At 69.6% G+C, this 56,269-nt stretch carries 50 protein-coding genes (2 of these 50 cut by a window edge); 19 read left to right on the top strand and 31 right to left on the bottom strand.

Annotation, left to right across the window (positions count from 1 at the left end):
- The 4 genes from rsmB to R2APBS1_RS17965 all read left to right on the top strand — a co-directional run.
- A protein-coding gene (gene rsmB / locus R2APBS1_RS17950; protein ID WP_015449014.1) for a 16S rRNA (cytosine(967)-C(5))-methyltransferase RsmB crosses the window boundary here: on the top strand, positions 1–831 show its 3' portion. The gene continues 471 nt to the left of window position 1, outside the view; the window shows 831 of its 1,302 coding nt (coding positions 472–1,302); its start codon lies beyond the left edge, outside the window; its stop codon occupies positions 829–831.
- A gap of 96 nt (positions 832–927) precedes the next feature.
- Positions 928–2,631 (top strand): ArnT family glycosyltransferase, encoded by a 1,704-nt coding sequence (locus R2APBS1_RS17955; protein WP_051061189.1) that lies wholly within the window; start codon positions 928–930, stop codon positions 2,629–2,631.
- Between the two features lie 157 nt (positions 2,632–2,788).
- Entirely contained in the window at positions 2,789–4,039 is a 1,251-nt protein-coding gene (locus R2APBS1_RS17960) for an O-antigen ligase family protein (protein WP_231378389.1), read from the top strand.
- Positions 4,040–4,047: 8 nt separating this feature from the next.
- Positions 4,048–5,049 (top strand): glycosyltransferase, encoded by a 1,002-nt coding sequence (locus R2APBS1_RS17965; RefSeq protein ID WP_015449017.1) that lies wholly within the window; start codon positions 4,048–4,050, stop codon positions 5,047–5,049.
- Here the strand turns inward: R2APBS1_RS17965 and R2APBS1_RS17970 are convergent.
- Genes R2APBS1_RS17970 through R2APBS1_RS17980 form a run of 3 tightly spaced genes read right to left on the bottom strand, consistent with a single transcriptional unit; the run spans position 5,037 to position 7,757 of the window.
- Positions 5,037–5,873, bottom strand: a complete 837-nt coding sequence (locus tag R2APBS1_RS17970; RefSeq protein ID WP_015449018.1) for a glycosyltransferase family 2 protein — start codon at positions 5,871–5,873, stop codon at positions 5,037–5,039. The genes R2APBS1_RS17965 and R2APBS1_RS17970 overlap by 13 nt on opposite strands.
- Positions 5,874–5,883: 10 nt before the next feature.
- Entirely contained in the window at positions 5,884–6,810 is a 927-nt protein-coding gene (locus tag R2APBS1_RS17975; protein WP_007513510.1) for a glycosyltransferase family 2 protein, read from the bottom strand.
- Complete coding sequence (locus R2APBS1_RS17980; protein WP_007513508.1) at positions 6,807–7,757, bottom strand: UDP-glucuronic acid decarboxylase family protein; 951 nt, start codon at positions 7,755–7,757, stop codon at positions 6,807–6,809. Before R2APBS1_RS17980 ends, R2APBS1_RS17975 begins: the two co-directional genes overlap by 4 nt.
- A gap of 173 nt (positions 7,758–7,930) precedes the next feature.
- Here R2APBS1_RS17980 and R2APBS1_RS17985 point away from each other — a divergent pair, with 173 nt between their 5' ends.
- From R2APBS1_RS17985 to R2APBS1_RS18000, 4 genes are all read left to right on the top strand, one after another.
- On the top strand, positions 7,931–8,746 hold the full coding sequence (locus tag R2APBS1_RS17985) for a glycosyltransferase family 2 protein (protein ID WP_015449020.1): 816 nt from the start codon (positions 7,931–7,933) through the stop codon (positions 8,744–8,746).
- Entirely contained in the window at positions 8,746–9,789 is a 1,044-nt protein-coding gene (locus tag R2APBS1_RS17990) for a CDP-glycerol glycerophosphotransferase family protein (RefSeq protein WP_015449021.1), read from the top strand. The genes R2APBS1_RS17985 and R2APBS1_RS17990 overlap by 1 nt, the downstream gene beginning before the upstream one ends.
- A gap of 71 nt (positions 9,790–9,860) precedes the next feature.
- Positions 9,861–11,588 (top strand): ArnT family glycosyltransferase, encoded by a 1,728-nt coding sequence (locus R2APBS1_RS17995; RefSeq protein WP_015449022.1) that lies wholly within the window; start codon positions 9,861–9,863, stop codon positions 11,586–11,588.
- A complete protein-coding gene (locus R2APBS1_RS18000; RefSeq protein WP_007513501.1) occupies positions 11,585–11,905 on the top strand; it encodes a tetratricopeptide repeat protein in 321 nt (106 codons plus the stop codon). The genes R2APBS1_RS17995 and R2APBS1_RS18000 overlap by 4 nt, the downstream gene beginning before the upstream one ends.
- A gap of 51 nt (positions 11,906–11,956) precedes the next feature.
- Here R2APBS1_RS18000 and R2APBS1_RS18005 read toward each other — a convergent pair whose 3' ends face one another.
- From R2APBS1_RS18005 to folB, 3 genes are all read right to left on the bottom strand, one after another.
- Positions 11,957–12,817 carry a DUF6159 family protein gene (locus R2APBS1_RS18005; protein WP_015449023.1) on the bottom strand — a complete coding sequence of 287 codons (861 nt, stop codon included), beginning with the start codon at positions 12,815–12,817 and terminating at the stop codon, positions 11,957–11,959.
- Positions 12,818–12,891: 74 nt separating this feature from the next.
- A complete protein-coding gene (folK, locus tag R2APBS1_RS18010) occupies positions 12,892–13,380 on the bottom strand; it encodes a 2-amino-4-hydroxy-6-hydroxymethyldihydropteridine diphosphokinase (protein WP_015449024.1) in 489 nt (162 codons plus the stop codon).
- Positions 13,380–13,739, bottom strand: coding sequence for a dihydroneopterin aldolase (gene folB / locus R2APBS1_RS18015; RefSeq protein WP_007513495.1), 360 nt, complete (start codon positions 13,737–13,739; stop codon positions 13,380–13,382). Before folB ends, folK begins: the two co-directional genes overlap by 1 nt.
- A 97-nt stretch (positions 13,740–13,836) precedes the next feature.
- Here folB and dbpA point away from each other — a divergent pair, with 97 nt between their 5' ends.
- Positions 13,837–15,216 carry an ATP-dependent RNA helicase DbpA gene (dbpA, locus tag R2APBS1_RS18020; RefSeq protein ID WP_015449026.1) on the top strand — a complete coding sequence of 460 codons (1,380 nt, stop codon included), beginning with the start codon at positions 13,837–13,839 and terminating at the stop codon, positions 15,214–15,216.
- 27 nt (positions 15,217–15,243) lie between these two features.
- Positions 15,244–16,023: a glutaminyl-peptide cyclotransferase gene (locus tag R2APBS1_RS18025; protein ID WP_015449027.1), complete on the top strand. Its 780-nt coding sequence runs from the start codon at positions 15,244–15,246 to the stop codon at positions 16,021–16,023.
- A gap of 22 nt (positions 16,024–16,045) precedes the next feature.
- On the opposite strand, the gene R2APBS1_RS18030 is transcribed toward R2APBS1_RS18025, so the two are convergent.
- Positions 16,046–17,284 carry a TIGR03862 family flavoprotein gene (locus R2APBS1_RS18030; RefSeq protein ID WP_081602834.1) on the bottom strand — a complete coding sequence of 413 codons (1,239 nt, stop codon included), beginning with the start codon at positions 17,282–17,284 and terminating at the stop codon, positions 16,046–16,048.
- On the bottom strand, positions 17,281–17,544 hold the full coding sequence (locus R2APBS1_RS20330; RefSeq protein WP_155950249.1) for a hypothetical protein: 264 nt from the start codon (positions 17,542–17,544) through the stop codon (positions 17,281–17,283). The genes R2APBS1_RS18030 and R2APBS1_RS20330 overlap by 4 nt, the downstream gene beginning before the upstream one ends.
- A 493-nt stretch (positions 17,545–18,037) precedes the next feature.
- Between R2APBS1_RS20330 and R2APBS1_RS18035 the strand changes: the two genes are divergently transcribed.
- The 3 genes from R2APBS1_RS18035 (at position 18,038) to R2APBS1_RS18045 (ending at position 23,274) form a co-directional block, all read left to right on the top strand.
- On the top strand, positions 18,038–20,104 hold the full coding sequence (locus R2APBS1_RS18035; RefSeq protein WP_015449029.1) for a pre-peptidase C-terminal domain-containing protein: 2,067 nt from the start codon (positions 18,038–18,040) through the stop codon (positions 20,102–20,104).
- 165 nt (positions 20,105–20,269) lie between these two features.
- Positions 20,270–21,643 (top strand): M20/M25/M40 family metallo-hydrolase, encoded by a 1,374-nt coding sequence (locus R2APBS1_RS18040; protein ID WP_157769771.1) that lies wholly within the window; start codon positions 20,270–20,272, stop codon positions 21,641–21,643.
- Positions 21,644–22,137: 494 nt separating this feature from the next.
- Positions 22,138–23,274 (top strand): hypothetical protein, encoded by a 1,137-nt coding sequence (locus R2APBS1_RS18045; RefSeq protein WP_015449031.1) that lies wholly within the window; start codon positions 22,138–22,140, stop codon positions 23,272–23,274.
- Positions 23,275–23,483: 209 nt separating this feature from the next.
- On the opposite strand, the gene R2APBS1_RS18050 is transcribed toward R2APBS1_RS18045, so the two are convergent.
- From R2APBS1_RS18050 to gspE, 13 genes are all read right to left on the bottom strand, one after another.
- Complete coding sequence (locus R2APBS1_RS18050; protein ID WP_051061190.1) at positions 23,484–26,135, bottom strand: bifunctional diguanylate cyclase/phosphodiesterase; 2,652 nt, start codon at positions 26,133–26,135, stop codon at positions 23,484–23,486.
- Between the two features lie 110 nt (positions 26,136–26,245).
- Complete coding sequence (hrpB, locus tag R2APBS1_RS18055; RefSeq protein WP_015449033.1) at positions 26,246–28,753, bottom strand: ATP-dependent helicase HrpB; 2,508 nt, start codon at positions 28,751–28,753, stop codon at positions 26,246–26,248.
- A 63-nt stretch (positions 28,754–28,816) separates the two neighbouring features.
- Positions 28,817–31,159, bottom strand: coding sequence for a type II secretion system secretin GspD (gspD, locus tag R2APBS1_RS18060; RefSeq protein ID WP_015449034.1), 2,343 nt, complete (start codon positions 31,157–31,159; stop codon positions 28,817–28,819).
- Positions 31,160–31,162: 3 nt separating this feature from the next.
- On the bottom strand, positions 31,163–31,882 hold the full coding sequence (locus R2APBS1_RS18065) for a hypothetical protein (protein WP_015449035.1): 720 nt from the start codon (positions 31,880–31,882) through the stop codon (positions 31,163–31,165).
- A complete protein-coding gene (gene gspM, locus R2APBS1_RS18070) occupies positions 31,879–32,526 on the bottom strand; it encodes a type II secretion system protein GspM (RefSeq protein WP_015449036.1) in 648 nt (215 codons plus the stop codon). Before gspM ends, R2APBS1_RS18065 begins: the two co-directional genes overlap by 4 nt.
- The gene (locus R2APBS1_RS18075; RefSeq protein WP_015449037.1) at positions 32,523–33,695 is read right to left on the bottom strand and encodes a PilN domain-containing protein; all 1,173 of its coding nucleotides are present in this window, start codon (positions 33,693–33,695) and stop codon (positions 32,523–32,525) included. Before R2APBS1_RS18075 ends, gspM begins: the two co-directional genes overlap by 4 nt.
- A complete protein-coding gene (locus R2APBS1_RS18080) occupies positions 33,692–34,561 on the bottom strand; it encodes a type II secretion system minor pseudopilin (RefSeq protein ID WP_007512264.1) in 870 nt (289 codons plus the stop codon). The genes R2APBS1_RS18075 and R2APBS1_RS18080 overlap by 4 nt, the downstream gene beginning before the upstream one ends.
- Positions 34,558–35,214 (bottom strand): prepilin-type N-terminal cleavage/methylation domain-containing protein, encoded by a 657-nt coding sequence (locus R2APBS1_RS18085; protein ID WP_015449038.1) that lies wholly within the window; start codon positions 35,212–35,214, stop codon positions 34,558–34,560. The genes R2APBS1_RS18080 and R2APBS1_RS18085 overlap by 4 nt, the downstream gene beginning before the upstream one ends.
- On the bottom strand, positions 35,211–35,633 hold the full coding sequence (locus R2APBS1_RS18090; RefSeq protein ID WP_015449039.1) for a type IV pilus modification PilV family protein: 423 nt from the start codon (positions 35,631–35,633) through the stop codon (positions 35,211–35,213). The genes R2APBS1_RS18085 and R2APBS1_RS18090 overlap by 4 nt, the downstream gene beginning before the upstream one ends.
- Positions 35,630–36,088, bottom strand: a complete 459-nt coding sequence (locus tag R2APBS1_RS18095; RefSeq protein ID WP_015449040.1) for a GspH/FimT family pseudopilin — start codon at positions 36,086–36,088, stop codon at positions 35,630–35,632. Before R2APBS1_RS18095 ends, R2APBS1_RS18090 begins: the two co-directional genes overlap by 4 nt.
- 4 nt (positions 36,089–36,092) lie before the next feature.
- On the bottom strand, positions 36,093–36,518 hold the full coding sequence (gene gspG / locus R2APBS1_RS18100) for a type II secretion system major pseudopilin GspG (RefSeq protein WP_015449041.1): 426 nt from the start codon (positions 36,516–36,518) through the stop codon (positions 36,093–36,095).
- A 31-nt stretch (positions 36,519–36,549) separates the two neighbouring features.
- Positions 36,550–37,767 carry a type II secretion system inner membrane protein GspF gene (gene gspF, locus R2APBS1_RS18105; protein WP_015449042.1) on the bottom strand — a complete coding sequence of 406 codons (1,218 nt, stop codon included), beginning with the start codon at positions 37,765–37,767 and terminating at the stop codon, positions 36,550–36,552.
- Between the two features lies 1 nt (position 37,768).
- The gene (gene gspE, locus R2APBS1_RS18110) at positions 37,769–39,502 is read right to left on the bottom strand and encodes a type II secretion system ATPase GspE (protein WP_015449043.1); all 1,734 of its coding nucleotides are present in this window, start codon (positions 39,500–39,502) and stop codon (positions 37,769–37,771) included.
- Positions 39,503–39,805: 303 nt separating this feature from the next.
- On the opposite strand from gspE, the gene R2APBS1_RS18115 reads away from it, so the two are divergent.
- Entirely contained in the window at positions 39,806–40,594 is a 789-nt protein-coding gene (locus tag R2APBS1_RS18115; RefSeq protein WP_027490373.1) for a TatD family hydrolase, read from the top strand.
- A 59-nt stretch (positions 40,595–40,653) separates the two neighbouring features.
- Here R2APBS1_RS18115 and R2APBS1_RS18120 read toward each other — a convergent pair whose 3' ends face one another.
- From R2APBS1_RS18120 to R2APBS1_RS18140, 5 genes are all read right to left on the bottom strand, one after another.
- Complete coding sequence (locus tag R2APBS1_RS18120; RefSeq protein WP_015449045.1) at positions 40,654–41,190, bottom strand: pseudouridine synthase; 537 nt, start codon at positions 41,188–41,190, stop codon at positions 40,654–40,656.
- 13 nt (positions 41,191–41,203) lie between these two features.
- Complete coding sequence (locus R2APBS1_RS18125; RefSeq protein ID WP_015449046.1) at positions 41,204–42,139, bottom strand: class I SAM-dependent methyltransferase; 936 nt, start codon at positions 42,137–42,139, stop codon at positions 41,204–41,206.
- A gap of 76 nt (positions 42,140–42,215) precedes the next feature.
- Positions 42,216–42,878, bottom strand: coding sequence for an NYN domain-containing protein (locus R2APBS1_RS18130; RefSeq protein WP_007512282.1), 663 nt, complete (start codon positions 42,876–42,878; stop codon positions 42,216–42,218).
- Between the two features lie 87 nt (positions 42,879–42,965).
- The gene (locus tag R2APBS1_RS18135) at positions 42,966–44,078 is read right to left on the bottom strand and encodes an S-(hydroxymethyl)glutathione dehydrogenase/class III alcohol dehydrogenase (protein WP_015449047.1); all 1,113 of its coding nucleotides are present in this window, start codon (positions 44,076–44,078) and stop codon (positions 42,966–42,968) included.
- A 67-nt stretch (positions 44,079–44,145) separates the two neighbouring features.
- Positions 44,146–45,066, bottom strand: a complete 921-nt coding sequence (locus tag R2APBS1_RS18140; protein ID WP_015449048.1) for a LysR substrate-binding domain-containing protein — start codon at positions 45,064–45,066, stop codon at positions 44,146–44,148.
- Between the two features lie 109 nt (positions 45,067–45,175).
- Between R2APBS1_RS18140 and R2APBS1_RS18145 the strand changes: the two genes are divergently transcribed.
- Entirely contained in the window at positions 45,176–45,373 is a 198-nt protein-coding gene (locus R2APBS1_RS18145) for a hypothetical protein (protein ID WP_015449049.1), read from the top strand.
- A gap of 104 nt (positions 45,374–45,477) precedes the next feature.
- Positions 45,478–46,422, top strand: a complete 945-nt coding sequence (locus R2APBS1_RS18150; protein WP_015449050.1) for an aldo/keto reductase — start codon at positions 45,478–45,480, stop codon at positions 46,420–46,422.
- 88 nt (positions 46,423–46,510) lie between these two features.
- Here the strand turns inward: R2APBS1_RS18150 and R2APBS1_RS18155 are convergent, their stop codons facing one another.
- Together R2APBS1_RS18155 and R2APBS1_RS18160 are read right to left on the bottom strand one after the other, a co-directional pair.
- Positions 46,511–47,533 (bottom strand): TraB/GumN family protein, encoded by a 1,023-nt coding sequence (locus tag R2APBS1_RS18155; RefSeq protein WP_015449051.1) that lies wholly within the window; start codon positions 47,531–47,533, stop codon positions 46,511–46,513.
- 127 nt (positions 47,534–47,660) lie between these two features.
- Positions 47,661–49,886: an NADP-dependent isocitrate dehydrogenase gene (locus tag R2APBS1_RS18160; RefSeq protein WP_015449052.1), complete on the bottom strand. Its 2,226-nt coding sequence runs from the start codon at positions 49,884–49,886 to the stop codon at positions 47,661–47,663.
- Positions 49,887–50,029: 143 nt separating this feature from the next.
- On the opposite strand from R2APBS1_RS18160, the gene R2APBS1_RS18165 reads away from it, so the two are divergent.
- The 3 genes from R2APBS1_RS18165 (at position 50,030) to R2APBS1_RS20590 (ending at position 54,742) form a co-directional block, all read left to right on the top strand.
- Entirely contained in the window at positions 50,030–53,383 is a 3,354-nt protein-coding gene (locus R2APBS1_RS18165) for a DEAD/DEAH box helicase (protein WP_015449053.1), read from the top strand.
- A gap of 418 nt (positions 53,384–53,801) precedes the next feature.
- Positions 53,802–54,116: a helix-turn-helix domain-containing protein gene (locus R2APBS1_RS18170; RefSeq protein WP_015449054.1), complete on the top strand. Its 315-nt coding sequence runs from the start codon at positions 53,802–53,804 to the stop codon at positions 54,114–54,116.
- Positions 54,113–54,742, top strand: a complete 630-nt coding sequence (locus tag R2APBS1_RS20590; protein WP_015449055.1) for a HipA N-terminal domain-containing protein — start codon at positions 54,113–54,115, stop codon at positions 54,740–54,742. The genes R2APBS1_RS18170 and R2APBS1_RS20590 overlap by 4 nt, the downstream gene beginning before the upstream one ends.
- 52 nt (positions 54,743–54,794) lie before the next feature.
- Here R2APBS1_RS20590 and R2APBS1_RS18180 read toward each other — a convergent pair whose 3' ends face one another.
- The 3 genes from R2APBS1_RS18180 to R2APBS1_RS18190 all read right to left on the bottom strand — a co-directional run.
- Positions 54,795–55,328 carry a hypothetical protein gene (locus tag R2APBS1_RS18180; protein WP_007512327.1) on the bottom strand — a complete coding sequence of 178 codons (534 nt, stop codon included), beginning with the start codon at positions 55,326–55,328 and terminating at the stop codon, positions 54,795–54,797.
- Positions 55,329–55,344: 16 nt separating this feature from the next.
- Positions 55,345–55,641, bottom strand: coding sequence for a LysM peptidoglycan-binding domain-containing protein (locus tag R2APBS1_RS18185; RefSeq protein WP_007512329.1), 297 nt, complete (start codon positions 55,639–55,641; stop codon positions 55,345–55,347).
- A 111-nt stretch (positions 55,642–55,752) separates the two neighbouring features.
- Positions 55,753–56,269, bottom strand: partial view of an efflux RND transporter permease subunit gene (locus R2APBS1_RS18190; RefSeq protein ID WP_015449056.1) — the 3' end only. Its footprint extends 2,618 nt past the window's final position; 517 of the gene's 3,135 nt are visible here — the last part of the coding sequence; its start codon lies off the right edge, out of view — the gene reads right to left on this strand; its stop codon occupies positions 55,753–55,755.

Raw genomic sequence — 56,269 nt, forward strand, 5'->3', positions numbered from 1 at the left:
CCGCTGCAGGCCGAGGCGGTGATGGCCGCCGACAACGCCGAACCGCCGCTGATGCTGCGTGTCAACCGCCGGCGCAGCACGCGCGAGGCGCTGGCCGCCCGGCTGCAGACCGCTGGCTACACCGCCACTGCGCATCCGTGGCTGAGCGACGCGCTGGTGCTGCCGCACAGCAGCGATGTCACCCGCCTGCCCGGCTTCGAGGATGGCCTGTTCGCGGTGCAGGACGGCGCCGCGCAAGCAGCTGCCGACCTGGCCGACCTGCACGACGACCTGCGCGTGCTGGATGCCTGCGCCGCCCCCGGCGGCAAGGCCTGCCACCTGCTCGAACGCGCCGACATCGACCTCACCGCGCTGGAGTTCGACGCGCCGCGCGCCGAACGCATCCGCCAGAACCTGATGCGTCTGCGCCTGGACGCGAAAATCGTGGTCGGCGACGCCGGCGCGCCGAAGGGCTGGTGGAAGGGTCGGCCGTTCGACCGCATCCTGCTCGACGCGCCGTGCTCGGCCAGCGGCGTGCTGCGCCGCCGGCCGGACGTGCGCTTGCACCGGCGCGAGAGCGACATCACCGCGATGCACGCACAGCAGCGTCGCCTCCTGTCCGCGCTGTGGCCGCTGCTGGCGCCGGGCGGGCGGCTGCTCTACGTCACCTGCTCGGTGCTGCGCGCGGAGAACGAGGCGATCGTCGGCGAACTGCTCGCGGCGCAAACCGATGCGCAGGCGCTGGCGTTCACCCTGCCGGCGGGCCAGCCCGCCGCGCTGGGCTGGCAGATCCTGCCCGGCGACGGCGACCTCGACGGCATGTACTACGCGGTGCTGCAAAAGTCCCGCTGAGCCCTCCATGAGGTCGGCATACCACCGCCGGGCTATGCTTGGCACTCCCCCGACCCCCGCCGACGGAACGCCCCACCCGTGAATCCCTGCGCATCCTTGTCCCATGCGCGCCCGCTGTGGCTGCGCAGCGCCCGCGCGGAGCTGCTGCTGTTCGGCGTGTTCGCGCTGCTGCTGCTCGGCCTCGGCATCGGCTTGCGCGACCCGTGGCCGTCCGACGAACCGCGCTTCGCGCTGGTGGCGCAGTGGATGGTCGAGCACGGCCAGTGGCTGTTCCCGCACCGTGGCCACGAGCTGTACCCGGACAAGCCGCCGGTGTTCATGTGGCTGCAGGCGCTCAGCTACTACCTCACCCACCACTGGCGCATCGCCTTCCTGCTGCCCTCGCTGCTCGCCGCGCTGGGCGCGCTGGCGCTGGTCTACGACCTGGCACGCCGGCTGTGGAACCACCGCAGCGCGCTGCTGGCCGCGGCCACGCTGCTGGTCACCATCCACTTCACCTACCAGATGCGCAATGCGCAGATCGACCCGCTGCTGCTGGGCTGGATCACCCTGGCCAACTACGGCCTGCTGCGCCACCTGCTGCTGGGGCCGTCGTGGCGCTGGTTCGCCGTGGGATGCTTCTTCGCCGGCCTGGGCGTGGCGACCAAGGGCGTCGGCGTGCTGGCGCTCTTGATGCTGCTGCCGTACCTGGTCGCGCGCCGCGGCCACTGGCGCCAGTTGGCGCTGCCGGTCGGCGGCTGGCGCTGGGCCGGCGGCCTGGCGCTGTTCTTCGTGCCGATCCTGGGTTGGCTGCTGCCGATGCTGCTGGTCGCCCATGCCGACGGCGATCCGCAGCACGCCGCGTACGTGCAGAACATCCTGTTCGGGCAGACCGTGCACCGCTACGCCACGCCGACCGGACACCTCCACTCGCCGTTCTACTTCCTCGGCATCATCGTCGTCGACTGGCTGCCGCTGTCGCTGCTGCTGCCATGGGCGCTGCCGGCATGGTGGCGCCGGCTGCAGCGGCGCGACGCGCGCTTCCTGCTGCCGCTGGGCTGGATCGTGCTGATGTTGCTGTTCTTCTCGTTCAGCCCGGGCAAGCGCGACGTCTACATCCTGCCGGCGCTGCCGATGACCGCGCTGGCGCTGGCACCGCTGCTGCCCGGCCTGCTGCGCCGGCGCGGCGTGCGCCTCGCGGTGTGCGCGCTGACCGTGCTGCTGGCCGGCGCGCTGACCGCCGCCGCCGCGCTGGCGATCCATCGTCATCCGGCCTGGGCGGTGAAGATCGAGCAGAGTCTCGATCCGCAGATCTGGTGGATGCTGCTGGCCATCGGCGCGGCTGGCCTGGTCATCGTGGCGCTGACCCGGGTGCGCCGCGCGCCGCTGGGCTGGCTGCTGTTCGCCGGTGTGCTGTGGAGCGTGTATGGGCTGTGGGGCTATCCGATGCTCAACGGTGACCGCTCGGCGCGCGACGTGATGGTGCAGGCGCGCGCCATGGCCGGCCCCGACGCCACCATCGGCCTGCTCGCCTGGAAGGAGCAGAACCTGCTGATGGCCGCGGGGCCGGTCGCCGAGTTCGGCTTCCTGAAACCGTGGCCGCAGCAATATGCCGAGGCGATCGCCTGGCAGCGGCAGGACCCGGCGCATCGCTGGATCTTCAGCCTCGACGAGGCGATGGGCGCCTGCGTGGACCGCCATCGCGCTACCTACGTCGGCCACGCCAACCGCCGCGAGTGGTGGATGTTCCAGGCCAACGCGGTGGTGCCCGGCTGCGTGCCCGGCGCCAGCGCGGACCCGCAGGCCGACGACACGCTCTGAACAAAAGCGCAGCACCCATTCACGACACGCCCACGGAACGGCACACATGGAAGATGAACCTTCGCGTTACGATGCGGCGCGCGCATGCCAAGTCGAGGACGCTGGCCCGCTAGCATGGCCGGACAGGGATTACACGTTGCTTCGACAGGTTTCTCGCGTGCGCGCTCACCCCGCTTCATGGCAGCTCTGGACCGCTTCGCTGCTGCTGGCAGTCATGCCGCTGTGTTTCGCCGTATCCGGGCGCTTCAAGAGCCTGCCGATGGCCCTGCTGTTCGTGACCGGCGTGGTCCTGCTGGCCACGCGGGCGGAGAGCCGGCAGGCCTGGCGACTGGCCTGGCCGGTCATCGCCGTCTGCATGCTGCGCCTGCTGTATGACATCGGCAACTTCCTGAGCCACCGGCTCGACTGGTCCACCCTCGACCTGCCGGCGCAGACCCTGCTGTTCCTGGGCATCGCGGCCGTGTTCACGCTGCCGCTGAAGCAGCGCGTGATCGCGCTTGGCTTCAGCCTGACCGCCGTGCTGCTGGGTGCGGCGAGCCTGTACCAGCGCTACGCGCTGGGTGTCGACCGCCCCTACGGATTGAACGGCGGCGACTGGGCCGCGGTCGAGTTTGCGATGTACCTGCTGGTGCTGGTGCTGCTGGCGATGCTGCAGGCGTTGCGGCCGGACACCCGGCGCGGCGACCGCTGGCTGCACGTCGCCGCCGTGGCGGTCGGCCTGTACGGCGCGGTGCTGACCCAGAGCCGCGGCCCGCTGCTGTCGTTCGCCCCGGTCTACCTGGGGCTGATGCTGTGGCATGCGATGCGTTCGCGGCACTGGCGCCGCGTGCTGGTGCTGTTCGCGGCAACCGTGCTCGGCATGCTGGCGGTCACCGCCACGCTGCACCGGGAACTGGTCGAACGGCTGACCGATGTCCCGGCCGAGATCGCCAGTTACGACACCGGCGGCGACAGCAACGGCAGCGCCGTCGGCGAACGGCTGGAAATGTGGCGCACCGCATGGCAGGCCTTCAGCGAGCATCCGCTGGCCGGCATCGGCCTGGACCAGTTCGGCGTCTATGTGCGCGAACAGGCCGCTGCGGGCAATGCCAGCCCGCTGATCGCCAAGTATGTGCACCCGCACAGCGAATACCTCGAATCGATGGTAGCCGGCGGCCTGCCCGCGCTGCTGGTGCTGCTGCTGTTCCTCGCCGTGCCGCTGGGCTTTTTTGCCCGCCAGCTCGGCCATCCGCGGGAGCCGGTCGCCGCGGCGGCGGCGGCCGGGGTGATGGTGATCGGCATGTACGCCCTGTGTGCGTTCGGCGACAACGTGTTCTATCGGGCCATGCCGCAATCGCTCTATCTGTTCCTCGTGCTGGGCCTGGCCGTCGGCATCGGCCGTCTGCAGCGCAACGCTCCATCCTGCTGACGCCTGCCATGGCCCGCATCAATCTGCTTGCATGGGACAACCAGCGCGGTCTCAGCCACGACATCCGGCTGCTGTCCGCGGCCCTGGTCGCGCTCGGTCATCAGGTCCAGGTGACCCGGCTCGGCCCGCACCGGCACGATGGCCGCCGCAAGGTATGGCTGGCGCATGCGCGCATGTGGTGGCAACGGCTGCGCCACGCCGACCGGCACGCCACGCTGTACGACTTCAACATCGCACTGGAGCACGTGCGTCCGGACTGGTTCGGGCTGGCGCGGCGGAACCTGCTGGTGCCAAACCCGGAATGGCTGTCGCCACGCAGCCAGCGCTACCTGGCTCGCCACGACGCGATCCTGTGCAAGACCCGGCATGCGGTCGGGCTGTTCGCCGCCCGCGGCTGCCGCGCGCTGTACATCGGCTTTCGCAGCACCGACTGCCTGCAGCCGGAAATTCCGCGGCAGCCGACCTTCCTGCACCTGGCCGGCGCCAGCCGCATGAAGGGCACGCAGCGGCTGCTGGCGCTGTGGCAGCGGCACCCGGAATGGCCGAAGCTGCTGGTGCTGCAGTCGCCGCGCACCGCCACCCCGCTGACTGCGCCGGTGCCGGCCAACATCGAACACCGGATCGGCTATCCGGGCGACGTGCGCGAGATCCGCCGGCTGCAGAACGCGCACCTGTTCCACCTGTGCCTGTCGGAGACCGAGGGCTGGGGTCACTACCTGGTCGAGGCGATGAGTTGCGGCGCGGTGGTAGTCAGCTGCGACGCACCGCCGATGAACGAGCTGGTCACCCCGGCACGCGGCGTCCTGGTCGGCGCCAGCGACGCCGGGCCGTTCAACCTGAGCACGCTGCATCGCTTCGACGAGGCGGCGCTGGAAGCGGCCATCGAACGCCTGCTGGCGATGCCCGGGCACGAACGCGCGGCGCTGGGTGTCCAGGCGCGGGCCTGGTTCGAGTCGAACGAAGCGAGCTTCGCCGCGCGGCTGGATGCCGCCTTGCGTCAGCTCGGCTGAGCGGCGAGCGCGCGCAGGTCCGGCGGCGGATCGGCGAACTCGCCCAGGTGCTGCTCGACGCCGCGCTCGCAACGCAGCAGCCGGTACGTCCGCGTTTCGTCCACGATGCGGTCGTTCGGATTGTCGACGACGTGCTTGCGGGTGGGATGGTACAGGTGCGTCGCCAGCGCGCTGAAGCGCAGCTCGCGCCGGAGCAGGCCCGCATGGAAGGCGCGCAGGGCCAACTCGGTATCCTCGCGGCCCCAACCGGTCATCGCCTCGTTGAAGCCGTTCAGGCGCAGCAGGTCGTCGCGCCAGAACGCCATGTTGCAGCTCTTGATGCCGCGTTGCTTGGTGCCGGGCCGGGCATACCAGCGCGCCAGCCACGGCAGGCGCAGGGTGTGCCGGCGCCGCTCGATGCCGCGGCCGAAGAAGCCCGGCAGCGCCACGCCCTCCAGCAGGCGGCGGGTCAGCGCGGCGTCGGTCAGCACGCGCGAGCCCTGCACGAAGCAGCCGCGGCGCGCGAACGCGCGATGGTCGGCGACGAAGTGCGGCTCGGCGACCATGTCGCCGTCGAGCAGGATCACGTAGTCGCCCTGCGCGGCGGCGATCGCGCGGTTGCGCGCGCGGCTCATCCGCGCGCCATCGTCCGGCTGCCACAGGTGCACCAGGCGCACCGGGTAGTCCGCGGCGATGCGCTCCAGCAGTTCGCGCGTGGCCGGCTGCGAGCCGTCGTCGGTGACGATCACCTCGTGCGGCAGCTCGCTCTGCGCGGCCAGCGCACGCAGCACCCGCGCCAGCGCGGCGGGCCAGTTGTAGGTGATCACGGCGACGCTGATGCGCACGGCGGCGGGCTCAGTCCGTCGCCGGCACGTGCCGGCGTGGCCGGATGGCCGACCACAGGATCGACGCGGCACGCTGCTGGTTGCGCAGCCACGAGCCGTGGCGCAGGCGCGCCAGCTTCGCGTAGTGCCGGGCCTCGCGCCACGAGGGGTCGGGCTTGGTGCGGAACTCGTGCTTGACGCTCTCCAGGCAGCGCTCGTCCAGGCCGATGTTCCGGGCGTAGATCTCGATCAGGCAGCGCGAGCGGAACCGGTTGAGGTAGGTCGTGGCCGCCGTCTGCCGGCCCCACCAGCCGTTGTTGCCATGGATGCGGTAATGCACCGCGCCGGTGCGCAGGTAGTACTTGTGCGCGCCCAGCACGCTGGCGCCGAACACCAGGCAGTTGTCGGCGGACAGCCGCCAGGTCTGGCCCAGCTCCGCCGGCAGCTCCAGCGTGCGGCGCGCCCACAGCGCGCGCATCGACAACGCCGAGGTCGGCGCGCCGTACCAGTGCATCAGCACGTAGGTGCTGATCGCGGTGAAGCCGAGGTCGCGCGAACACGCGGCGTAACCCATCCAGCGCTGCTGGTCGCCGAACAGCTGCATGTCGGAGAACACGAAGTCGACATCGCGGCGGCTGTCGTAGAGTTCGCCCAGGCGCGCCAGGTAGTCCGGCTCCCAGCGGTCGTCAGCGTCGAGGAAGCAGACCACGTCGGCACGGGCCTGCGCCACGCCGCGCTGGAACGCGACCAGCTGGCCGCCATTCTCGCCGCACAGCAGGGTCACCCGCGGGTCGGCGCCGTAGCGTTCGCGCAGATACGCCGGCGTGCCGTCGGTGGAGCCGTCGTCGACCACGATGACCTGCATCGGCGCGCGGCTCTGCGCCAGCGCGCTGTCGACCGCCGTGCCGACGAAGCCGCGATAGTTGTAGCTGGTGATGACGACCGCGAAGCTGGTCATGCCGCCGCACCGTCCTGCAGCAGGCGGCGGAAGTAGCCGATGGTCTCCTGCAGGCCGTCCTCCAGCGCCACCGTCGGCTGCCAGCCGAGCCGCTCGCGGGCCACGCCGATGTCGGGCTGGCGCTGGCGCGGGTCGTCCGACGGCAGCGGCCGGTACACCAGCTTCGAGCGGCCGCCGACCAGGGCGATCACCTTCTCGGCCAGCTCCAGCATGGTGTGTTCGACCGGGTTGCCGATGTTCACCGGACCGGTGAAGCCGCGCTCGGATTCCATCATGCGCACGATCGCCTCGATCAGGTCGTCGACGTAGCAGAAGCTGCGCGTCTGGCTGCCGTCGCCGTAGATGGTGATGTCCTCGCCGCGCAGTGCCTGCATGATGAAGTTGCTGACCACCCGGCCGTCGTTCGGGTGCATGCGCGGGCCGTAGGTGTTGAAGATGCGCACCACCTTGATGTCGAGGTCGTGCTGGCGGTAGTAGTCGAAGAACAGCGTCTCGGCGCAGCGCTTGCCCTCGTCGTAGCAGCTGCGGATGCCGATCGGGTTGACCCGGCCCCAGTAACCCTCGACCTGCGGGTGCACTTCCGGGTCGCCGTACACCTCGCTGGTGGAGGCCTGCAGGATACGCGCCTTCACCCGCTTGGCCAGGCCCAGCATGTTGATCGCGCCGTGCACGCTGGTCTTGGTGGTCTGCACCGGGTCGTGTTGGTAGTGCACCGGCGAGGCCGGGCAGGCCAGGTTGAAGATGCGCTCCACCTCCACGTACAGCGGGAACGTCACGTCGTGGCGCATCAGCTCGAAGTATGGGTGGGCGAGCAGGTGCGCGACATTGCGCTTGCTGCCGGTGAAGAAGTTGTCCACGCACAGCACGTCGTGGCCGTCGTGGAGCAGGCGATCGCACAGGTGCGAGCCGAGGAAGCCGGCGCCGCCGGTGACTAGGATCCGTTTCATGCGTTGCCGTGGGGTACCGTTGCGGTAAAGGGAGAGGTGACGCCGGATCCGCTGCTGCCTGACAAATATTGTCATGGATTTCCGTGCAGGGGTGCGACCGGCTTCGCCCGACACGCAACCCGTTCAGTCCGTCGGCCCGCGGGCGCATGCCGGGCTTCGGCTAGAATCCGCCCATGCCCACGTTCCCGCTGACCCTTGCCGTGATCACCCGCAACGAGGCCGGCAGCATCGCGCGCTGCCTGGACAGCGTGCCGTTCGCGGCCGAGAAGCTGGTGGTCGACTCCGGCAGCGAGGACGACACGGTGGCGATCGCGCAGGCGCATGGCGCGCGCGTGGTGCACCAGGACTGGCTGGGCTTCGGCGCGCAACGCAACTTCGCCACCACGCAGTGCGCGCACGACTGGATCCTGGTGCTGGACGCCGACGAATACCTCAGCCCGGCACTCGCCGCCGAGCTGCAGCAGCGCCTGCCGGCACTGATGGCCGGCGATGCGCCAGCGGCGTACCTGCGCCGGCGCACGATCTACATGGGGCGACCGATGCGCTGGTACCGCCCGTCGGTGGGCGAGAAGCTGGCGCGGCTGTACCACCGCGGCCGCGCGCGCTGGAGCGACGCGCGGGTGCACGAATCGCTGCGTTTCGACGGCGCCGCGCCGACCCTGCGCGCCCCGTTCGACCACGCCAACAACCCGACCCTGCCGCACAAGCAGCTGAAGGTGCTGCGCTACGCCGAGCTGAAATGCCGCGACTGGCTGGACAAGGGCAAGCCGGTGCGGATGTGGCAGGCACCGTTCGTCTACCTGCTGGCCTTCGTCAAGGACTACCTGTTCCGGCTGGCCTTCCTGGACGGCTGGCGCGGCTTCCTGATCGCGCAGACCGCGGCCAGCTACGCGCTGTACAAGCGCATGCGGTACTACGAGATGGTCAGCCACCCGGAGTCGGTGGCAAGCGCCGCCGACCTGCTCCACCAACACGATATCGACCGCTGATGACCGACCCGAAGCCCGCTCCCAAGCACTACCTGCTGTACGGCTCCGAGCGCTACGCGCTGGCGATCCTGCGCCCGTTGCAGGAAGCCATACGCGCCCGCGGCGCCGAGGCCGCCTGGTTCTTCGACGGCCCCGGCGCGGAGGACATGGTCGCCGGCGAACGCCTGCTGACGGTCGAGGAAGTGCGCGCGTGGAAGCCGCTCGCGGTGATCACCTCGTCCAACGCGGTGCCGCACTTCTTCCCCGGGGTGAAGGTGGAGACCTTCCACGGCTTCGACGCCGGCAAGCCGCGGCACATCTACGTGCGCGGCTTCTTCGACCTGTACTGCACCACCGGCCCGCGCGACACCGCGCAGTTCCAGGCGATCGCCGACAGGGTCGGCCACTTCAGCGTGACCGAGACCGGTTTCCCCAAGCTCGACCCGTTCATGCAGGAGATCAGCGGCCCGCTGCCGCCGGTGCGCCAGCCGCCGGTGATCCTGTACCACTCCACCTTCTCGCCGTCGTGGAGCGCGGCCGAAACGCTGTACGAGGAAGTGAAGCGGCTGTCGCGCGACAGCCGCTGGCGCTGGATCGTCACCTTCCATCCGAAGATGAACCCGGAGACCACCGCGAAGTTCAAGGCGCTGCAGAACGAGTACCTCAGCTTCGCCGAGAACGACAACATTCTGGAGCTGTTCCCGCAGGTCGACCTGATGTGCTCGGACACCTCCTCGGCGCTCAACGAGTTCCTGCTCACCGGCAAGCCGGTGGTGACATTCAAGAACCGCCGGCCCGGCCCGCAGCTGATCGACATCGACGATCCGGCGCAGTTCGAGAGCGCGATCGGGCGCGCGCTGGCGCGGCCGCCGGAACTGCTGCAGGCGATCCGCGAGTACGCCGACGCGATCCACCCCTACCGCGACGGCCGCTCCAGCGAACGCGTGCTGGAGGCGATCGACGCCTTCGTCGCCCGCGGCGCGAAGAATCGCCGGCGCAAGCCGTTGAACCTGTGGCGCAAACTGAAGATCCGCCGGCGCATCGGCTACTGGGGCCCGGCCTGATCGTGCGGCCGGTCGCCTTGCGCACGCATCGCGCAGGCTAGAATCCCCACTGGCCTCCGAAGAGTCTGCCCGTGCCATCCAGCTCCTACCGTCGTTTCGAACACCTGCGCGCCACCTGGCCCTGGCTGCCGTTGTGGACTGTCGTGGCCTTGCTGGCGATCTTCTCGCACGGGCCGATGCCGCTGTATTCCACCCGCACCCTGGCGGTGGCCTGGGAGATGTGGAACCAGGGTCACTGGCTGGTGCCGCACATCAACGGCCAGCCATACAGCGAGAAGGCGCCGCTGCTGTTCTGGCTGATCCACGCCGGCTGGTTCGCGTTCGGCGTCAGCGACGCGTGGCCGCGCGTGCTCGAGGTGCTGGTAGGCGGCGCGCAGCTGGTGCTGGCCTCGCTGCTGGCGAGGCGCCTGTTCCCGGACCGGCCGTGGATGGCCAAGGCGACGCCGTGGATGCTGCTGGCGTTCGGCTACGCGTTCCTGTTCGGCCTGCAGATCATGTACGACGTGCTGCTGGCCACGTGGGCGCTGGCCGCGCTGCTGTGCCTGACGCCGAGGATGCAGCGGGCCGAGCCGCGCTGGCTGCTGTTCGGCGTGTGCGTGGGCCTGGGGCTGCTGACCAAGGGGCCGGTGATGCTGCTGCACGTGGCCTTCCCCTGGCTGCTCGGCCCGTTGTGGAACGACTGGGCCGACCGCCACCGCGCGCGCTGGTACGGCCGCGGCGCGCTGGCGCTGCTGCTCGGCGGCGCGATGCTGCTGGCGTGGGCGCTGCCGGCTGGGCTCTCCGGCGGCGAGGCGTACCGGCAACGCCTGTTCTTCACCCAGACCGCCGGCCGCGTGGTCGACAAGCTGGCCGCCGGCAAGGACCTGCAGAACCACGCCGAGCCGTTCTGGTTCTACCTGCTGTGGCTGCCGCTGATGCTGTTCCCGTTCAGCGGCTGGCCGCGCATCTGGGTGGCCGTGGCCGGCTTGCGCCGGCCGCTGGAACCCGGCCTGCGTTTCGCGCTGTGCTGGCTGCTGCCCACCTTCGTGGTGTTCTCGCTGATCAGCGGCAAGCAGCTGTACTACCCGCTGCCGGAACTCGCCGGCGCCGCACTGCTGATGGCCGGCGCGATCGCCGTGCTGCGCGAACGCCGGCCGCACCTGGCCGACAACGGCTGGCTCGGCACCTGGCCGCTGGGCGTGGGCGGCATCGCGTTCGCCGTGGCGCTGTTCATGCTGCCGCTGCTGGTGGCGAGCAACCGCCTGCACGGCGAGTGGGTCGATTCGGCGGCGCCGTACAGCCGCTACTTCAGCGTGGTGTTCCTGTTGCTCGGCGGCCTGCTGCTGCTGCGCGGCCGCGGCGAGCTGCGCCGGCTGGCGGTGGCCGGGCTGATCGGTGTACTCGCGCTCAACGCGCTGTTCACGCTGACCTTGTGGTCGCGTTACGACCTGCGCCCGATCGCCCACCTGCTCGGCGCCGCCGAGCAGGCCGGCCACCCGCTCGCCTACACCGGCAACTACGAAGGCCAGTTCCATTTCGAGGGGCGGCTGACCCGGCCGATCAGCGAACTGTTCGGTGACCAGGCCATCCAGGATTTCGCCCGCGCCCACCCGGACGGCGTGATCGTGCTGCACGTGCACCGGCCGGACGCGAACGACCTGCGCTACGCCCTGCTGGCGCAGCCGTTCCGCTCCTCCTGGCTGGTGGCCTGGCCCGCCGTCTCGCTGGCCGACCTGCGCAGCGGCCACACCCCGCCCGAACCCGCGCAGCCGACCCGGGTCTACCCGGCCGACGACTGGCGCTACCGCACCCAGCCATGAGCGCGAAGCTGATCGCCAGCCTGCGCCAACAGTGCGGCGGCCCACGCGACGGCGCGCTGCTGCGTTTCTCGCTGGGCAGCGCGCTGCTGGCCGAAGGCGATGCCGGCGCAGCGGTCGACGAACTGCGTCGTGCCGTCGGCTTCGACCCGGCCTATTCGGCGGCGTGGAAACTGCTCGGCAAGGCCTGCCTTGCCCACGGCGACGCAGCGGCCGCCGCCGCGGCCTGGCGCAGCGGCATCGCCGCCGCCGCGCAGCGCGGCGACAAGCAGGCCGAGAAGGAAATGGGCGTGTTCCTGCGCCGGCTGGAGAAGCCGTAGACGGGCACCGCGGCAGGCGCGCCCTGCGCGGTTGCAGGTTCGCGCCGCCGACTACCGCTGCTTCGGCGCAAAAGCCTGCTGCAGCAGCGCCTGGTCGAAACCGACGCTGGCCTCGCCCGCTTCCGCGTAACGGTACAGCGCGGCCGAGTAGATGCCCTGCAGCGACGCCTGGACCAGCCCGAGCAGGGTCAGCCCCAGCACCACCACGGCCACCGCCAGCACGATCGCCACGGCCGACTGTGACACCACCGCCGCGCCGAGCAGCACCGCACCAAGCAGCACCGCCAGCAGCATCAGCAGGCCGAACACCACGCCGATGCCGCCGTTGCCGATCAGGTTCTCGCCCCAGCTGCGCTTGAGCAATTCCACGCTGCGCTTCACCGCATCGACCGGACCCGTGCCCTCGCTGGCCAGCACCGGCACCACCAGGAAAGTGGCCACGGTCCAGGCCAGGCCGATGAAGCCGACCACCAGCCGGCCGATCAGGCCCAGCCGCTCCTGGATCATCCGCAGCAGCAGGCCGACGGTGGCGGCGATCAGCGCGTAGCCGAGGATCTGCGGCAGCCGTGTGCGCGCCAGCGCGAAGCCGGCGCTCACGCTGGCCGGCTCGCCGCGCAGGTGCATCAGCGCCACGCCGGTCAGCGCGGTCTGGAAAAAGATGATCACGAAGTACTGCACCAGGTAGAAGCCGAACATCAGCAGATACGCGCCTGCCGACATGCCCTGCTCGAACGGCTGCCCGGCGTGTTCGTTGCCGATCACCAGCAGCCCGACCGGGATCAGGAAACTGGCCGCCACCAGCAGCGTGCACAACCCCGACAGCAACGGAAACACCAGCAACGACTTGTCCGAACGCAATACCGCCGCGCTCGCCTTCAGCAACGCCCAACTGCGTGCAAATTTACCGGCCATGCGTGTCTCCCCTTCATCCGTGGATCGTGAGCGGCCTTTCTAGCACCCGCCGCACGTGCGCGACAGTGCGCCGCTCAATCCGCCAGTGGCTCGACCTGCAGCGGCTCGCTGGCGGCCGGGAACGCCGCCCACAGCTCGGCCATGCTCCGCCCGCTGACCGGGTGCCGCAACGCCGGCGCGATGTCCGCGATCGGCCGCAGCACGAACGCATACCGCAATTCCTTGCGCGGAATCTGCAGGTGGCCCGGGCCATCGAGCACCAGCGCGTCGTAGAACACGATGTCGACGTCCAGCGTGCGGTCCGCATAGCGCGGCACGTCGCGGCGGCGGCCGTGGCGGTCTTCCAGCGCGTGCAGCCAGTCGTTCAACGCTTCCGGTGGAAGATCGGTATCCAGCCCCACCGCCAGGTTGATGAAATCCGCCCCATCGAAACCCACCGACTTGCTGCGATACGCCGGCGACACCGTGAGCTCGCCGAAACGCTCGCGCAACTCCCTGACGGCCGCAGGCAGGTACTGCTGCGGGTCGAGGTTGGAACCCAGGCTCAGGTAGACCCGTGCCATCAAAGCGTTCGCGTGCCGCGCTCGATGCACACGCCGACCGCCTTCGCGCCGCGCACCGCGCCGGGCTTGGACAGTTTCAGGCGCACCCAGGCCACGCCGAACTCCTCGCGGACGATCGCCGCGCAGCGCTCGGCCAGCGTCTCGACCAGGCCGAAGCCGGACGCCTCCACATAGCCGATCAGGCGCTTGGACACATCCTTGTAGTTCAGCGTGTGCGCGATGTCGTCGCTGGCCGCCGGCACGGTGTTGTCGAACGCCATCTCGATGTCGAACGACAGCGTCTGGCGCACCCGGCGCTCCCAGTCGTAGATGCCGATGACGGCGTCGATGCGCAAGTCTTCGATGAAAACGGTATCCATGGCGGCGATCAGCGAGAGGCGGTAGCCGTACAGGGTCCGCGAGCCGGCCGCCGGATGCAAGCCCGTGCCGCGATGGCCGCCATGCGATCATGTGCGGATGACCGCCTTCAACACGCTCCCGCTCAAACCCGCCCTGCTCGCCAGCGTGGAAACCCTCGGCTACACCGAGATGACCCCGGTGCAGGCGCAGAGCCTGCCGCCGATGCTGGCCGGGCGCGACGTGATCGCGCAGGCGCAGACCGGCAGCGGCAAGACCGCGGCGTTCGGGCTGAGCCTGCTGCAGTCGATCGACGTGGACACGATCCGCCTGCAGGCGCTGGTGCTGTGCCCGACGCGCGAGCTGGCCGACCAGGTCAGCAAGGCGCTCCGCAAGCTGGCCGCGAACATCCCGAACGTGAAGCTGCTGACCCTGTGCGGCGGCATGCCGCTGGGGCCGCAGCTGGCTTCGCTGTCGCACGACCCGCACATCGTGGTCGGCACGCCCGGCCGCGTGCAGGAACACCTCAAGCGCGGCAGCCTGCACGGCGGCGGCATCAAGGTACTGGTGCTGGACGAGGCCGACCGCATGCTCGACATGGGTTTCAGCGAGGCGATCGACGACATCGTCGGGCGCATCGCCAAACATCACCAGACGCTGCTGTTCTCGGCCACCTATCCGGAGGAGATTCGCGCGGTGAGTCAACGCGTGCAGACCGACCCGGTGGTGGTCACGGTGGACACGCCGGCCGAGCAGAAGCCGGCGATCGAGCAGCAGTTCATCGAGGTCGAGCCCGCACAGAAGCTCGACGCCTTGGCGCAACTGCTTGCCGGCGAGCGCGGACAACACGCGCTGGTGTTCTGCAACATGCGCCGCGACGTCGACGCGGTGGCGCAGGAACTGGACCGCCGCGGCTACTCCGCGCTGGCCCTGCACGGCGACATGGAGCAGCGCGACCGCGACGAGGTGCTGGTGCGCTTCGCCAACAAGAGCTGCAACGTGCTGGTCGCCACCGATGTGGCCGCGCGCGGACTGGACATCGCCGCGCTGCCGCTGGTGCTCTGCTACGACGTGGCGCACGACCCGGACACCCACACCCACCGCATCGGCCGCACCGGCCGCGCCGGCGAAACAGGGCTGGCGATCACGCTGTGCACGCCGCGCGAACGGCCGAAGGCGGCGAACATCGAGGAGGCCGGCGGCGTGCCGCTGTCGTGGCGCACGCTGAAAGTGGCGCCGCCGCGCGGCAAGACCCTGCAGCTGGCGCCGATGAAGACACTGGTGATCGACGCCGGCCGCCAGGACAAGCTGCGCCCCGGCGACATCCTCGGCGCGCTCACCGGCGACGCCGGCCTGGACGCGAAGGACATCGGCAAGATCGACGTGTTCGCCACCCGCGCCTACGTGGCGATCGGCCGCGCGCTGGCGGCCAAATCGCTGGAGCGGCTGCGCGCGGGGCGGATCAAGGGCCGCAACTTCCGCGTGCGTCCGCTAGGCTAGGTGCCCCACCCTCCGGAAGCCGACCCGATGCCGCGCTGGTCCATCCGCCTCCTCTCCCTTGCCCTGCTCGCCTGCACCGCCGCCGCGCACGCCGCCGACATCCCGGTCTACGGCTACCGGGTCGTGCATGCTTACCCGCACGACACCGGCGCCTATACCGAGGGACTGTTCTACAAGGATGGTTTCCTCTACGAGAGCACCGGCCAGGTCGGCCAATCGACCGTGCGCAGGGTGGCCCTGGAAACCGGCGAGGTGGTGCAGCGCCAGCGCCTGCCGAAGCAGTATTTCGGCGAGGGTATCGTCGACTGGAAGGACCGCCTGGTGCAGCTCACCTGGCAGAGCGGCACCGGTTTCGTCTACGAACTGGCCAGCTTTACGCCGCAGCGCCGCTTCCGCTACGCGGGCGAGGGCTGGGCGCTGACCCGCGACGACAAGCACCTGTACATGAGCGACGGCACGCCGGTGCTGCGCGTGCTGGATCCGGAAACGCTCGAGGTGATCCGCCGCATCACGGTCACCGCCGACGGCGCACCGGTCACCCACCTCAACGAACTGGAGTGGGTCGACGGCGAGATCTACGCCAACGTGTGGCTGACCGAGCGCATCGCGCGGATCGACCCGGCCAGCGGCCACGTGACGGGCTGGATCGACCTCACCGGTCTGTTCGACAGCAGGCAGCTGCCGAACCCCGAGGACGACGTGCTCAACGGCATCGCCTGGGACGCGGCGCGCCAGCGCCTGTTCGTCACCGGCAAGTGCTGGCCGCAGCTGTTCGAGATCGCGCTGGTGAAGCGGCCCGCACGCTGAAGCCGCGTCGCAGTCGGCAGCGTCAGCCCGCGCCCAGCAGCCGGCGCGCCGCCGCGCGGCCGGCGAGCAGGCCGCTGGCGAAGCAGGCGGTGAGCAGGTAGCCGCCGGTCGGCGCCTCCCAGTCCAGCATCTCGCCGGCGCAGAACACGCCGGGGCGGGCACGCAGCATCAGGTTTTCGTCCAGCGCCTCCAGCCGCACGCCGCCGGCGGTGCTGATCGCCTCGGCCACCGGTCGCGGCGCGCGTAGGCGCAACGGCAAGGCCTTGAGCCGCTTCGCCAGCGTCGCCGGATCGGCCAGGATGGCTTTGTCGGCGAGTTCGAACAGCAGCGCGCACTTGGCCTTGTCCAGCCCGGCGCGCCGGCGCAGCCAGTCGCCGAGGCTGTGCCTGCCGCGCGGCGCAGCCAGGCGCTCGGCGAGTACCGCTTCGGGGTAGCCGGGCACCAGGTCCAGCTTCAGCAGCGCTTCGCCGCGTTCGGCAATCTGCTCGCGCAACTCGGCGCCGATCGCGTAGATCAGACTGCCTTCGATGCCGTACTCGCTGAGCACGAACTCGCCCTGGCGCGAACGGGCCACGCCGCAACGGTCGACCCAGTGCGCCACCACCGGCTTGAGCGGGGCACCGGCGAAACGGCTGGCCAGATGCTCGCTCCACGCCAGCTCAAAGCCGCAGTTCGCCGGCTGCAGCGGCGCGACGTCGATGCAGGCCTGGCGCAGCGGCGCCACCCAGGCACCATCGGAGCCCAGTTGCGGCCAGCTGGCGCCACCGAGCGCGAGGACGGTGGCCTCGGCATGCAGCGTGCGTTCGCCCTGCGCCGTGGCGAAGCGCAACGCGCCATCGCTCCAGCCCAGCCAGCGGTGGTGCACGTGGAACGCCACGCCGGATTCGCGCAGGCGGCGCAGCCAGCCGCGCAGCAATGGTGCCGCCTTCAGGTCGGCGGGAAACACCCGGCCGGAACTGCCGGCGAAGGTCTCCACGCCGAGCCCGCGCGCCCAGGCGCGCAACGCCTCCGCGTCGAACGCGTCCAGCCAGCGCCCCACCTCATCGCGACGCGCGCCATAGCGCTCGACGAAACGCGCGCGCGGCTCGCCGTGGGTGAGGTTGAGACCGCCCTTGCCGGCCAGCAGGAATTTCCGCCCGACCGAACCCTTCGCCTCGTACAGGTCGACCGCCACCCCGGCCGCGCAGGCGGCCTCGGCCGCCATCAGTCCCGCTGGACCGCCGCCGATGATCGCCAGTCGGGGAGAAGCTTGCCGGGTCATCCGCGCATGGTCGCATGCCGCCGGCGCGACTGCAGCGGCGAAAGGCGCATCATGCGGCAACGGAAACGGCCGCCAGTCCGGGCCAACTGAATCAGAAATAAACCGGGCAGGACGATTCCCGCGGATTTGCGAAACGGTTCGCCGCGGGCACCTTCGCCAAAATCGCGCGATATATTGCGAATCGCGCCGGACAAAATCACCGCAGACGCAGATAATTGCGTACCCGCCAGCCATTCCCGGCCCGGAATGAACGGTGCCACGCGCATTCATGCCGAGGCGAAACGCCTGCACCAGCCCCGCGCACCCAGGATCCATCTGGCTGATCCGTACGCAAAATACCGCCGCAGCGGCGGCCGATCGTGTCGCGAATCACGTGCTTTTGCGCCACCGGCGCCAGCCGGATGATTATCGAAGATATTTACGGCACAACCGCGACCACGTAATTCCATGATTATGTGACAGCGATCACCCGTCATTTCAAAAAGTCCTATTGACTGGTTTCATCTGCAACTCATACCGTCGCCGCATTCGCCAATGGGGAGCTTGGCGAATGATTCTGCCGCCACGCCTTTGCAAAACCATTTGCGAATCTGCATTCGGCCCCGAGGAAAAACCGGGGACCCGGGCGCGAGGCACGGGATCGCAAGGCAATCCAGGAAAACTCGGTGCCGCGTCTGTCCACGGCACTCCATGACATGAGGCCCTCACGGCCCCAGCGGGCTTCGTTTGCCTCAAAAACTTCGGGAGTTCCACATGCTAGGCAATTTTCAATTGAAGTCGTGGGCCATCGCGGCGGGGGTCGCCATCATGGCGGCGTCCAGCGCGGCGGCCACCAATGCAGTACCCGCACAAGGTGCCGCCACGCCAGCGGCGGCAGGCAATCGGACGCTCAACCCGTACTCGCCGGCCTACGGCCATCCCTACCGCCACGGCGTGTTTCCCACCAGGGAAGCCCATGCCCGGATGAAGCAGTACCAGGCGCTGCAGGCGACCACCACCACGGCCGCCACCGGCACGCAAACGCTCAGCTACGGCGGCGGCGTCGACGGCATCGGCGTCACCAGCGGCACGCCGAAGGTCTACATCGTCGTCTATGGCAACCAGTGGGGCACCGCCAGCACCAACGCCAGCGGCAACATGACCCTCTCGGGCGACGCCTACGGTGCCGTGCCCTATCTGGAAAACCTGTTCAAGGGCCTGGGTACCGGCGGCGAGTTGTGGTCGGGCGTGATGACGCAGTATTGCGACGGCTCCTCGGTATCCACCGGCGCCACCTTCTGCCCCAGCGGCGCCCCGACCATCGGCTATCCGACCGGCGGCGCCTTCGTCAACATCTGGTACGACAATTCGGTGGCTTCGCCGTCGAATGCCACCGGCGCGCAGCTCGCGCAGGAAGCGATCAAGGCCGCGCAGCATTTCGGCAACACCACGGCGGCCTCCAACCGCTATGTGCAGTATGTGATCCTGTCGCCATCCGGCACCCATCCCGACGGCTTCAACACCAGCACTGGGCAATTCTGCGCCTGGCACGACTGGAACGGTGACCAGAGCGTCAGCTCGCCGGTGGGCGACGTCGCGTTCACCAACATGCCGTATGTGCATGACATGGGCACGAGTTGCGGCATGAACTCGGTCAACGGCAGCGCGGGTGCGCTGGACGGTTTCTCGATCGTGGAAGGTCATGAGTATGCCGAGACCGTCACCGACCAGAACCCGGCCGGCGGCTGGACCAACCACACCGGCAACGCGACCTACAACGGCCAGGAAAACGGTGACGAGTGCGCCTGGATCAGCTCCGGCCAAGGCGCCACGGCGAACGTGACCATGGGCAACGGCACCTACCCGATGCAGAGCACCTGGTCGAACGACACCAACGAGTGCGACCTCTCCCATCCGATCGTGGGCAGCGGAACGCCGACGGGTGGCACCCCGGTGGCAAACTTCGGCTACACCACCAGCGGTCTCACCGCCAACTTCACCGACAGCTCCACCGACAGCGGCGGCACGCTCTCCGCACATTCGTGGACCTTCGGCGACGGCAGCAGCTCGACCGCCACCAACCCGAGCCATACCTATGCGGCGGGCGGCACCTACAGCGTCAGCGAGACGGTGACCGACAGCGTCAACGCGCAGACCAGCACCACGACGAAATCGGTGACGGTTTCCGCGGGCGGTGGTGGCAGCGGGCTGCAGAACGGGGTGCCGGTGACGGGCCTGGCGGCAGCCACCGGTGCGCAGCTGGCCTACAGCGTGAACATCCCGGCCGGCGCGACCAACCTGGTGATCTCCATCTCCGGCGGTACCGGCGATGCGGATCTGTACACCCGGTTCGGCGCTGCTCCGACCCTGAGCAGCTATGACTGCCGTCCGTACATCACCGGCAACAACGAGAGCTGCACCGTGGCCTCGCCGCAGGCAGGCACCTACTACATCATGCTGAACGGCTACGCCGCATTCTCCGGTGTCACCCTCAAGGCCACCTGGAGCACCGGTGGTGGCGGTGGCGGCAATGTGCTGCAGAACGGCGTGGCGGCAACCGGCCTGACTGCAACCACCGGCAACAGCGTCAACTACACCATGGCCGTGACCGCCGGCGCCACCAACCTGAGCTTCAAGATTGCCGGCAGCGTGGGTGACGCGGATCTGTACGTGAAGTTCGGTTCCGCACCGACCACGTCGAGCTATGACTGCCGGCCGTACCTGACCGGCGACAACGAGACCTGCACGATCAGCAATGTGCAGGCCGGTACGTACTACGTGATGGTGCGTGCCTACCAGAGCTATTCGGGTGTCAGCCTGACCGGCAGCTACACGCCGTAAGCGACACTGCATCGAAACGGCACGCAGGGACGCGCGCCGGACCCTCTCCAGGACCCGAGGCCCGATCGGCAACGATCGGGCCTCTTCCTTTGCGGGTGCCCGGACACCGCCCACGCTGTATCGTGAGCGCTCCGATGCCGAGGGATGCGAACGATGCTTCGACCGATGCAACTACTGCCTTTCATCCTGCTGGCGGCGACCGGCGCCAGCCATGCCGCACAGGCGCCGGCCGCGCCGCGCGAACAGCCGGCGTTGCACGCGCTGGCCGGCGCGCCGAGCGAAGCAGAGCTGCACGCCACGATCGCCACGCTGGTCGGCTTCGGCACCCGCCACACGCTGTCCGACACCAAGTCCGACACCCGCGGTATCGGCGCCGCGCGGCGCTGGGTGAAGTCGCGCTTCGAGGCGATCGCGCGCGACTGCGGCGGCTGCATCGAGGTGGTCACGCCCGCGCAGGCATTCAGTGGCAAGCGCATGCCCACGCCCACCGAGGTGATGGACGTGGTCGCGATCAAGCGCGGCAAGCGCGACCCGCAGCGGGTGATCGTGATGACCGGCCACCTCGACTCGCGCGTCAGCGACGTGATGGACGCCAGCAGCGACGCGCCCGGCGCGAACGACGACGCCTCCGGCGTGGCCGCCCTGATCGAGGCGGCGCGGCTGCTGTCGAAGCAGACCAACGACGCCACCCTGGTGTTCGCCGCGCTGTCCGGCGAGGAGCAGGGCCTGTACGGCGGCAAGGTGCTGGCCGACTACGCGGCGGCCCACGGCTGGCGGGTCGAGGCCGACCTCAACAACGACATCGTCGGCAACAGCCGCGGCCAGAACGGCGTGGCCGACAGCAGCACCGTGCGGGTGTTCTCCGAAGGCACCAGGAGCAACGAGACGCCGGCGCAGGCGAACTATCGCCGCTATCACGGCGGCGAGGTCGATTCGCCCTCGCGCAATGTGGCCCGCACCATGGCGGCGCTCGCCGACGCCTATCTGCCGGACTTCCGCGTGCGCATGGTCTACCGCACCGACCGCTACGGCCGCGGCGGCGACCAGGTACCGTTCCTGGAAGCGGGCTACCCCGCCGTGCGGGTCACCGAGGCGCACGAGGACTACACCCGCCAGCACCAGGACCTGCGTACCGAGCACGGCATTCACTACGGCGACACCATCGACGGCATCGACTTCCGCTACCTCGCCCGGGTCACCGCGCTGAACACCATCACCATGGCCGCGTTGAGTCGTGCGCCGGCGCCGCCGGAGGGAATCGACATCGCGGGCGCGGTGGCCACCGACACCACGCTGAAGTGGCGCAAGGTGCCCGGTGCCGCCGGCTACCGCGTGCACTGGCGCGATACCACCGCGGCGAAGTGGCAATACGCGCGCGCGGTGGGCGACGTCGATCATGCGGTGCTGCCGGACGTGGTGATCGACGACTGGTTCTTCGGCGTGTCGGCGGTCTCGGTCGACGGCTACGAGAGCCCGGTGGTGTTTCCCGGCGACGCCGGCAGCTTCGCACGTTCGCCGGCGCCCGCCGGCCAGCCCTGAGCCCGCTGCCGCAGCCGCGCCGCTGCAACGCCGGGGGTGCCGTCGAATTCGCCCTTGAAGATTATCAGCGGCAGTGAAAGACACCTTCCTTTCGCAATAACTTTCGCATTAATTGCAATTAACTGATGACGATTAAGCAACCCATCCATGAGTGCTGATGGAATCGAAGGTGTTTTCCGCAGCGAAGACCTGTGTATTCGATTCCATATTTGAAAAAATCCTATTGACGATTTTCATTCGCCTGACCTAGTTTGGCGGGATTCGCCCATTGGGAGGTGGGCGAATGATCCCCGAGGGAGGCCCGGCAAAACCGGGATCCCGGAAAAGCGGCGGCGGTCTTGTCCGATGGACGCAATCAAGGACGACCTCTGATAGCCACGGGATCCCGGTCAGGTCCGCAACAACACCAGTCGCCGCGAGTGATGCGGCTATTCCTGCATGGGGCCATCCGGCCGCATCGGGTCCGTTTGTCCTGAAAATCCACGGGGAGTCCTATGTCGACGTTATTGAAGCGCAATCTGCTCATCGCATTCGCCAGCACCGCCCTGCTCGCCGCCACCCTCTCCTCGGCGGTCGCCGGCAACACGGATGAATTCGCACCGAACCCGTATGCGCCCTCGTACGGGCACCCCTATCGCCACGGCGCGGTGCCCACCCAGGAAGCGCTGGCCCGCATGCGCCAGTACGACAACCTGCACGCCGCCAAACCCGGCAGCGGCACGTCCACCAGCTCGAAAACGCTGAGCTACGGCGGCGGCGTGGACGGCATCGGCGTCACCAGCGGCACGCCGAAGGTCTACATCGTGGTCTACGGCAGCCAGTGGGGCACCGCCGGCACCGACGCCAACGGCAACATGACCCTGAGCAACGACCCGGTGAACGCCGTGCCGTACCTGCAGAACCTGTTCAAGGGCCTGGGCACCGGCGGCGAACTGTGGTCGGGCGTGATGACCCAGTATTGCGATGGCAGCGGCGTCTCCACCGGCGCCACCTTCTGTGCATCCAGCGCCAGCCACATCGGCTATCCCTCGAACGGCGCGCTGGTCTCCGTCTGGTATGACAACTCGGTGGCCTCGCCGTCCAACGCCACCGGCGCGCAGCTGGCGCAGGAGGCGATCAAGGCCGCGCAGCATTTCGGCAACACCACCGCCGCCGCCAACCGCTACGCGCAGTACATCATCCTGTCGCCGACCGGCACGCACCCGGACGGCTTCAACACCTCCACCGGCAACTTCTGCGCCTGGCACGACTGGCAGGGCGACAACTACGGCATCACCTCGCCGGTCGGTGACGTGGCCTTCACCAACATGCCGTACGTCTACGACATGGGCACCAGCTGCGGCGAGAACTTCGTCAACAGCGGCGCCCAGGGCCTGGTGGACGGCTTCTCGATCGTCAACGGCCACGAGTACGCGGAGACGGTGACCGACCAGAACCCGGCCGGCGGCTGGACCAACCACGTCAAGGGCTCCCGCAGCAAGGGCCAGGAGAACGGTGACGAGTGCGCCTGGATCAGCTCCGGCCAGGGCAAGTCCCAGAACGTGGTGATGGGCAACGGCAGTTACGCCATGCAGAGCACCTGGTCGAACGACACCAACGAGTGCGACATCACGCACCCGATCGTGCTGTAAGACACGGCATCCGCCGTCGGCGCCTGCAGGCGGCCCGGCGGCTCCGTGCAGACGCAAGGATGATGGCCCGATCGGCGACGATCGGGCCATTTCTTCCTGGCAAGACGCCGCTTCGCGACCGGCCGATGGCGGGAAAAGCGCCGCCCGCCAGCCATGCGGCCGCGCCGCTCGGGTCGAGGAAGCCCGACGGGCGGCACAGCGTCCGCGGTTCAGTCGCGCTGGAACAGTGCCAGCTCGGGCCGGTGCAGGCTGAAGCCCTGCACCCAGTTCACTCCCAGCGCCGCCAGCGCCTGCACGGTTTCCGCGTCGGCCACCCATTCGGCGACCACTTCCAGGCCGAGCCGGTGGCCGATGTCGGTGACCGCCCTGACCATCAGGTGGCTGACCGGGTCAGTGAGCATGTCGCGCACGAAGCTGCCGTCGATCTTGAGGATGTCCAGCGGCAGGTTCTTCAGATAGGTGAACGAGGACATCCCGGCACCGAAGTCGTCCAGCGCGATCCGGCAACCCACCGCGCGCAGCTGTTCCATGAAGCGCGCCACCTGCGACAGGTTGCGCACCGCCACGGTCTCGGTGATCTCGAAGCACACCCGCGACGGTTCGACCCGGTAGCGGCGCAGCAGATCGATGATGCGACCGGCCAGCCGCTCGTCCTCGACGCTGGCGCCCGACAGGTTGATCGCCACCATGCGCAGCATGCCGCCGCTCGGGTGCAACCGGTCGAAGTTCGCCAGCGTGGTCTCGATCACCCAGCGGTCGACCACCGGCATCAGGCCGTAGCGCTCGGCCGCCGGCATGAACACGCCGGGCACCACCAGCTGGCCGGACTCCTCGCGGAAGCGCAGCAGCATCTCGATATCGGTATCGCCGCCGGCGGCCAGCGGCAGCGGCCAGATCTCCTGGTAGGTGAGCACCAGCCGATGCTCGTCGACCGCCCAGCGCAGGCGGTTCGCCCACTCCATCTCGCTGTGCCGGCGCGACGTCTGGTCGTCGCGCTCGGAATAGAAATGCACGCGGTTGCGGCCGAGCTCCTTGGCCATGTAGCAGGCGGTATCGGCCTGCGCCAGCAGGTCCTTCACCAGGATGCCGGGGCGGTCGATCATGACCCCGCCGATGCTGGCGCTGATCATGTAGCTGCGCTGTTCCCAGATGAACACGTAGCCGTCGATGCAGCGGCGCACGCGCTCGGCGATCCGTTCGGCTTCCGCGCGATCGGCCACCCCGGTCACCAGCACGCCGAATTCGTCGCCGCCGAGCCGCGCCAGCATGTCGGTGCCGCCCAGCTGCTTGCGCATCACGATCGCCAGCTGGGCCAGCAGCTGGTCGCCGGCGAGGTGGCCGGAGGTGTCGTTGATCAGCTTGAACTGATCCAGGTCGATGTACAGCAGCACGGCCAGCGGCGTGCCGGCCACGGTTGCGTCCAGCGCGCGGTGCAGGCGGCGTTCGAACTCGCGCCGGTTGTACAGCTCGGTCAGTGCGTCGTGGCTGGCCTGGTGGCTGAGCAGCTCGGTCAGCTGGCGCTGTTCGCTGATGTCGCTGGCCACCATCAGCAGCTTGCTGCGCCCGCTCAGCATCACCCGCGAGATCGCCACGCTGGCCCAGAAACCGTCGCCGGCGTCGCTGCGCAGGATCGCGTCGACCCGGCCGCAGCCGCGGGTGTCATCCTGCTGCAGCTGCGTGCGCAGGTCCCGGTCCTCGAACAGCTCGGGCAGCTTGCGCTCGGTCACGTGCTGGCCGAGGCGGTCGCGCGACGCCTGGTTGGCATAGGTGATCGCCCCGTCCCCGGCCTCGGCCAGCAGCACCAGCGCCGGCAGCAGGTCGTTCAGCGCGCGGAAGCGCTCCTCGCTCTCGCGATAGCGGCGGCTCATCCGCCAGCCCTGCGCCAGCGCGCGCTGGCGGGCGCTGGCGACCGAATACACCAGCAGCGCCAGCAGCACGCTGGCCAGCACGCCGGCCAGCAGGATCGCCCGCCCGCCCCCGATCACGCCGACGCGGTGCGGCAATGGCCGCAGCTCGACGCTCCACACGCGTCCGCCGTAGGCGAGCTTGCGCTCGTAACGGTAGCCGTCCCTCGACCACCACGGGCCGGTGCCGGAGTCGTACAGCGGCAGCGCCTGCGGCCCGGTGACGTCGCTGATCTGCAGGCGCAGGTTGTGCGCCAGCCGCTCGGGCAGCGCGCTGGCGATCAGGTCGTGCAGCCGGAACGAGGCCGCGATCGAGCCGCGCATGCGTGAGCGCCGTTCCTCGGCAGTCTGCGGCGGCGGCCCGGAGCTGTAGATCGGCAGCCGCAGCGTGGCGCCAATGCCCGCCATGCCAGATGCCGCCAGCTGCACCGGGTGGAACGGCGCCGACAGGGTCGCGCGGTCGCTGTCGCGCGAGGCCAGCAGGCCGGCAAGGTTATGCGGCTGCGTGCCGACATCGAGCCCGACCACGCGCTCGTTGCCGGACGCCGGCTGCACCCAGCGGGTCACGTAATGCTCGCCGTCGGGCCGCCGCTCGCGCTGCGCGTAGGCCAGCGCAAGCAGGTTGGGAAACTGTTCGCGCGGGCGCATGTTGGCGTAGAAGCCGGCGTATTCGCCCGCGTCCACCTCCTCCGAGGAGAGGAACAGCGATTGCGCCGCACGCAGCAGCGACTCGGCCGCGTACAGCCTGCCCTGTAGCGAGGCATAGGTCTTGTTGGCCAGCTCGTCGCGGATCAGCGTGCGTTCGACCTGCAGCCGCTGCTGCTGCTGATGGTGCATGACCATCGTCAGCGCCAGCCCGGACAGCAGCGCCAGCAGGCTCCACAGCCAGGCCGCCAGCCGCCATGGCGAGGGCCGCGGAAGCGCGCCATCGGGGTCGCCACGACCGTGGGCCGTCATCAAGTGGAATTCGTCGTAATCCTTGTGTCGGGGCAAGGGATCCACCACGCGATACCGTGGCCTGCGATGGTACACAAGTGCGCCGTCGACGAGACGTGCCTGGCGGCGACTCAGTTCCGCTCGCGCGGTTTCGCGCGATGCGTGGGCGTGGCGGTCCACGGGTCGTCCGGCCACGGGTGGCGCGGGTAGCGTCCCTTCAGTTCCTTCTTCACTTCCGGGTAAGTGCGTTCCCAGAAACCCTTCAGGTCCTGGGTCACCTGGATCGGCCGGCCGGCCGGCGACAGCAGGTGCAGGGTGACCGGGATGCGTCCGCCGCCGATGCGGGGAGTGTCGGCCAGGCCGAACAGCTCCTGCAGTTTCACCGCCAGCACCGGCGGCGCACCTTCGGCGTACTCCAGCCGGCGGTTCTGTCCGCTGGGCACCACCAGGCTTTCTGGCGCCTGCGCATCCAGCGTGCGGCGCTGCGCGTGGTCGAACCGCGACGCCAGCGCCTGCGCCAGTTGCTCCGCACTCAGCGCATCCAGGCGATGGCTGCCTTCGAGATGCGGGGCCAGCCAGTCTTCCAGCGAGGCCAGCAGCGCCGGCTCGGACACATCCGGCAGACCCAGCTCGGGCATCCATCCACGCAACGCCTGCATGCGCGCGCGCAGCCGCCGCGCATGCTCGCTCCACGGCAGCGCGTCCAGGCCCTTCGCGCGCACGGCGGCGAGCAGCGCCGGCAGCGCGTCGGCGGGTTTCACCGGCACGCTGCGGCGCTCCAGCACGATCGCGCCGAAGCGCCGCTCGTCGAACGCCTCGGCGGCGCCGCGCTCGTCGTTCCAGCGCAGTGTGCGCTCGCGGCAGAACTGCGCGGGATAGTCGCGTTCCAGCACGCACGGATCGAACGGCGCGGCGGCGAACACCAGGCTGTCGCGCGCCTCCAGGCGCAGGTCCAGCACCAGCAGCCACGGCTCGCCCAGCAGCGCGGTGTGCTCGTGCAGGCGTGCACCACGACCGTTGGCCAGCGTGTAGCGCAGCGGGTTGCGCTCGTCGCGGCGTGCGATGCGGTCGGGGAAGGCGTGCAGCAGCAGGTCGCCGACCGCATGGCTGTCGGGCACGCCGCTGGCGGCGCTGCGCACCTCCAGGCGCCGGCGCCAGCCCTTGCTGGCCTGCTCGATCGCGGCCAGCGCAGCGCTGTCGACCTCGCCGCGCGCGGCTGCACCACGGCGATCGCGCCACGCATGCAGGGCGGCCACCCGCGCCCGGAAATCGTCGCTGCGCGCCTGCATGCCGCGCAGCGGCGAACGCGCTTCCATCAGCGCCAGCAGGTCGGCTACCAGCGCATGCAGTTCCGGCGGCGCACGCAGCGCGGCGGCGCCGAGCCGCGGCGTGGCGCCGAGTTCCAGCATGCGCCGGCCCAGCGCAGTGATGCGGCCGTCGGCATCCAGCGCGGCGAGACTCTTCAGCAGCTCGCGTGCCTGCGCCAGCGCGCCGGGCGGCGGCGGGTCCAGCCACGGCAAGGTATCGCTGCCCCAGGCCGCCAGTTCCAGCGCCAGCCCGGAGAGTTCCGCCTGCGCGATCTCCGCGCTGCGCGCCGGGTCGAGCCGCCGGCTTTGCGGCCACAGCCGGTACGTCGTGCCCGCGGCCACCCGTCCCGCGCGACCGGCGCGCTGGTCGGCCGAGGCCTGCGCGATGTTTACGGTCTGCAGGCGGGTGAAGCCGGAGTTCGGATCGAAGCGCGGCTCGCGCGCGAGCCCGCTGTCGACCACCGCGCGAATGCCCGGCGCCGTGACGCTGGACTCGGCCACGTTGGTGGCCAGCACGATGCGGCGCGTGCCCGGCTCGGCCGGCGCCAGCGCGGCCTGTTGCTCGGCCAGCGACAACTCGCCGTGCAGTGCGACCAGCTCGACGTCGTCGCGTGCCAGCACTTGCGCCAGCACCGCCTGCGCGCGCGCGATCTCGCGCCGGCCGGGCAGGAACGCCAGCACGTCGCCGTCGTTCTGTTCCAGCGCCTGCTTCGCCACGCGGGCGAGCTGTTGTTCGAGCGTCTCCTGCGCGCGCGCCGGCGGATACTCGATGCGCACCGGGTAGCTGCGGCCGGGACTCGTGAGCCGCGGTGCGTCCAGCCACGCCGCGACGCGCTCGCCGTCCAGCGTGGCCGACATCACGAGCAGGCGCAGCTGCGGCCGCAGCGTGGCCTGCACCTCCAGCGCCAGCGCGGCGCCGAGGTCGCCGGCGAGGTGGCGTTCGTGGAACTCATCGAACACGATCGCGCCGATCCCGCCCAGCTCCGGATCGTGCTGGATCAAGCGGGCAAGGATGCCTTCGGTGACCACCTCGATGCGGGTCGCCGCGCTCACCTTCGACTCGAAGCGGATGCGGTAGCCGACGGTCTGGCCCACGTCCTCGCCGAGCTGCTGCGCCATGAACTGTGCGGCGGCACGCGCCGCGATCCGGCGCGGCTCCAGCATCACGATCTTCTGCCCGGCCAGCCACGACGCATCGAGCAGGGCCAGCGGCACCTGGGTGGTCTTGCCGGCGCCCGGCGGCGCCTCCAGCACCAGCCGCGGCGTCGCGGCCAGCGACGCGCGGATCTCGGGCAGCAGCGGGGTGATCGGGAACGAAGGCAGCGCACTCATCGCGCCGATGATAGCGGGCGCCGCCGCGCAAGCGCCCCGGCGATGCGCCGGGGCGCCCGTCTGCTACGGCTTGCTGTCGGCGCGCGCCGGTGCGCGCAGCGGCGCCAGCGACTCGAACTTGCTCTGGTAGTCGTCGGTGATCTGCTTGGCGTCGGCGCCGCCGCGGATCACCCGCGGGGTGATCAGCACGATCAGCTCGGTGCGGTTGCGACTGCGGCTGGTGTTGCCGAACAGCCGGCCCAGCACCGGCACGCGGTTGAGGCCCGGGATGCCGGTATCGGTGTTGCCCTCGGCCTGCTCGATCAGGCCGCCGAGCAGCACGGTCTGGCCGCTCTGCACCGCCACCTGGGTCGCCAGCTTGCGCTGCGAGATGGCCGGGTTGCCGTTGACCAGCGGCACCGAACGGTCGGCCTGGCTCACTTCCTGGCTGATGTTCATGTAGACCAGGCCGCCGGGATTGATCCGCGGCTGCACGTTGAGGATCACGCCGGTGTTGAGGTAACTGACCTGGCTGTAGCTGGTGGTGGTGCCGATGCCGGTATTCACGCTGGTCTGGTTGATCGGGATCTGGTTGCCGACCGCGATGCTGGCCACCTGGTTGTTCATCACCACCATCGATGGCGCCGACAGCGTCTTGGTGTTGCCGCTGGTCTCCATCGCGCGCACCGCGACCTGCAGGTCGCTGTTGAGGAAGGAGTAGAAGAACGGCTCGCCGCGGAACGCGTTGCCGCCCTGGCCCAGGCCGAGCTGACGGTGCCGGTACGGCTGGCCGGGAATGATGTTGCCGCTGCTGTCGGTGGTGCTGCCGGTGAGCCCCTCCAGGTACCACTGCACGCCGAACTGGAACTCGCCGGTGAGGTTCACCTCCAGGATGCGCGTCTCGATCTGCACCTGCAGCGGCACGTTGTCGAGCTTGCCGATCGCGCCCTTGATCTCCTCCCACTGCGACGGGCGCGCGCGCACCAGCAACTGGTTGCTGCCGTCGACCGAGCTGATCCGCACGCTGCCGTCGCTGGAGCTGTACTGCGGCTCGCTGGCCGCACTGCTGCCGCCGCCCGCCGCCGGGTAACTGCCGAAACCGGCCGAGCCGCTGCCGAAACTGCCGCCAGCCGCGGCGCCGCCATCGCGGCCGCCGCCGCTCGCGCCGAAGCCGCCGCCCGCGTTGGCGTTCACCTGGCCGCCGCCGCGCGACGCATCGGCGGGGTTGCCGAAGCTGCCGGCGGTGCTGCCCATGCTGGTCGCGCCGGCGTTTTCGGCGCTGCCGGCGCTGCCCAGGGTGGCGCCGGCCAGGCCCGGCCCAACCTGGCCGCCGTTGTCGCCGCCGCCGCTGCCGGCGCCGTTGGTGTAGATCTGCGCCAGGTACCGCGCCAGGTCCGACGCCTTGATGTTGCGCACGTCATAGACGAACAGCTGCGGCTCGTTGCCGCCGCCGCGGTCGATGCGGGCGATCCAGTCGCCGACTTCCTGCAGGTAGTCGCTCTGCGTGCTGATCACCACCAGCGCGTTGGTGCGCTCGATCGGGATGAAGCGCAGCATGCCGGCCAGCGGGGTGTTGCCGTGCTCGCCGAACATGGCATCCAGCTTCGGCATCAGCTCGCCGACGTTCGCGTACTGCAGGTTGAACACGCCCACCGACATGCCGCGCAGCCAGTCGACGTCGAAGGTGCGCACCATGCTCTGGTAGTTGGCCAGCTCCTGCGGCGTGCCGGACATCACCAGCAGGTTGCGCGCCGGGTCGACCAGCAAGGTGGCGTCCGGCCGCGCGAACGGCTTGATCAGCTTCTGCATCTCGCTGGCGGAGATGTAGTGCAGCGGAAACAGCCGCGCCTGCAGGCCGCCCGCCGGCGCACTGGCGCCGAGGCTGGGCACCAGGTTGCCGGCCACCGCGTCTTTCTGCGGCATCACCACGTAGCCGCCGTCGCGCTGCACCAGCGCGTTGCCGGTCCACGACAGCAGGGTCTCCAGGATCGGCAGCGCCTGGCTGGCATCGACCGGCTCGGCGGTGGCGAAGGAGATGTTGCCCTGCACGCCGGGCACGATCGTGTAGTTCTGCTTGAGCAGGTCGCCGAGGATCGCCTTGACCACCGCCTGCACCGGCTGGTTCTCGAAGTTGAAGGTGACCGCGCCGTTGCCGCCGGCCGCCGGACGCGGCGCGATCAGCGCACCGGGCCGGATGAACTGGCCGCTGCCGTGGCTGAGCTCGGTGGTCGCCGCCGTCCCACGACTAGCGCTGCCGCTGTTCAACGGCAGCGGCGCCGGCACCGGATTCTGCGTGCCGGCGATCGCCTCGCGCTGCAGCGCGCCGTCGTCGTGTGGCTGCGGCAGGCTGGCGCAGGAGGCGGCCAGGCCCACCGCGAGGGCAAGCGTGGCGCTGCGCAGGACTTGCTGGATGAGCATGCGGGACATGGATCAATGTTCTCCTTCGTGGGTCGCCGCAGCACGGGCGGCCCGACGTTTCTGGATGTTCCGGCGCAGCCGCTCGGCCGCCGATTCCGTAGCGGGCGGCGGCGTGGCCGCCGGGGCGCCACGCATCGGCTCGATCGTGCCGCGGGCGGGGCCGCGGCGGTCGGCCCCGGCATCGGCGGGCGCCACCTGCATCGCCGCCGCGCCGGCCGGCTGGCCGCGCACGTCCGCCGCGCCGCGCGGCGAATCGATCGGTGCGCCGGCCGGCAGCTTCAGTTCGGTGCGCCCGGCCGGCGATTCGAACAGCGCCGAACGCGGGCGCAGCTCGACCAGCTTCACGCTGCCGTCGGGCAGCGCCTCGCCTTCGCGCAGGCGCACCTGTTTGTCGCCGTTGCGGTCGTGCAGCAGGGCCATGCGCAGGCCGGGGGTGAGGATGATGCCGGTCAGGTCGAGGTCGCCGAGGCTGCTGCCGCCGTCGGCACGTGCGGTCGGCTTGCGGTCGGGGCTGAACAGCGGCTTCTGCCAGACCAGCGCGTAATGCGCCAGCGGCACCGGCGGCGGCAGATCGGCTTGCCGCCCGGCCGGCGGCAACGGTGCCGACGGGCGCGGCGCATCCCAGCGCACACCGCGGCCGAGCCCGGCCAGCAGCGCCAGCAGCACCGCGCCCAGCAGCAGCACGAGCGCGACCAGCCATGGGGTCAGCTGACGCTGGCTGGCGGCGTTCATGGCACGCCTCCCGCGTCGTCGGGCGCGCGATCGGACGATGCCGGCGCGGTGCGCGCCGGGCGCACGTAGCCGGACAGGCTGAACTGCACTTCCAGTGCCGCGGCGTTGTTCTGCTGCGCGACCACCGGGTTGCGGTAGATGCTGAGGTCGTCGACGAACAGGTACGGCGTGCCCTGCTCCAGCGCCTGCAGCACCGCTGCCAGCGGTGCCATGTCGCAGTTCAGGCTGATGCTCACCGCCGCCTTGCGGTACGGTTCGCCGGCCGAGGGGGCCGGGCTCGGCAGCGGCATCTTCTGGGTCACCGTGCATTGGCCGCCGCCGGCGTTGGCGGCGACCACGTCGATCACGCGCTGCATCAGGTCGCCCGCGGCGGTGTTCGGATCGTCGGCGGCGAGGAATGCGCTGCTGGCGGCCTGGCCGGCACCGAGCGCGGCGAGGCGCTGCTGCAGCGCCGGTTTTTCGGCGATCGCGGCGGCGTAGCGGCTGTGCGTGTCGCGCAGGTCGGCCATCTCGGCGCGCACCTGCTGCAGCGGCACCACGAACCACCAGCGCAGCAGCACCACGTAGGCCAGCGCCAGCGCCAGCAGCAGCAGGATGATCGCCGCGATGCGGCTGTCGCGCGGGTTCATGGCGATCGTCTTCATGGTGCGCTCCCGCCGGCCGCCGGGGGCGATACCGGCGGCTTCGGCTGGTTCACGCGCGCGGTCAGGTAGAAGCGCTCCTTGCCGGTGGTTGGGTCCGGCTGGATGCTGCCCTGGAAACTGGCGTCGGTGATCAGCTTCGAATCCTTCAGCGCGTCGAGCAGTTTCGCGGCCTGCTGGCTTTGCCCCTGCAGGCCGACCTGGCCGGTGTTGTCGACGCTGAAGCGTTCCAGCCAGGCGCTGTCCGGCAGGCGCCCGGTGACCTCCTGCAGCAGGCCGAGCATGGCCACCGTGTCGCGCTTGCGGCGGGCCAGGAAACCGGCCGCGCCGGCGTTGTCCTGCAGCTGCTGGCGCAGGCCGGCCACCTGCTGCGCCTCGCCGCGCATCGCTTCGACCTCGGCCTGCATCTGCGCCAGTGCCAGCTGCCGGTTGTGCAGCCACTCGCCCAGCACCAGCACCGCCAGCAGCACGCTGGCCGCGGCCAGGATCAGGTTCAGCCGGCGACGCGGGCGCGCGCGGTGCGGCACCTGTTCCGGTGGCAGCAGGTTGGCGCCGAGGCGGCTGTCGCCCGCGGCCAGGTCCACCGCGTCGACCGCGATGCCCTGCGCGCGCAGGCGCGCCAGCAGCGGATCGAGCGTGTCGCGGGTGGCCACCACCAGCTCGGCGCTGAAGCGGCCCGGCGGCGCGGGCGCGGCCAGCTCGCGCACGGCGTAGTACACCTGCGCCAGGGTGAACGGGGTCTGCCGGTCCATCTCGAATCCGGCCACCTGCAACAGGTTGTCGCGCGCGGCGAGCGGCAGCGCCAGCGTGCGCCGCAGCACCCGCGCCGGCGGCAGCAGCAGGGCCAGCCGCAGGTCCTCGCGATCCACGCGCTTGAGCGCCGCGCTCAACGCGACCGGCGCCACACGCACGCCATCGGCGGCCGTGTCGGCGCCGTCGTCCCAACTCGCCAGCACCTCGGCGTGGTCGCTGCGGCGAACGCTCCACTGCGTGCCCGCGTGCTGCAGCAGGTGCCAGTCCGCACCGCCGCCGAACCAGCCGCGCCAGCGCGGCGGCAGCAGCTCGCGCAACTGGCCGCCCCACCAGCCGAGGAAGCCCGGCAACGGCGAGGCACGCCAGCCCCGGCGCATACGCTCCACCCACGGCCGCAGCGACGGCGTTGCCGTACTCATTCTGCCTCCCCCTCCTGCCAGCGCAGCACCATGTACGGTTGCGCCTGCCCCGCCTGCAGGCGAACCGTGGCGCGCAGGATTGCGCGCGTGCCGTCGGCCAGCGTGGCCTCCGAACGAATACTATGCGTGGTTCCGTTGTTGAGAACCAGCCGCGGGTCGGCCGCGTTGCGCTGCCGCGCGGCGCGGATCTCGTTCAGCTGCTCCGGCGTGATCCCGGGGATCGCGGCCAGCGCCAGCGGCGGGGCGGTGTTCGGGTCCGGGCTGGCGGTGCCGGCCCAGACCGTCACCACCGGCGCCACCTGCCGGTACAGCGCCGGCGTCATGCCCAGCACCATCTGCAGTTCCTCGATGCTGGCGAACGGGCCGCCGCGCGGGCCGTAATCGCGGCCGGCCGCCTTGTAGGCCGCGCGCGAGCCGGCGCCTTCGCCGTCGGGGGCGGGCGGGTTGCGCCAGTCCAGCACGTGACCGGCCAGCGCCTGCGCCGCGGCCGCCTTCAGCCCGGCCGCCTGGAACAGGCCGCGCAGCACCTCCGGCGAGGCGGCGTTGAGATCGACCTTGCCGCTCTCGTCGATCGCGCGCACGACGACCGTGGCATGGTCGTAGCTGAACACATACGGCCGGCCGTCGCCGGCCCAGTGCTGTCTGGGCTGCGGATCCTGCAAGGCGTACAGCGCGCGCATCAGGCCGGCCTCGGCAGCGTAATGCGCCTGGGTCTGGGCAAACTGGTAGCGCGCCTGCAGGCCCTCGGTGCGCGCCAGTGCGGCGTAGCCGCCGAGCAGGATCGCCAGCAGCGTGCACGCCCACAGCACCAGCAGCAGGGCGACCCCGCGCTGGCTGGCCGGCAACCGCCGTGGCCGATGCATCATCGTATGCTCCCGCCGCGCATGCGCATGCGCGACAGCTCAGTCTGCGCCGGATTCGCGCGCAGCGGCACGTCCAGCTGCGGCCAGTCCAGCGCGCCCGGCGCCTGCAGTTCGATCCGCACCAGCTGCGGCAGCAGGCGGCCGTCGACCCACGCCGGCGACCACGGCAGCGCGGCGCCCTGCCGATCGACGCCGCGGTAGGCGAAGCCACCGGCCTTGATCCGGTCGAGCAGCACCTGCGGTTCGCCCAGCGGCTGCGGCGGCTGGCCGTCCGGCGGCAGCAGGGCCAGGCTCAGTTCCAGCCGCAGGCCGCCGTGGCCGTCGTCGACCAGTTGCAGCCGCTGCAGTTGCGGGCCGAGCTTGCCGAGGTAGCCGGGCAGCGGCGCCACGTAGCGCATTTCGCGCGCACTGCCCTGGAAGTAGACCGGCTCGCCCTGGTCGGTGCGGCCGATCGGCTGCAGCATGCTCTGCGCCAGTTCGCGGCGCAGGAACTGCTGCGCCGAGCGCACCTGGTCGGTCCGCTCGATCGCTGCGGTGCCCGAGCGCACGCTGTGGCTGGCGGTGCGGATACCCGAGTACACCCCGACCAGCAGCAGCGCCAGCAGCACCAGTGCGGCGAGCACTTCCAGCAGGGTGAAGCCGGCGGCGCGTTTCATCGCGATGCCTGCGCATTGCCGGCGGGCGCCGGCGTACCCAGCCGCAGCGTGCGGAAGTGCGCCGTGCGCGGATGCGCCACCGCCCCCCACGACACGGTCAGGTCCAGCTGGTACAGCTGCAGCGACGCGCCGGGCGCGCTCGGGCCGGCCGCGTTCCACGGCGTCACGTCGAGCCGCCAGCGGTACTGCGAACTGAAGCGGCCGGCGCGGCTGCCCGGTTTGACCGGTTCGCCCACGAACGCGCTGTCGAGCAGGCTGCGCGCATGCATCGCCGCCGCGCTGTGTTCAGCCGCGTGGTGGCTCAGGCTGATCGAGGCGCCAGCCACCTTCATCAGCGCGGTGAACGCGATCGCCAGCAGCATGATCGCGGCGATCACCTCGAGCAGGCTGAAGCCGCGTTGCGGGTGGGCGCCGTTCATCGCGCCGCCACCGTGTCGACCACACGCACTTCGCCGGTCAGCCACGACACGTTGACGTGCCACTCGCGCCGGCCGCTCTTGAGCGTGATGCGCCCGCCGGTGGAGCTGCCGTCGGGAAAGAAGCGGATGCGCCCGGTGTGGTCGTTCGGCTGATCGTCCTTGGCGCTGGTGATGCTCACGCGCAGGCCTTGCGGCAGGCGCACGTCCTGCCGCTTCGCGCCGTCGTAGCTGTTGGCGCGGGTGTCCACGTCGAAATGCTGTTCCTCGCCGCGCACGATCGCCTGCGCGCGGGTGGCGCGCAGCGCGCCGGCCAGCTCGCTGCTGGCCGCGCGCACGCGGGCACTGGCCAGGCCCTGGCTCACCGAGACCGACACCGCTGCCACCGCAATCCCGATCAACAGGATCACCGCCAGCATTTCCAGCAGGGTGAAGCCGTTGGCGCGCGAGACTCTCACATGCTTACTGCCAGTTACCCACGTCCTTGCTGTAGCCGTCGCCGCCCGGCTTGCCGTCCTGGCCGTAGAAGATCAGGTCGAAGCTGCCGTGCTGGCCCGGATACTGGTAGCCGAACGGGTGGCCCCACGGGTCCTTCAGGTCGGAGGCCTTCGCGTACGGGCCCTGCCAGTTCGGCGCGTTCGCCGGCTTCACCGCCAGCCCTTCCAGTTGCTGCGGCGGCGCGCCGTTGTCCAGCGCGTAGTTCTCGATCTTCTGGCTCAGGGTCATCAGCTGCGCCTTGCCGGCGCCGTACTTGCCCTTGTCGACGTTCTTGCCGACCTGGGTCACCACCACCGCGCCGATGATGCCGATCAGCACGATCACCGCGAGCATCTCCAGCAGAGTGAAGCCGGCGCTCGAACCGGGGCGTCGTGGTTGCCTGTGCTGCATGGGGATCACCTCGAATGTGCGAATGGAGTTTCTATTGGATATTGCTGGTCAGGCTGAGCAGCGGCAGCAGGATCGCGGCCATGATGATCGCCACCAGCACGGTCATCACGATGGTCAGCGCCGGCACCAGCGCCGCCAGCAGGCGGTCGATCGCGCGTTTGGACTCGAGCTCGAACGTGTCGGCGACTTTCAGCAGCATGCTGTCGAGCTGGCCCGCTTCCTCGCCGACCTGCACCATCTGCATCGCCAGCCGGGGGAACAGTTTCGACTGGCCCAGCGCCAGGCTCAGGCCCGCACCGCCCTTGACCTGTTCGTGCGCCGCCTCCAGCGCCGCGTCCAGCGCGCGGTTGCCGGTGACCTGGCGGGCGATGTTCAACGCGCTGAGCAACGGTACGCCGTTCTTCAGCAGGGTGCCCAGCGTGCGTGCGATCCGCGCGGTCTCCACCTTCAGCAGCAGCGGGCCGACCAGGCGCAGCCGCAACAGGCGGGCGTGCCAGGCCAGCCGCGCGGCCGGATCGCGCAGCCGCGCGCGCCAGGCAAACAGGCCGCCACCGAGCAGCAGCAGGATCAGCCACCACCAGGACTGCAGCGCGTTGCCGAGCGCCAGCACCGCGGCGGTGATCCACGGGATCGGCACCTGCATGTCCTCGAAGATCGGCACGAACTGCGGCACCACGTAGGCTAGCAGCAGCACCAGCGAGCCGAGCACGCCGACCAGCAGGAAGGCCGGGTAGATCAGCGCGTTCACGATGCTGCCGCGCAGCTGCTGCGCGCGTTCCAGGTAATCGGCCAGCCGGCGCAGCGTTTCTTCCAGCGAACCGCCCGCCTCGCCGGCGCGCACCAGGCTGACGTACAGCTTGGGGAACACGCCATGTTCCTCGTCCAGCGCCGACGACAGGCTGTTGCCGCCGCGCACGCGATCGCGCACGCGTTCGACCAGCTTCTTCGCGCTCTCGCCCTCGGGCAGTTCGAGCAGGATGCCGAGCGCGCGGTCCAGCGGCTGGCCGGCGCCGAGCAGGGTCGCCAGCTGGTGGGTGAACTGGGCCAGCTGGTCGCCGCTGAACGGACCGCGCTTGAACAGCGCGGCGAAGCCGCTGCCACCGCCAGCACCGTCGGCCGGCAGCGCTTCCAGCGGCGTATGGCCCTGGTCCTGCAGGCGGCCGATCACTTCCTCGACGCTGGCCGCCTCCATCTGGCCCTGCAGCGTCTCGCCGGCATCGTTGACCGCCTTGTAACGGAACTGCGCCACTTCAGCCTTCCTGCGTCACGCGCAGGACCTCTTCCAGCGTGGTGATGCCGGCCACGGCCTTGGCGATGCCGTCCTCGTACATCGTGCGCATGCCTTCGGCGCGCGCCTGCTTCTCGATGTCGCCCTCGTTGGCGCGCTGCATCACCAGCCGGCGCAGCGGATCGCTCATGGTGAGGAACTCCATGATGGCGCGGCGGCCACGGTAGCCGCTGGGATTGGCCGCGCTGCTGCCCGGCCTCCACAGGCGGATCGGGCGCTCGTCGGTGTACTTGTGCAGTTCGAACTGCTCGATCACTTCGGGCAGCGCTTCGTACGGAATCGCCGTTTCCGGATCGAGCCTGCGCACCAGCCGCTGCGCCAGGATGCCGTTGATGGTGGAGCCGAGCAGGTAGTCCTCCACGCCCATGTCGAGCAGGCGCGTGATGCCGCCGGCGGCGCTGTTGGTGTGCAGCGTGGACAGCACCAGGTGGCCGGTGAGCGCGGACTGGATCGCGATGCGGCAGGTTTCCAGGTCGCGCATTTCGCCGATCATGATCACGTCCGGGTCCTGGCGCATGATCGAGCGCAGCGCGCCGGAGAAGTCCAGCCCGATCTGCGGCTTCACCTGGATCTGGTTGATGCCTTCGAGCTGGTATTCGACCGGGTCCTCGACGGTGATGATCTTCACGTCGTTGGTGTTGATCCGCGACAGCGCGGTGTACAGCGTGGTGGTCTTGCCCGAACCGGTGGGGCCGGTCACCAGCAGGATGCCGTGCGGCTTTTCCAGCACGTCGACGAAGCGCTGCTGGAAGCTGTCGGTGAAGCCGAGCGAGGCGAAGTCGAACACCACCGACTCGCGGTCGAGGATGCGCATCACCACCGACTCGCCGAAGCTGGTCGGCACGGTCGACACGCGCAAGTCGAGCTCCTTGCCCTGCACGCGCAGCTGGATGCGGCCGTCCTGCGGCAAGCGGCGCTCGGCGATGTTCAGCCGCGCCATGATCTTCACCCGCGAGATCACCGCGGCGGTGGACGACGACGGCGGCGCTTCCACTTCATGCAATACGCCGTCGATGCGGTAGCGCACCTTCAGCCGGTTCTCGAACGGCTCGATGTGCACGTCGGACGCGCGCTGCTCGACCGCGCGCTGCAGAATGAGATTCACCAGGCGGATCACCGGCGCCTCGGAGGCCAGGTCGCGCAGGTGCTCGACGTCGTCCTCTTCCGCCGCGCTGCCGTCGAGGTTTTCCACGATCGTGCCCATCGCCGAACGGCCGCTGCCGTAATAGCGTTCGATCAGGCCGTCGATTTCCGAGCGCAGGCCGACCCGCAACGCCACCGGCCGGCCCGCCGCCAGTTCGACCGCCTGCAACGGATACGGATCGGCCGGATCGGCCACGATCAACGCCAGTCCGTGCTGGTCATCCTGCACCGGCACCACGTGCTGCTGCTTCAGGAAGCGCAGCGATACCTCGAGGTCGGCCGGCGGCAGTTCCGGCGCGTCGCGCGCCGCCAGCAGCGGCACCTGCAGCAGGTCGGCCCAGGCCTCGGCCAGGTCGCGCTCGGAGACCAGCCCGAGGCGCGCCATCAAGGTGGTCAGCGTGCCCTCGGTCGATTCCTCGTGCAGGCGGCGTGCGCGGCCCAGGTCGCTGTCCTTCAGGCGCCCGCGCGCGACCAGCCACGCGCAGACTTCCGTCTCGCGGTCATCCGCCACCTGACCCGACCCGCCGACCGCCGGCTCGATCGCTGCCGACATCCTCCACCCCGCTCGATAACCGCGAAAAGCCGTCGACGCTCCCCTGCGGCGAAACGGCACGCACCATAGTTAGCACATCCGGCTGGCAGCAGGTGAATGCCGTCCACGCCGGCCACCACGGCGGCACAAACGTCCATTGTGGGGCATGCGCCCACAGCGTGGGACATCCGCGGCCTAGGAAAATTTCCTGTGCCGCCGCCGGCGTGATGCGGATCGCCGGCCCGCGACGCGCCCGCCGCCGGTCACGCATTTGCGCCGCTGCGGGGGTCTGGGACAATGCCGCTTTCGATGACCGGCCAGGCCATGCCACTGCTCGATATCGGCGCCAACCTCACCCACGAGTCGTTCCACCACGACCTCGACGCCGTGCTGCAGCGCGCACAGGCGCACGGCGTGATGCGGATGGTGGTCACCGGCGCCTCGCGCGAGGGCAGCGAACACGCGCTGGCGCTGGCGAAGGCGCACCCAGGCACGCTGTTCGCCACCGCCGGCGTGCATCCGCACCACGCGCTCGACTACGACGACGCCACCGATGCGGCGTTGCGCGAACTGGCGCTGCAGCCGCAGGTACGCGCGGTCGGCGAGACCGGGCTGGACTACAACCGCAACTATTCGCCGCGCGAGGTGCAGCTGCGGGTGTTCGAACGCCAGCTGCGCATCGCGGCCGAGCTGCAGATGCCGCTGTTCCTGCACCAGCGCGACGCACACGCGGATTTCGTCGCGCTGCTGCGGCGCTGGCGCGACCGGGTGCCCGCTGCGGTGGTGCACTGCTTCACCGACACCGGCGAGGCGCTTGCCGACTACCTCGCGCTGGACTGCCACATCGGCATCACCGGCTGGATCTGCGACGAGCGCCGCGGCATCCACCTGCGCGAGCTGGTGCGCACGATTCCGGCCAACCGCCTGATGATCGAGACCGACGCGCCCTACCTCTTGCCGCGCACGGTACGCCCGCCACCCAGCCACCGGCGCAACGAGCCGATGTACCTGAAGCACATCTGCGAGGAGATCGCCCGCGACCGCGGCGAGAGCGCGGAAGTCACGGCGGCGAACAGCACGGCGACGGCGGAAGCGTTCTTCGGATTGGCGTGAGGTGCCGTACGCCCTGCCCATGCATGCACCTGCATGGGCAGGCTGGAAAGTTGGTGTTCCTAGCCCGCCAGTACCCGCGTTTTGCCCGGCGCCAGCCCATCCAGCGCATGCTCGCCGATGCGCACGCGGACCAGCCGCAGGGTCGGGAAGCCGACCGCGGCGGTCATCCGGCGCACCTGGCGGTTGCGGCCTTCGCGCAGGGTGAGGCTGAGCCAGCTGGTGGGAATGGCCTGGCGGAAGCGCACCGGCGGATCGCGCGGCCATAGCCAGTCCGGTTCGACGGCGAACGCGACTTCGGCCGGCAGGGTCGGGCCGTCGTTGAGCACCACGCCGCGGCGCAAGGCCTGCAGCGCGGCTTCGCCGATGACGCCCTCGACCTGCGCCAGGTAGGTCTTGGCCTGCTTGTGGCGCGGGTCGGTGAGCCGGTGCGCCAGACGGCCATCGTCGGTCAGCAACAGCAGGCCCTCGCTGTCGCGGTCCAGCCGTCCAGCCGCATAGACGTCCTTTTGCGTGACGAAATCGGCCAGCGTGGGGCGGCCGCGCTCGTCGGTGAACTGGCACAGCACGCCGTACGGCTTGTTCAGCGCGAGCAGCATGCTGCGCTTCGGCTCAGCGCGATGCCGCCGCCGGCGCCGCGGGCTTGACGAAGCGCAGGGTCATCCGGTCGGACTCGCCGATCGCCTGGTACTTCGCCTTGTCCTTTTCGCCCAGCGTGAGCGTGGGCGGCAGCGTCCACACGCCCTTCGGGTAGTCCCTGGTGTCCTTCGGGTTCGCGTTGATCTCGCTGCTCTCGTCCAGCGTGAAGCCCGCCCCGGTGGCCAGCTTCACCACGTAATCGGTGGGCAGGTAGCCACTCGACTTCACCGCCTCCAGCGAGGCGCCGTCGGCGGCGCGGTGGTCGACCACGCCGAGCACGCCACCGGGTTTGAGCACGGCGAAGAACGCCTTGAACATCGCCGGAGCGGTGTCGGCCATGACCCAGTTGTGCACGTTGCGGAAGGTCAGCACCAGGTCGGTCGAGGCCGGCGGGCCGAACACCGGCGAGCGCGGATCGAACGTCACGATGCTGGCGTTGCCGTAGTGCGCCGGGTCGGCGGCGAATTTCCGGCGCAGGGCGCTGTCGTCGCTGCGCGCCTCGCTGTCGGCCGCGGGCGCCTTCTCGGCCGCGACGTAGTGGCCGTTGTCGTGCAGCAGCGGCGCCAGGATCTCGGCGTACCAGCCGCCGCCGGGGGTGATCTCGATCACCGTGCGATCCGGCCGCACGCCGAAGAACTGCAAGGTGGCCTTGGGGTGGCGGTACGCATCGCGGGCGCGGTTCGCCGCCGAACGCCAGCTGCCGGCCAGCACGCTGTCCAGCTGCGAGGCGGTGAAGTCGCTGGCGCTGGTCGGCGGCACCAGTTCGTCCGCCGGCTGGTCCGTTTCGGTCGAGGCGACCCGTGCCGCCTGCGCGCCGGCCAGCGCGGGCAGGCCCAGGCCAGCGGCCAGCAGCACCACCGCGGCCAGTCGCACCGTACCCGTCCTTGCCACTCGTGTTGCGCGGTTCATCGTTGACTCCTTGGCGCGTTGGCCATCCGAATTTGCTGCAATGTCGCGAAAAGCATGTGCAATCCTGGTAAACGGCTCAGAACGGCCGCGGGCACACCGACTGCAGGCCGTCGATGTGTTCGTGCAGGTCCGGCGCGATGCCCTGCCACATCGGGTCGAGGATGAAGTCGATGCCTTCGTAGCGGGCCAGTTTCGCGGCCGGAATGAAATCGGCGTCGCCGGCGACCAGGATGATCTGGTCGACCAGTTTCTTGTAGGTCAGCGCGGCGATATCAATGCCGATCTTCATGTCGACCTGGGTCTGGCGCATGTCCGGCTCGAAGTGCTCGTCGCGCAGGTCGTCCCAGCGCAGGCTGCCCTCGCGCAGCTGCTGGTAGGCGCTGCGCTTGAGCTGCCACTCGCCGCGCTCGGCCAGCCGGCCCAGCCGCAGCGCCATCTTGCGCTGGCGGCGCAGCTGGTCGTGCAGCTCGCGGCGGAACGCGGCGGCGCCGGTGCGGCCGAAGTCCACGCTGTCGCCGCTGATCGGCTTGACCAGACTCTTTTCCAGCGGCGGGCAGTCGTAGAAGTAGATGCGGTAGAGCTGCTCGCGCGGGCGGTCGACCGCTTTCAGGTGCTCCAGCGCCATGCCGAACAGGGTCTTCGCCACCGCGCGCGCGTCGCCGGCGTCGCGCTCGCCGTAGACCTTGCGGTAGCGGGCAAGAAAAAAGGCGCCGTCGACGAGGATGGCGGTGCGGTTCATGGAACGGCCTTGTGCGTGGCGTGTGCGGACATGAAAACGAGGCACGCCGCCGGCAGGATGGCGCCGGCGGGGTGCGGGCATTCTACGTCAGTAGTGGATCACCGAGCGGATCACCTGGCCGCCGTGCATCAGCTCGAACGCCTCGTTGATGCGCTCCAGCGGCAGCACCTGGCTGATCATCTCGTCGATCTTTATTTCGCCGGCCAGGTAACGCTCGACGTAGCCGGGCAGCTGCGAGCGGCCCTTCACCCCGCCGAATGCCGAGCCGCGCCATACGCGCCCGGTGACCAGCTGGAACGGCCGCGTGCAGATCTCCTGCCCGGCGCCGGCCACGCCGATGATGATCGACTCGCCCCAACCCTTGTGGCAGCACTCCAGCGCCGAGCGCATCACCTGCACGTTGCCGATGCACTCGAACGAATAGTCCACGCCGCCGTCGGTGAGCTCGACGATCACCTGCTGGATCGGCGTGTCGGGGTAATCGTTGACGTTGACGCAGTCGGTGGCGCCGAGCGCCTTCGCCATCGCGAATTTTTCCGGGTGGCGGTCGATCGCGATGATGCGCCCGGCCTTCGCCATCACCGCGCCCTGCACCACCGACAGGCCGATGCCGCCCAGGCCGAACACCGCCACCGTGGCGCCCGGCTCGACCTTGGCCGTGTTCAGCACCGCGCCGATGCCGGTGGTGATGCCGCAGCCGAGCAGGCAGACCTTGTCCAGCGGCGCGGCGGGGTTGATCTTCGCCAGCGAGATCTCCGGCAGCACGGTGTATTCGCTGAACGTGCTGGTGCCCATGTAGTGCAGCAGCGGCTTGCCGTTGAGCGAGAAGCGCGAGGTGCCGTCCGGCATCAGGCCCTGGCCCTGGGTGGCGCGGATCTTCTGGCACAGGTTGGTCTTGCCCGAGCGGCAGAACTTGCACTCGCCGCACTCGGGCGTGTACAGCGGGATCACGTGGTCACCCACCTTCAGCGAGGTGACGCCTTCGCCCACTTCCTCCACGATGCCGCCGCCCTCGTGGCCCAGGATCACCGGGAACTGCCCCTCGGGATCGGCGCCGGACAGGGTGAACGCGTCGGTGTGGCACACGCCGGTGGCGACGATGCGCACCAGCACCTCGCCGGCCTTCGGCCCGGCCACGTCGACCTGCTCGATGCTGAGCGGCTGGCCGGCAACCCAGGCCACCGCGGCGCGCGATTTCATGATTCGACTCCTGACGTTCGACAACGACCCATGATGATGACGCGTTTGGCCGCTTTGCGGAACCGTGTCAGCCGACCGGCTTGTCGTCGGGGCGGAACGCCGACATCTGCCGGCGGTAGTCGTCCGCCTCGGCCAGCAGCCAGTCGCGGAACAGCTGCAGGCCGCGGTGCTCCAGCGAGCGAGGCGGGTACACCAGCCAGTAGGCCTCCTCCACCGCCAGGTAGTTGTCGCCCAGCACTTCCAGCCGGCCGGCGTCGATCAGCGACTTCGAGGTCACCATTCGCCCCAGCGCCACGCCAAGGCCTTCCAGCGCGGCGTGGCGCAAGGCGTCGAGGCTGTCGAACTGCGCCACGTAGCGTGTCGGCGGCGTGCCGCCGCTGCGGCCGAACCAGTCGCTCCAGCGCCGGGACGGATTCGGCTCGCCCAGCAGCGGCCAGCGCGACAGCTCGCGCGGATCGGCGCCGTCCATCCGCGCGATCAGCGCGGGCGCGGCCACCGGCGCGATCCACTCGCCGAACAACCGCTCGCTGTGCAGGCCCGCCCACTCGCCGCGGCCATAGCGCAGGGCGACGTCCACCGGCTCGCGCTCGAAATCCACCAGGGTCGAACCCGATTGCAGGCTGAGCTCCAGTTCCGGATGCGCGGCCACCAGCCGCGGCAGCCGCGGCACCAGCCAGCTCGACATGATGCCGGGGCTGGCGCTGAGCGTGAGCGCATCGTGGTGGCGCGTGCGATACCCCGCCAACGCATGCTCGATGCCGTCGAAGTGCATGCCGACTGCTTCCAGTAGAACGCAACCCTCGGCGGTCAGCTTCACCCCGCGCGGGCCGCGCTCGAACAGGCGCCGTTCCAGGCGTTCCTCCAGCTGGCGCATCTGGTGGCTGAGCGCGCTGACGGTGAGATTGGCCTGCGCCGCGGCACGCGACAGATTGCCCAGCCGGGCGACCAGCACGAACTGCTGCAGCAGGCCCAGCGGCAACTTTCCCATCTTGAATCCCTTTCAAGTCTGGCTTGCGAATATATCGCTTTTTGGCAGCCTGCCGCGCGCGTACCTTGAGCACTCCCCAAGCCCAAGACTCCCCCAGGAGGCTTCCCCCATGCACTCGCTCTGGAAAGATCTGCTGTTCCTGCACGGTCATCTGCTGCACAAGGACGACCTGGACTGGCGCCCGGAGCCGGAGCCCGCGCCGGACCCGGCCAGCGACGCCACCGGCAGCGGCCATGCCGCCAAGACCGCGCGTCACGCGCTGGCGTGCTGTGCCAGCGTGTGGCCACGGATCATGAGCCCGCGTTGAGTACCGCCCGGGCTTGAATGCCGCGGATATGCAGCCACTTGGATGAGGGCGCGCGCGTTCACCCCGCGCGCCGATTCCCCGCTCGCTGCCTCCGGAGGCATCCCATGCAGAAACGCCCGCTCGGCCACTCGCCGCTTTCTATCGCCCCGCTCGCCTTCGGCGGCAACGTGTTCGGCTGGAGCGTGGACGAGAAACGCTCGTTCGAACTGCTCGATGCCTTCGTCGACGCCGGCGGCAACCTGATCGACACCGCCGACGTCTACTCGGCATGGGTGCCGGGCAACCGCGGCGGCGAGTCGGAAACCATCCTCGGCAAGTGGCTGAAGCAGAGCGGCAAGCGCGCACAAGTGGTGATCTCGACCAAGGTCGCCAAGTGGACCGAGCAGCCGGGCCTGTCGCCGGTCAACCTCCAGCAGGCGGTGGATGGCTCGCTCAGGCGCCTGCAGGTCGACTGCATCGACCTGTACCAGGCGCACCAGGACGACGCCAGCGTACCGATGGAAGACACGCTTGGCGCGTTCGCCCGGCTGATCGAGGCCGGCAAGGTGCGCGCGATCGGTGCTTCCAACTTCGGCGCGGCGCGGTTCGCCGACGCTCTCGCCGTGTCGAAGCGGCACGGTCTGCCGCGCTACGAGAGCCTGCAGCCGGAATACAACCTGGTCCGCCGCGCCGGCTACGAGCAGGAGCTGGAGCCGCTGATCCGCCGCGAGAACATCGGCGTGATCAGCTACTACGCGCTGGCCAGCGGCTTCTTGAGCGGCAAGTACCGCAGCGCAGCCGACCTGGCCAAGAGCAGCGCGCGCGGCGGCGCGGTGAAGAAATACCTCAACCCGCGTGGCCTGCGGGTGCTCGCCGCGCTCGACGCGGTGGCCGCCGCGCACGGCGCCACCCCGGCGCAGGCCGCGCTGGCCTGGCTGATCGCCCGCCCCGGCCTGACCGCGCCGATCGTCAGCGCCACCCGCGTGGAGCAGTTGCACGAGCTGCTCGGCGCCACCTCCTTGCAGCTGAGCGACGACGAGATCGCACAAGTGGATCTGGCCAGCGCCTGATCGTTCGTGCGGGAGCGCACCCTGTATGCGATGGCTGTTTCGTCATGCGACGGAAAACATCGCGCGCAAGGTGCGCTCCTGCACGGCCTCACTGCGGCACGTCGACCTGATAGCCCTCGGCCTGCAGAGTGGCGAGGTAGCCGCCCGGCTTCAGCAGTTCGTCCATCGGCAGCAGGGCGAAGGTCTGCGCGTTGTCATGCAACGCCTTGCGCGCGGCGGCCAGCCAGGTGGCGCGCTGCTGCGCCGGCACGTCGCCGAGGCCCAGCGCCTGCGCAAAGCCGGCACCGGCGACGGCCGCCACGCAGGCGTCGCGGCGGTCGCTGTCGGGCAGTTCGCGCAGCGCCTGCAGGTCGCCGGTGGCCCAGGCGTTGGCGCGCGCGGTCATCGCCGGCAGGTCGTGCTCGACGCTGTCCAGGGTGCGGATGAAGCAGGTGACGTCGCGCGGCGCGGCCTGCTTGAACGCCTTGATCGCCGCGCGCGGATGCTCGATCAGCACGTGGTAGTCGGTCGCCAGCTCCGGCACGCCGTGGCGCTTGGCCAGCGCGTCAATATTCGCCCGGATTCCGCCGGAGCGGCTCAGCCCGTTCGCTTTCAGCGCCTTCCTGTACAGCTCCTGCGACGCGAACAGCGGGCGCCAGCGCTCGACGCCGCGATCGTCGCCGAGGTACTTCTGCTTCAGCACCTGCCAGCGCGCATACACCGGCGGCGGCAGCACCTGCTGCAAGGTGGCGCCATCGTCGTTCTTGCGTGCGCCATAGGCCGCCGGCAGCAGCAACAGCTTGCCGAGGAAGCCGACGTCGGCCTTCAGCTGCACCGACGGTTCCAGCAGCACCTGCTGCGAGGCGGCGATCACCTCGTCCACCTCGCGCGACTGCCACTGCATCGCGCGCGGCAGCGGCGACAGCGTGCCGAGCACCCACAGCACGTGGTCGCCCTTCGATACCTTCCACAGGCCAGGCCCCGGCTGCACGCCAGTGACCACCACGACCGGAAGATCGGCGACGGCGGCGGTCGACGCGGCAGCCGGCGCAACCGAGGTGGCCGCCGACTGTGCGAAGGCAGGCGACAACCCTGCCAGGGCGAGCACGAAAACAAGATGCAGCGAACGCATGCCGGACGACTCCTCTTCGACAGTCGCCATTGTGGCAGGCCGATCCTGAGCCGCAGGTGGCCCGCATGAACGAAACGGGGCGCCTCGCGACGCCCCGTTTCGTTTCAGGCGCGCATGCTTCAGCGCGTCACGCCGACAGCAGCGCCAGCGCGGCATTGAAGGTGGCGCTGGGCCGCATCGCCGCGCTCACCCGTGCCAGGTCGGGGTGGTAGTAGCCGCCGATGTCGGCCGGCTTGCCCTGCACGCGCACCAGCTCGTCGACGATGGTCGCCTCGTGCTCGGTCAGCGCCTTGGCCAGCGGCGCGAACTTCGCCTTCAGCGCGGCGTTGACGTCCTGCGCGGCCAGCGCCTGCGCCCAGTACAGCGCCAGGTAGAAGTGGCTGCCGCGGTTGTCGATGCCGCCGAGCTTGCGCGAGGGCGACTTGTCGGTGTCGAGGAACTTGCCGTTGGCCTGGTCCAGCGTCTTGGCCAGCACGTCCACTTCGGCGCTGCCCTGGCGGCCGGCCACGAACTCCAGCGAGGCGGCCAGCGCGAGAAACTCGCCCAGCGAATCCCAGCGCAGGTAGTTCTCTTGCAGGAACTGCTGCACGTGCTTGGGCGCGGAGCCGCCGGCACCGGTCTCGAACAGGCCGCCGCCGGCCATCAGCGGCACGATCGACAGCATCTTCGCGCTGGTGCCCAGCTCCATGATCGGGAACAGGTCGGTGAGGTAGTCGCGCAGCACGTTGCCGGTGACCGAGATGGTGTCCAGGCCCTGGCGGATGCGCTCCAGCGAGAACTTGGTGGCCGCCACCGGGTCCATGATGCGGATGTCCAGGCCGCTGGTGTCGTGGTCCTTCAGGTAGCGCTCGACCTTGGCGATCACCTGCGCGTCGTGCGCGCGGGCCGGATCGAGCCAGAACACCGCCGGGGTGTGCCGCGCACGGCTCACCGCCAGCTTCACCCAGTCCCGGATCGGCGCGTCCTTGGTCTGGCACATGCGCCAGATGTCGCCGGCTTCCACGTCATGCTGCAGCAGCACCGTGCCGGCTTCGTCGAGCACCTTCACCACGCCGTCGCCGGCGATCTGGAAGGTCTTGTCGTGCGAGCCGTACTCCTCGGCCGCCTGCGCCATCAGGCCCACGTTCGGCACGCTGCCCATGGTGGCCGGATCGAACGCGCCGTGCGCCTTGCAGTCGTCGATGGTCGCCTGGTAGACGCCGGCGTAGCTGCGGTCGGGGATCACCGCCTTGACGTCCTGCAATTGGCCCTGCGCGTTCCACATCTTGCCGGAGTCGCGGATCATCGCCGGCATCGACGCATCGACGATCACGTCGCTGGGCACGTGCAGGTTGGTGATGCCCTTGTCCGAGTTCACCATCGCCACGCCCGGGCGCTGTGCGTACTCGGCGTCGAGGTCGGCCTTGATCGCCGCCTGTTGCGCTTCCGGCAGCGAGCCGAGGCGCGCGTACAGGTCGCCGATGCCGTTGTTCGGGTTGAAGCCGACCTGCTTCAGCGCAGCGGCATGTTTCGCCAGCACGTCCCGGTAGAACTCGCCGACCGCCACGCCGAACATGATCGGGTCGGAGACCTTCATCATGGTCGCCTTCAGGTGCAGCGAGAACAGCACGCCCTGCTGCTTCGCATCGGCGATCTGCGCGTCGATGAAGCCGGCCAGCGCGCGACGGCTCATCACCGCGCCGTCGATGATCTCGCCGGCCAGCAGTGCGGTCTTCGGCTTCAGCACGGCGTGGCTGCCATCCTTGCCGAACCACTCGATGCTGACGTTGCCGGCCTGCCCGATCAGCGCGGACTTCTCGGTGCCGTAGAAGTCGCCGCCACCCATGTGCGCCACGTGGGTCTTCGAATCGCGGCTCCACGCGCCCATCTTGTGCGGATGCTTGCGCGCATAGTTCTTCACCGAGGCCGGCGCGCGGCGGTCGGAATTGCCCTCGCGCAGCACCGGGTTCACCGCGCTGCCCTTGACCCGGTCGTAGCGCGCCCTGATGTCTTTCTCGCTGTCGTCCTTCGGTGCATCCGGGTAATCCGGCAGCGCATAGCCCTGGCCCTGCAGTTCCTTGATCGCTGCCTTCAGCTGCGGCATCGAGGCGCTGATGTTCGGCAGCTTGATGATGTTCGCCTCCGGCGTGGTGGCGAGTTTGCCCAGTTCGGCCAGGTCGTCGGGCAACCGCTGACCTTCTTTCAGCGCTTCCGGGAACAGCGCGATGATGCGCGCGGCCAGCGAGATGTCGCGCGTCTCCACTTTGATGCCGGCGGTGCCGGCGAACGCGGCGACGATCGGCAGCAGCGATTGCGTGGCGAGGAACGGTGCTTCGTCGGTCAGCGTGTAGATGATCCTGGGCGTCTGGGACATGGCGTGCGGGGATTCCCTGGCAAGAGCGGCAGAACCGCGGATGGCAATGTTCCATTGTCGCGCGAATGCCGACATGGGGCCACCGGCGCCGCGGTCCGCATGCAAGAATCGGCGTTTGCCGGACGCTTTTGATTCCTCGGTACATGCACAACGAACTCACCCACTTGCTGCAACGCGCCGAATGGCGCTCGAACTTTGGCGACCGCACGCTGGAACGCGCCCGCGCCTATGCCGCAGACGGCAGCGTGTCGAAACTGCGCAGCCGCATCGAGAACGGCGTCCAGATGCTCAGCGCGCTGGTGGATGGCAGCCACGGCGAACAATACGAATGCCGGGTGGACGTGCACGACCACAGCGAGTGGCTGACCGTGGACTGCGACTGCAGTTGCCCGGTCGGGGTCGACTGCAAACACGCCGCCGCCATGCTGATGGTGGCGGCCGGCGAGGTCGTACGGGCGGCAGCACTCGCCACACCGGCCTGGCTGCAGGCGCCGCGCGACGAAGCGGACGCGCCCGACACCGGCAGCCCGGATCTGGCCTCGTGGGAAGACTGGCTGCGCACACTGCAGCCGCCCGCGCCCAGCCACGAGGCCGAGCCGGACCGCCGCTTCGGCGTGATGCTGCGCGGCGGCGGCGGATCGCCGGTCGCCGACCTGCTGGCCTGGCCGGCGTGGCTGCGCCCGTCGAAGCGACGCAGCGGCAACGAGCTGGTCGACCCGCAGCCGCTGCAACTGAACGACCGCCGCGGAGCGGTGCCCACCCCGCCCGGCGGCTGGTCGAGCGAAGCCGCCGCCGCGCTGACCACATTGATTCCGCGCCAGTACGTGCTGGTCGGCAGCCAGCGCTGGGCACCGATCCGTGCCGTCCACGAGGAGCAGGCGCTGGAGTACCTGCTTGCGCACTTCCCGGTCTGGTTCGAGCGCGGCTCGGCGCCGTTGCAGCGTGCCGAACCGCAATCGCTGCAGTTGTACTGGCACGAGGCCACCGACGGCAGCCAGCAATTGCGCGCACGGATCGACGCCGGCGACAGCGTGCTGCTGCGCGGCGCCGGCCTGTGGTATGTGCAGCCCGCGCAGGGGCGCTACGGCCGCGTCGACGGCGACCTGCACCTGCTCGATCGCCTGCCGCACGCACCGGTGTTGCAACCCCCGCAGGTCGCCGCGCTGCGCCAGCGCCTGCAACGCGGCGGCACGACGCTGCCCGAGCCGATCGACCGTGGCCCTGTCGAGGTCGTGCGCGAGCGCCCGGTGCCGGTGCTGCGCCTGCGCTCCGTCACCCTGCGCAAATGGGCCGGAAAATCACACGACATCGGCATCGCTCGTGTCGACTTCGACTACGCCGGCGTGCGCCTGCCACCCGCCACCCGCAAGCATGCCGTCGAACGAAGTCTGCACGAAGGCCGCCTGCGGGAAATCCATCGCGACCTGCCGGCCGAGCAGCAGGCGGTCCAGCTGCTGGAACAGCTCGGCGCCATGCGCTGCGGCCCGGCCCTGTACGAGTACGTCACCCGCGGCCTCGACTTCGCCGCCAACGATGTGCTGCTGCGCCCCCATCCGCGCAAGCCGCCGCTGGCGCCGCGCGACTGGCGCGAGAGCATCGATCGGCTCGCCGCCGCCGGCTTCCGCATCGAATACGAAGCCGGCTTCCCGCACGACGAACTGGTCGACATCGACGCCTGGCACGCCGACATCCAGCCCAGCGGCAACGCCTGGTTCGACGTCTCGCTGGGCATCGACGTTGGCGGCCAGCGCGTCGACCTGCTGCCGATCCTGCGCCGCGTGCTGGCCGATCCGGCCTTTCCCCGCGTCGCCCCCGCGCGCGAAAGCAGGGACGCTAGCTGGCGCGTTGCTGTGGACGAGAACCGCAGCGTCGAGATCCCGCTGGCACGCCTGCGTGTGCTGATCGAGCCGCTGCTTGAATGGCTCGAAGGCGGCGAGGCGCTGCGTCTGCATCGCAGCCAGGCACGCACGCTGCAGGCGCTGGCCGACAACGCCCAGCTGTACTGGCGCGGCGGCGACGCGCTGCGCGCGCAGCTCGCCCTGCTCGAGCGCACCACGCGCAGCGCCAGGGCACCGAAAAGCTTCAAGGCCACTTTGCGCCCGTACCAGCGCGAAGGCCTGGCCTGGCTGGACTTTCTCGGTGCGGCGGGCCTTGGCGGCATCCTCGCCGATGACATGGGCCTGGGCAAGACGGTGCAGGTGCTGGCGCACATCCTCGGCGAAAAGCAGCGCGGCCGATTGGAGCAACCCGCACTGGTGGTCGCTCCGACCAGTCTGGTCGGCAACTGGCAGAGCGAGGCCGCGCGCTTCGCGCCTGCGCTGAAGGTGCTGGTGATCCACGGCATCGCGCGCGCCGATCGCTACGACGAGATCACCAGTCACGACCTGATCATCACCACCTACCCGCTGCTGCCGCGCGATCGCGAACAACTGCTGGCGCAACGCTTCGCCCTGCTGGTGCTGGACGAGGCGCAGGCGATCAAGAACGCGAAAAGCCAGGCTGCGCGCGTGGTACGCGAAATCCCCGCCACGCGCCGGCTGGCGATGACCGGCACGCCGCTGGAAAACCACCTGGGCGAACTGTGGGCGCAATTCGACGCGGTGGAACCGGGCCTGCTCGGCTCCCAGCACCAGTTCACCCGGCTGTATCGCACGCCGATCGAAAAACATGGCGACGTCGATCGCCAGCAACGGCTCAACCGCCGCATCGGTCCGCTGCTGCTGCGCCGGCGCAAGGACGACGTGCTCACCGACCTGCCGCCCAAGACCGAGATCGTGCGTACGCTGGAGCTGGAAGACGACCAGCGCGCCTTGTACGAAACCCTGCGCCTGGCCCAGCACGAGCGCGTGCGCCAGGCGGTGGCCGAACGCGGCCTGGCGCAGAGCGGCATCGTCGTGCTCGACGCCCTGCTGAAACTGCGCCAGGCCTGCTGCGACCCGCGCCTGGTCAAGCTCGCCAGCGCGAAGAAGGTCAAGACCAGCGCCAAACTCGACGCCCTGCTGGAACTGCTCGACGGCCTGCTCGCCGACGGCCGCCGCGTACTGCTGTTCTCGCAGTTCACCGAAATGCTCAGCCTGATCGAAGCGGCCCTGCACAAACGCGGCGTCGCCCACCAGACCCTCACCGGGCAGACCCCGGCGCGCGAACGCACCGCCCTGGTCAAGCGCTTCCAGCAAGGCAACGTGCCGCTGTTCCTGATCAGCCTGAAAGCCGGCGGCGTCGGCCTCAACCTCACCGCCGCGGACACCGTGATCCATTACGACCCCTGGTGGAACCCCGCCGTGGAAGCGCAAGCCACCGACCGTGCCCACCGCATCGGCCAGGACAAGCCGGTCTTCGTCTACCGCCTGATCTGCAAGGACACAGTGGAAGAAAAGATCCAGGCCATGCAGGGCCGCAAGGCCGAGCTCGCCCGCGCCGTGCTCGAAGGCGGCGGCGCCAGCACGCGACTGCGGTTTGACGAGAAGGATCTGGAGGCGTTGTTCGGGGGGATGTAGCGGGCGTGCTTCGCTCAATCAGCAGTCATCAAACATGGAGGTGCACTCCCATGCCTCGCACATCTAGGGATGGTCTGACCAACTGCCTTCCGGTCGATTCCGTGCGCGATGGGCTCCTGCCTGGGCAAAAAGTACTCGTCTTGATGACCGCATGCCGCCCCCTTTGCGCCACGGCGCGCCCTTTCGGGCCGCTGCGGGCACAGTAACCGTACGCTGCCTGCATCAACGTTCTGCGCACCATCCACAGATTGACCGGCGCGAACAGCATCGTTATCTGCGCGCCATCCTCCGCTAGGCCCTTGTAGCGCGCCTCACGTGACCCCGACGCCTTCAGCCATCAAGTTGCTACCAGTCCACACCCCACAGGGGAAAGGAAATAAACTTGCTATATATACCTTAAATAACTAGTTTATTTTCCATGCCAAAGCGCACCCCACCCATCTTTCCGGCCGCCGCCGAGCGTCTGACAGCGCTCGGCGCCCGGTTGCGCGCTGCTCGCTTGCGGCGGCGCATGACGCAGGCGGCGCTGGCGGCGCGGGCCGACGTGTCGTTGCCCACTTTGCGCAAGCTGGAACAAGGCGAAGGTTCGAGCAGTCTGGCCACCTTGTTGCGGGCGATGGAGGTGCTGGGGCTGGATCACGACCTCGACCTGCTGGCCAAGGAGGACGAACTCGGCCGCCGCCTGCAGGACATTCGACAGGTGGGTGCGCCGCGCGGCAGGCGCAAGTCGTGAGTGCGCGCTCGGAAACCGTACTGGACGTGGTGCTGGACGACGCCACGCTCGGGCCAACCATAGCCATCGGCAGCTTGCGTTGCGAGCGGCACGGTGGCAGCGAGGCGATCAGCTTCGCTTACCACCGCGACTATATCGAACGACGACGGAGCGTGGCCATCGCGCCCGACCTGCCCCTGGTCGCCGGACCGTCGTGGCCTGCGCGCGAGCAGGCCTTGTTCGGCATCTTCCGCGACATTTCGCCGGATCGCTGGGGCCGCATGCTGATGGAGCGGCGTGAGGCACTGGAGGCGCGCGAAGCGAAGCGGCGCCTGCGGCGTCTCTCCGAGTGGGACTTCCTGACGGGCGTTGATGACTGCACGCGCATGGGCGCCTTGCGCCTTCGCCAAACCGCAGCGAAGAGCTGCGGCCTCATTGAAGCAAGGTGGGCGGCGGCGGCGGCGTTTGCGGGCGTCGACGGTGATCCGCAGCGAAGAGCTGCGGCCTCACAGAATAGCCAAGCAAGACTCTCACCCAACCGGATAACGCCATTCCGCGCCAGCTACGCGGTTATGGTCGAGCAGTTCTCCCGCACACGGGCGGACCGCGGTTCCAGGCAGACGCGGCGCATATGCGCTAGTGCGTGAGTAAAGCGCGGCGGGGTCGCGCTTTACTCACGCCTCTGTGCCTTCTCGCAACTTATTTGACCGTGAAATCCTTGCTGGCGACCTGCTTGCCGTCCAGCGAGATGTCCACCTTGTAGTTGCCGGCCGGGAAACCGTCGGGCTTGCTGATCATGAAGGCGGTGGTCTCCGGACCCATCGCATTGAGCGTCTTGCTGTCCTCGTGCACCACCTGGCCATCCTGGTAGGTCCATTTCGCCGCCAGCGTGGCGGTACCGCTGCCGCCGGTGTCGACCGAGGCGTAGATGGTGTCCTTCGGCGCGAAGCTGGTGCCGCTGGCGAGGATCTTGTGGTTGGCGTCGACCGTGGAGCCCAGCTCCACCGCGCCGACCGTGACGGCCAATGGCGCACCGTTGTTCATCGCCATCGGTGCGGTGGCGGCCGGCGCAGGCGCCGGTGGGGTGGCGGGCGTCATGGCCGTTGCCGCCGGAGGCGGTGCCGTGGACGGCGCCGGCGCCGCCGATTCGTTGTCTTTCTTGCCACAGGCGCCCAGCACCACCGTCGCGGCCAGCAATGCGGCAAGGATCAAGGGTTGGCGAGTCATCTTCATGGAGGTGCCTCCTGCTTCAGGATTTGGCGGGAATCTTCAGGACCTGGCCGACCCTGATCCGGTCCGGATCGGAAAGCTGGTCGCGGTTGGCGTCGAAGACCGCCTTCCATGCATTCGCGTCGCCGTAGAAGTGTTTCGCGATCTTCGTCAGGTTGTCGCCGGCCACCACGGTATAGGTGGCGGGTCGGTCGGCGGTGGAGCCGACCTGCGACTGCACGTTGCCGAAATCCGCCTTGGGTGGCGCATCCGGCGCGGTGGATTTCACCCCACCCTGCACATTGGAAAAATCCGCCCTGGGGGTCTCGTTGCCCATCGCACGCAACTCCGTCCGGAACAGGAAGTCCGTGATAACCGCCTCGCGGTTAACGGCCTGTGAGCGTTCTGGCATAGCATTCAGCCGGATCTCGTGCGGCAGGCAACCGGATCAGCCGATACCCGGGCGGACCACCATGGGCTTGCGCCCCTGCCGCCGCGCCCACCACGCTTTGCGCCGCTCGGCGAGGCACGAGAACACCACGTACAGCGCCGGGGTGCTGAGCAGGGTCAGGCTTTGCGAGATCAGCAGGCCGCCGATCAGGGCGATACCGAGCGGGCGGCGCAGTTCGCTGCCTTCGCCGAGGCCGATGGCGATCGGCAGCGCGGCGAGGATGGCGACCATGGTGGTCATCATGATCGGGCGGAAGCGCACGGTGCACGCCTCGCGCGCCGCCTCCAGCGGGCTCTTGCCGTGCTCGCGCTGGGCGACCAGGGCGAAGTCGATCATCATGATCGCGTTCTTCTTGACGATGCCGATCAACAGCACCAGCGCGATCTGCGCCACCACCGACAGCTCGGTGCCGGTGATCCACAGCGCCAGCAGCGCGCCCACGCCGGCGGCCGGCAGGGTGGACAGGATGGTGATTGGGTGGATCAGGTTCTCGTACAGCATGCCGAGCACGATG

The sequence above is a fragment of the Rhodanobacter denitrificans genome (assembly GCF_000230695.2).
Lineage (GTDB): Bacteria > Pseudomonadota > Gammaproteobacteria > Xanthomonadales > Rhodanobacteraceae > Rhodanobacter > Rhodanobacter denitrificans.

Excerpts from the sequence above, each read along its gene's own strand:
- R2APBS1_RS17965 (WP_015449017.1), top strand. The coding sequence starts at position 4,048 with ATGGCCCGCATCAATCTGCTTGCATGGGACAACCAGCGCGGTCTCAGC.
- R2APBS1_RS17975 (WP_007513510.1), bottom strand. The coding sequence starts at position 6,810 with ATGACCAGCTTCGCGGTCGTCATCACCAGCTACAACTATCGCGGCTTC.
- R2APBS1_RS17980 (WP_007513508.1), bottom strand. The coding sequence starts at position 7,757 with ATGAAACGGATCCTAGTCACCGGCGGCGCCGGCTTCCTCGGCTCGCAC.
- R2APBS1_RS17985 (WP_015449020.1), top strand. The coding sequence starts at position 7,931 with ATGCCCACGTTCCCGCTGACCCTTGCCGTGATCACCCGCAACGAGGCC.
- R2APBS1_RS17990 (WP_015449021.1), top strand. The coding sequence starts at position 8,746 with ATGACCGACCCGAAGCCCGCTCCCAAGCACTACCTGCTGTACGGCTCC.
- R2APBS1_RS18000 (WP_007513501.1), top strand. The coding sequence starts at position 11,585 with ATGAGCGCGAAGCTGATCGCCAGCCTGCGCCAACAGTGCGGCGGCCCA.
- R2APBS1_RS18005 (WP_015449023.1), bottom strand. The coding sequence starts at position 12,817 with ATGGCCGGTAAATTTGCACGCAGTTGGGCGTTGCTGAAGGCGAGCGCG.
- folK (WP_015449024.1), bottom strand. The coding sequence starts at position 13,380 with ATGGCACGGGTCTACCTGAGCCTGGGTTCCAACCTCGACCCGCAGCAG.
- folB (WP_007513495.1), bottom strand. The coding sequence starts at position 13,739 with ATGGATACCGTTTTCATCGAAGACTTGCGCATCGACGCCGTCATCGGC.
- dbpA (WP_015449026.1), top strand. The coding sequence starts at position 13,837 with ATGACCGCCTTCAACACGCTCCCGCTCAAACCCGCCCTGCTCGCCAGC.
- R2APBS1_RS18025 (WP_015449027.1), top strand. The coding sequence starts at position 15,244 with ATGCCGCGCTGGTCCATCCGCCTCCTCTCCCTTGCCCTGCTCGCCTGC.
- R2APBS1_RS18030 (WP_081602834.1), bottom strand. The coding sequence starts at position 17,284 with ATGACCCGGCAAGCTTCTCCCCGACTGGCGATCATCGGCGGCGGTCCA.
- R2APBS1_RS18035 (WP_015449029.1), top strand. The coding sequence starts at position 18,038 with ATGCTAGGCAATTTTCAATTGAAGTCGTGGGCCATCGCGGCGGGGGTC.
- R2APBS1_RS18040 (WP_157769771.1), top strand. The coding sequence starts at position 20,270 with ATGCAACTACTGCCTTTCATCCTGCTGGCGGCGACCGGCGCCAGCCAT.
- R2APBS1_RS18045 (WP_015449031.1), top strand. The coding sequence starts at position 22,138 with ATGTCGACGTTATTGAAGCGCAATCTGCTCATCGCATTCGCCAGCACC.
- R2APBS1_RS18050 (WP_051061190.1), bottom strand. The coding sequence starts at position 26,135 with ATGACGGCCCACGGTCGTGGCGACCCCGATGGCGCGCTTCCGCGGCCC.
- hrpB (WP_015449033.1), bottom strand. The coding sequence starts at position 28,753 with ATGAGTGCGCTGCCTTCGTTCCCGATCACCCCGCTGCTGCCCGAGATC.
- gspD (WP_015449034.1), bottom strand. The coding sequence starts at position 31,159 with ATGTCCCGCATGCTCATCCAGCAAGTCCTGCGCAGCGCCACGCTTGCC.
- R2APBS1_RS18065 (WP_015449035.1), bottom strand. The coding sequence starts at position 31,882 with ATGAACGCCGCCAGCCAGCGTCAGCTGACCCCATGGCTGGTCGCGCTC.
- gspM (WP_015449036.1), bottom strand. The coding sequence starts at position 32,526 with ATGAAGACGATCGCCATGAACCCGCGCGACAGCCGCATCGCGGCGATC.
- R2APBS1_RS18075 (WP_015449037.1), bottom strand. The coding sequence starts at position 33,695 with ATGAGTACGGCAACGCCGTCGCTGCGGCCGTGGGTGGAGCGTATGCGC.
- R2APBS1_RS18080 (WP_007512264.1), bottom strand. The coding sequence starts at position 34,561 with ATGATGCATCGGCCACGGCGGTTGCCGGCCAGCCAGCGCGGGGTCGCC.
- R2APBS1_RS18085 (WP_015449038.1), bottom strand. The coding sequence starts at position 35,214 with ATGAAACGCGCCGCCGGCTTCACCCTGCTGGAAGTGCTCGCCGCACTG.
- R2APBS1_RS18090 (WP_015449039.1), bottom strand. The coding sequence starts at position 35,633 with ATGAACGGCGCCCACCCGCAACGCGGCTTCAGCCTGCTCGAGGTGATC.
- gspG (WP_015449041.1), bottom strand. The coding sequence starts at position 36,518 with ATGCAGCACAGGCAACCACGACGCCCCGGTTCGAGCGCCGGCTTCACT.
- gspE (WP_015449043.1), bottom strand. The coding sequence starts at position 39,502 with ATGTCGGCAGCGATCGAGCCGGCGGTCGGCGGGTCGGGTCAGGTGGCG.
- R2APBS1_RS18115 (WP_027490373.1), top strand. The coding sequence starts at position 39,806 with ATGCCACTGCTCGATATCGGCGCCAACCTCACCCACGAGTCGTTCCAC.
- R2APBS1_RS18120 (WP_015449045.1), bottom strand. The coding sequence starts at position 41,190 with ATGCTGCTCGCGCTGAACAAGCCGTACGGCGTGCTGTGCCAGTTCACC.
- R2APBS1_RS18125 (WP_015449046.1), bottom strand. The coding sequence starts at position 42,139 with ATGAACCGCGCAACACGAGTGGCAAGGACGGGTACGGTGCGACTGGCC.
- R2APBS1_RS18130 (WP_007512282.1), bottom strand. The coding sequence starts at position 42,878 with ATGAACCGCACCGCCATCCTCGTCGACGGCGCCTTTTTTCTTGCCCGC.
- R2APBS1_RS18135 (WP_015449047.1), bottom strand. The coding sequence starts at position 44,078 with ATGAAATCGCGCGCCGCGGTGGCCTGGGTTGCCGGCCAGCCGCTCAGC.
- R2APBS1_RS18140 (WP_015449048.1), bottom strand. The coding sequence starts at position 45,066 with ATGGGAAAGTTGCCGCTGGGCCTGCTGCAGCAGTTCGTGCTGGTCGCC.
- R2APBS1_RS18145 (WP_015449049.1), top strand. The coding sequence starts at position 45,176 with ATGCACTCGCTCTGGAAAGATCTGCTGTTCCTGCACGGTCATCTGCTG.
- R2APBS1_RS18150 (WP_015449050.1), top strand. The coding sequence starts at position 45,478 with ATGCAGAAACGCCCGCTCGGCCACTCGCCGCTTTCTATCGCCCCGCTC.
- R2APBS1_RS18155 (WP_015449051.1), bottom strand. The coding sequence starts at position 47,533 with ATGCGTTCGCTGCATCTTGTTTTCGTGCTCGCCCTGGCAGGGTTGTCG.
- R2APBS1_RS18160 (WP_015449052.1), bottom strand. The coding sequence starts at position 49,886 with ATGTCCCAGACGCCCAGGATCATCTACACGCTGACCGACGAAGCACCG.
- R2APBS1_RS18165 (WP_015449053.1), top strand. The coding sequence starts at position 50,030 with ATGCACAACGAACTCACCCACTTGCTGCAACGCGCCGAATGGCGCTCG.
- R2APBS1_RS18170 (WP_015449054.1), top strand. The coding sequence starts at position 53,802 with ATGCCAAAGCGCACCCCACCCATCTTTCCGGCCGCCGCCGAGCGTCTG.
- R2APBS1_RS18180 (WP_007512327.1), bottom strand. The coding sequence starts at position 55,328 with ATGAAGATGACTCGCCAACCCTTGATCCTTGCCGCATTGCTGGCCGCG.
- R2APBS1_RS18185 (WP_007512329.1), bottom strand. The coding sequence starts at position 55,641 with ATGGGCAACGAGACCCCCAGGGCGGATTTTTCCAATGTGCAGGGTGGG.